Below are 57,671 nucleotides of genomic sequence, written 5' to 3' on the forward strand. Positions count from 1 at the left end.
ACCGGGACCTCCAGGGAGACGCGGACGCCGGCGTGGTCGGCGTGGGCGTCCAGCGTGGCGCCGCAGCGCTCGAGCTCGGCGGCGAACTCCTCGGCGTCGTGCTTGTCGGTGCCCTCCGACAGGGCGCGCGCCATGATCGTGGCGACGCCTTCGAGCCCGGCCGGCTCGGCGTCCAGCGGCGCCTCCAGGTTGATCTCCACGGCGACGACCTGCTGGCCGGGGCGGTGGCAGCGCAGCACGGTGAGGCCGTTGGGCAGCTCACCGCGCTCGGGGGCGGGGAACGCCCACGGCCTGGGGGCGCCGCCCTTGGGCTGCGGGTGGAAGGTCATGGTCGCGGTGACGGCGTCGCTCACTGGGCCGCCTCCCCTTCTGCGTCGGTCTCGGCGGCTTCGGCGGTGTCGGCTGCGTCCTCGGCGCCCTGGACGGGCTCGTAGACCAGCACGGCGCGGTTGTCGGGGCGCAGCCGCGCCGCGGCCACGGCCCGCACCTCCTCGGGGCTGATGTCGAGCACCCGCTCCACGGCGGTCAGCGCCAGCTGCGGGTCGCCGAAGAGCACCGCGTAACGGCAGAGCTCGTCGGCCCGGCCGCCGACCGTGGCCAGCCGGTCCAGCCACTCGCGCTCGATCTGCGCCTGGGCGCGCTCCATCTCCTGCGGGGTCGGCCCCTCCTCGGCGAAGCGGGCCAGCTCCTCGTCGACGGCGGCCTCGATGTCGGGCACCTCGACACCGCCGGAGGTCTTCACGTCCAGCCAGCCGAGCGAGGGGGCGCCCGACAGCCGCAGCAGGCCGAACCCGGCGGCCACGGCGGTGCGGTCGCGGCGCACCAGCCGGTTGTGGAGCCGGGAGGACTCGCCGCCGCCGAGGACGGTCAGCGCCAGATCGGCGGCGTCTGCCTCGCGGGTGCCGTCGTGTGGCAGCCGGTAGGCGGCCATCAGGGCGCGGGCCGGGACCTCCTCCTCCACGACCTCGCGCAGCTGACCGCCGATCACCTCCGGGAGCGTGCCGTCACGCGGCGGCCGCTTGCCCTCGTGGGAGGGGATGGAGCCGAAGTACTTCTCGATCCAGGCGAGCGTCTGCTCGGGGTCGATGTCGCCGACGATCGACAGCACGGCGTTGTTGGGGGCGTAGTAGGTGCGGAAGAACTCCCGCGCGTCCTCCAGGGAGGCCGCGTCCAGGTCGGCCATGGAGCCGATCGGGGTGTGGTGGTACGGGTGGCCCTCGGGGTACGCCATGGCGACGAGCTTCTCGAAGGCGGTGCCGTACGGGACGTTGTCGTACCGCTGGCGGCGCTCGTTCTTGACGACGTCGCGCTGGTTCTCCAGGCTCTCCTCGTCCAGCGCGGTCAGGAGGGACCCCATCCGGTCGGCCTCCAGCCACAGGGCGAGCTCGACCTGGTGGGCGGGCATGGTCTCGAAGTAGTTGGTGCGCTCGAAGCTGGTCGTGCCGTTGAGCGAGCCGCCGGCCCCCTGCACCAGCTCGAAGTGGCCGTTGCCGGTGACCTGCGCCGAGCCCTGGAACATCAGGTGCTCGAAGAGGTGCGCCAGGCCGGTGCGCCCCTTGACCTCATGGCGCGAGCCGACGTCGTACCACAGACAGACCGCGGCGACCGGGGTCAGATGGTCCTCGGAGAGCACCACGCGCAGGCCATTGGCCAGGCGGTGCTCAGTCGCTTTCAAGCCGCCGGAGCCGGCCTGCTGCGTGGCCGTGTGACCCATGGGCATGTACGTCCCTTCGATCGCGTGATGGAGCGCGTGCCAGCCGCTTGCGCAGCGCTTCTGTCACTGTATGCAAGGGGACGGACATCTGGCGAAGTTCCGGTCCACTCCCGTCCCGCCGAGCGGTCCCGAACCGTTTCCGCGGGCCCTCAGGCGCCGGATCCGGACCCCTCCGCGGGGGCTTCGCGCGGTGCCGCCGGGCGCGGTTCCGGGGCCCGCCCGGGCCGCTCACGCCCCGGCCCGTTCCACACTTGTCGGTGGACCGGGCCACAATGGTCCGCGTCAGATCCCGCATCGGCAGTTGAAGGAGCCCCAAGCGCGATGGCCCGCCGCCGCACGAAGACCCCGCCGCCGGACGACTTCGAGGAGCGCATCCTCGACATCGACGTCGTCGACGAGATGCAGGGCTCCTACCTCGAGTACGCCTACTCGGTCATCTACTCGCGCGCGCTGCCCGACGCCCGAGACGGGCTCAAGCCCGTGCACCGCCGCATCCTCTACCAGATGAACGAGATGGGCCTGCGCCCCGAGCGCTCCTATGTGAAGTGCGCCCGCGTCGTCGGCGAGGTGATGGGAAAGCTCCACCCGCACGGCGACGCGTCGATCTACGACGCCCTGGTGCGCATGGCGCAGCCGTTCTCCATGCGCCTGCCGATGGTCGACGGCCACGGGAACTTCGGCTCGCTGGGCAACGACGACCCGCCGGCCGCGATGCGGTACACCGAGTGCCGGATGGCGTCGGCCACCTCGCTGATGACCGAGTCGATCGACGAGGACACGGTCGACTTCTCCCCGAACTACGACGGCAGCGAGCAGGAGCCCGTCACCCTCCCCGCCGCCTATCCGAACCTGCTGGTCAACGGCACGTCCGGGATCGCGGTCGGCATGGCCACCAATATGCCGCCGCACAACCTGGGCGAGGTCATCGCCGCCGCCCGCCATCTGATCAGGCATCCGGGCGCGGACCTCGACACGCTGATGCGGCATGTGCCGGGGCCCGACCTGCCCACCGGCGGCCGGATCGTGGGCATGAGCGGCATCCGGGACGCGTACGAGACGGGCCGCGGCACCTTCAAGATCCGCGCCACGGTGGCCGTGGAGGACGTGACGGCCCGCCGTAAGGGCCTCATCGTCACCGAGCTGCCCTTCGCCGTGGGACCCGAGAAGGTCATCTCCAAGATCAAGGACCTGGTCGGCTCGAAGAAGCTCCAGGGCATCGCGGACGTCAAGGACCTCACCGACCGTGAGCACGGGCTGCGGCTGGTCATCGAGATCAAGAACGGCTTCAACCCCGAGGCCGTGCTGGAGCAGCTCTACAAGCTCACGCCGATGGAGGAGTCCTTCGGCATCAACAACGTGGCGCTGGTGGACGGCCAGCCGCTCACGCTGGGCCTCAAGGAGCTGCTGGAGGTCTACCTCGACCACCGCTTCAATGTGGTCCGGCGGCGCAGCGAGTTCCGGCGCACCAAGCGGCTGAACCGGCTGCACCTGGTCGAGGGTCTGCTGGTGGCCCTGCTCGACATCGACGAGGTCATCCGCCTCATCCGGCAGAGCGAGAACGCGGCGGAGGCCAAGCGGTCCCTCATCGAGCGCTTCGGCCTCTCCGACATCCAGACGCAGTACATCCTGGACACCCCGCTGCGCCGGCTGACCAAGTTCGACCGGCTGGAGCTGGAGTCGGAGCGCGACCGGCTCAACGCCGAGATCGAGGAGCTGACCCGGATCCTCGACTCCGACGCCGAGCTGCGCAAGCTGGTCTCCTCCGAACTGGCCGCGGTGGCCAAGAAGTTCGGCACCCCGCGCCGCACGGTGCTGCTGGAGTCGTCGAACGCGCCGGTGACCGCGGTGCCGCTGGAGGTCGCGGACGACCCCTGTCGGGTGCTGCTGTCCTCCACCGGGCTGCTGGCCCGCACCGCCGACGGCGAGCCGTTCCCGGTCGAGGGGAAGGCCAAGCGCGCCAAGCACGATGTGATCGTCTCGGCGGTTCCGGCCACGGCCCGCGGCTTCGTGGGCGCCGTGACCTCCACCGGGCGGCTGCTGCGGCTCTCGGTGATCGACCTCCCGATGCTCCCGGAGTCGGCCGCACCCCCGAATCTGTCGGGCGGGGCGCCCATCGCCGAGTTCCTCTCGCTGGAGGACGACGAGGAGCTGATCTGCCTCACCACCCTGGACGAGTCCTCACCGGGGCTCGCGATCGGCACGGAGCAGGGCGTCGTCAAGCGCGTGGTCCCCGACTACCCCGCCAACAAGGACGAGTTGGAGGTCATCGGCCTCAAGGAGGGCGACCGGATCGTGGGCGCGGTGGAGCTGTCCACCGGCGAGGAGGACCTGGTCTTCATCACCGACGACGCCCAGCTGCTGCGCTACGCGGCGAGCCAGGTGCGGCCGCAGGGCCGCGCCGCGGGCGGTATGGCGGGCGTCAAGCTCGGCTCCGGCGCCAAGGTGATCTCGTTCACGGCCGTCGACCCGGCGAGCGACGCGGTGGTCTTCACGGTCGCGGGCGCGAGGGGCACGCTCGATGACTCGGTGCAGCAGTCGGCCAAGCTCACCCCCTTCGACCAGTACCCGCGCAAGGGCCGGGCCACGGGCGGGGTGCGCTGCCAGCGGTTCCTGAAGGGCGAGGACTGCCTGGTCATGGCCTGGGCAGGCACGATCCCGGCCCGCGCGGCGGGACCGAACGGCACCCCGGCGGCCCTGCCGGAGATCGACCCGCGCCGAGACGGCTCGGGCGAACCCCTCGCCAAGCCGGTGACGGTGGTGGCCGGGCCGGTGTAGCCGGGCAGGGCTGGCGGAACGGGCCCGGACGAGCAGGACGAGCGCGCAGGGGCGCGGCACCGCGAGGGTGCCGCGCCCCGCGCCGTACAAGGGCCCCGCGTACGCCCCGCCCACGACGGGGCGATCCTCCGCCGGGCACGCGACCGCACCAGGCTTCCCCGGCTGCCGTCGGGAGCTGCCCCCGCTCGCGGCCGGGCGCCCCGATGAAGGCGGCCACCGGACGGCGGACGGCCCCGGCAAACGATTCAGTGGCCGCTTCCGTTGCGCCGGGCGCGCATCTGGCGGAGGGCGAGGCGCGCGCCGTCGTGGCCGCGGTCGGCCGCCCGCTGGAAGTGCCGCTCGGCCTCGCCCAGCTCGCCACGGTCCAGGTGGACCGTGCCGAGCACCACCATGGCCGAGAGATCCCCCGTCGCGGCGGCCTTACCGAGCCAGTGGACGGCCTCGGCGTACGCGCCGCGCTGCCCCAGCCCGATGCCGTAGACGGTCATCCCCCGCGGATCACCGGCCTCGGCCGCCTTACGGGCGAGCGATTCGGGAATCGGCCGCCCCTCGTCGTAGGCCGCCCTCACCATGGCCCTCAGCCCGGGATCCAGCGAGCGCGCCCCGCGTCTCCCTCCGCGTCTCCCCCGGCGGCTGCGCCATCGCGCCCATAACCCACCCATATCCGCCCCCTCCGCCCCCTGGGCGTCATTTTCCCGCCTGCTCCCACCGCATGGAACGGCGAATACGCGGCGGAATCCGGACTGCCGCGCTCCGCCGCCCGGGCCGACGAGGCGCCGTCCGGCCCCGGTCGCTCGTCGCTCCACCACGGCTCCGGCGCGTACGCACGGCCCGGCGAGCGCTCTCGATCAAGAGAGGTTAGGCTTACCTTCGTGAGCACGTGCGCGACCGCCTCCCGCGACCTGTCCGAGCCGCTCGCCGGGACGGCGGCCACCGCCTCCACCTGGCTGCTGGTGGAACAGCCCGGGCCCTGGGGCACCGAGGCCCTCACCGCCAGCCGGCTCGACCCGGCCGTAGGGCGCGCCCTGGAGCGCGCCGCCGAGGGCACCGGTGTACGGGTCGCGCTGATCCGCCGCCCCGGCCGCCACGCCGATCTGCACACCGGCGCCCGGCACCGGGTGTTCGTGGCCCACACCCGGCCCGGCCGCTCCTGGATCCGCACCACCGCCCTGGACGACCCGGCGCGGCTGCTCGGTCTGGATCTCGCCGCACTGGGCGCGGGCGACCCCGGCGGTCTCACCCTGCGGCCCCACAAGCCCCAAGGGCCCCACAAGCCTCACAAGCACCAAGAGCCCCACGACCCCGCCGCCGACCCCGCCGCCTGGGAGGAGTACACCGGCGATCCGCTGGTGCTGGTGTGCACCAACGGCAAGCGCGACCGCTGCTGCGCCCTCCTCGGCCGCCCGCTGGCCGGTGAGCTCGCCGCCTCCGGGGTCCACGGCACTTGGGAGATCACCCATATCGGCGGCCACCGCTTCTCCCCCACCCTCGTCGTGCTGCCCCACGGCTACACCTACGGCCGTGCCACCGCGCAGGGCGTCAAGGACGTCATCGAGGCGCTGCGGAACGGCCGGGTGGTCACCGACGGCTGCCGCGGCCGCTCCGCCTGGGAGCGCCCCGGCCAGGCGGCGGAGCTGGCCGTCCGCGAGCTGACCGGCGAGGACGGGGCCGACGCACTGACCGTCGTACGGACCGAGGGCGAGGCCCCGGTCCGGTCCGTGACCGTCGCGCACCGCGACGGCCGGGCCTGGCGGGTGAGCGTCGCACAGCTCGCCGCGGCGCCGCCGCGGCCGGAGAGCTGTGGCCTCCCCCTGGGCTCCCCGGCCCGGATGGAGGTCGTCGGGATCCGGACCGTCCGGCGGCCCACGCACGGCGTACGGGCGATGGCCGCCGGGCGCCTCTGACGCCCCGGGCGCCAGCAGCCGGGCGGCACGCGACGCTCTCATAAGCCCGCACCCACCCCCGTAGCACCCCGGGACCTCCGCTCCCAGGCCCCTCCGCGGGCGCCTCCCCAGGTCCTGCCCCGGTCCCTCCCACCCGCCCTTGGTTACCCTTCGTTGCCATGAGCGCCGCGATACCGCCGGGGCCGGGAGCCACGGCCACAAGGTGGCGCATCGGCTGGCCCCGACGCGTCTTCTCCCAGGTCCTGCTGATGCAGCTGGCCATCGCCACGGGTGTCACCGTGCTCGCGACCGGCCTCTTCCTCGCGCCGCTCAGCGACCACCTCGACGACCAGGCCATGCGCCGTGCCCTCGCCATCGCCCAGACCACGGCCGCCGAGCCCCGGATGGCCGACGCGCTCCAGCACACCCGGCCCACCCCCGGCGGGCCGGTGCAGACCGAGGCGGAGCGCATCCGCCGGTCGACCGGCGCCGAATATGTCGTGATCATGGACCGGCGCGGGGTGCGCTGGTCCCACACCTCCCCGGACGAGATCGGGAAGCATGTCTCCACCGACCCCACCGAGGCCCTCGAGGGCCGGGAGGTCATGGAGATCGACGACGGCACCCTCGGCAGGTCGGCCCGCGGCAAGGTGCCCCTGCGCGCGGGGGACGGCCATATCGTGGGCGCCGTCTCCGTGGGCATCTCCTACGAGAGCGTGCGCGCCCGGCTCGTCGCCGCGGTCCCGGAGATGCTCGCCTACGCGGGCGGCGCGCTCGCGGTCGGCGCCCTGGCCGCGTACGTGGTCTCCCGCCGGCTCCAGCGACGCACCCATGACCTGGCCTTCTCCGATATCTCGGCGCTGCTGGCCGAACGTGAGGCGATGCTGCACGGCATCCGGGAGGGCGTCGTCGCCCTCGACGCCCACGGCCGCATCCGCCTGATCAACGACGAGGCCCAGCGGCTGCTTGATCTGCGCCCGGAGGACACCGGGCAGCCTCTGGAGGCGGTGCTGTCCCCGGGTCGTACGACCGATGTGCTGTCCGGGCGGGTCACCGGCGCCGATCTGCTGACCGTCAGCGGCGGCCGGGTGCTGGTCGCCAACCGGATGCCGACGGACGACGGCGGCGCGGTGGTCACCCTGCGTGACCGCACCGAGCTGGAGCGGCTGGGCCGCGAGCTGGACGGCACCCGGGGCCTGATCGACGCCCTGCGGGCCCAGGACCATGAGCACGCCAACCGGATGCACACCCTCCTCGGCCTGATCGAACTCGAACTGCACGACGAGGCGATGGAGTTCATCACCGAGGCGATCGGGGTGCACCGGGCCACCGCCGAGCAGGTCACCGAGCGGGTGCACGATCCGCTGCTGGCCTCCCTGCTGGTCGGCAAGGCCACGGTCGCCACCGAACGCGGCGTCTCGCTGTCCGTCGCCGGGGACAGCCTGCTGCCCAACCGGCTGGTGGATCCGCCGGGAGTGGTGACCATCGTCGGCAACCTCATCGACAACGCCCTGGACGCGGCGGTCGGTTCGGCGGAGCCACGGGTCGAGGTGGAGCTGTGCGCCGACGACCGTACGGTGCTGCTGAGGGTCTCCGACACCGGCCCCGGGATCCCCGCCGACCGGCGCGACGTGGTCTTCACCGAGGGCTGGTCGACCAAGGAGCCGCCCGCGCACGGCAAGCGCGGCATAGGGCTCGCGCTGGTCCGCCGCCTCGCCGAACGCCAGGGCGGCAGCGTCCGCGTGTCCGACCGCGAGGGCGGGGGCGCGGAGTTCACCGTCGTCCTCCCCGAGGCGCTGGCCGAACAGCCGACTGGCGCGCCGCTGACCGCGACAGGAGAGCCACGATGACCCTTGGAACCGGACCGGGCGGGCCCCTGGAGGTGCTGGTCGTGGACGACGACGTCCGGGTGGCCCGGGTCAACGCCGCGTACGTCGGCAAGGTGGCCGGATTCCGCGTCGCCGGGCAGGCACACACCGCCGCCGAGGCGCTGGCCTTCCTGGAGGGCCCCCAGGGCGCCCGCGTCGACCTGGTGCTGCTCGACCACTATCTGCCGGACGAGACGGGGCTGTCGCTGGTGCGGCGGCTGCGGCAGCTCGGCCATCACACCGACATCATCATGGTGACCGCGGCCCGCGACATCGCGACCGTCCAGGCGGCCATGCGCCATGGCGCGCTCCAGTACCTGGTCAAGCCCTTCACCTTCGCGGGGCTGCGGGCCAAGTTGGAGGGGTACGCGGCGCTGCGCCGCGCGCTTGAGGGCGACGGCGAGGCCGGGCAGGACCAGGTGGACCGGATCTTCGGCGCCCTGGGCGGCGCCTCAGCCGGCCCCGCGGAGCTGCCCAAGGGCCATTCCGCGCTCACCGCCGATCTCGTACGGGAGGTGCTGCGGGGCGCGGAGGGTCCGCTGTCGGCGCAGGAGGTGGCCGAGCGCTCCTCGCTCAGCAGACAGACCGCACAGCGCTATCTGAAGCTGCTGGAGCGCACGGGCCGGGTGCGGCTCAGCCTGAAATACGGCGAGACCGGCCGCCCCGAGCACCGCTACGACTGGGTCTAGCCCTTCCCCGCCTGGCCGCGCACGCCACCTCAGGCCACGCCCGCCGCCTCACGCCCCGCCCCCGTCTCAGGCCGCGCCCGCCCCGGTGAGCGCCCGCACCTCCGTCTCGGCGTGCTCGGCGGCATGGCCGGGGAGATCCGCGGGGGCGGGTGAGGTGACCGTCCCGAGCCAACCCGCGAGGAACCCGAGGGGCACCGAGACCAGCCCCGGGTTCTGGAGCGGGAAGAGGTGGAAGTCCACCCCCGAGAAGATCGCGTCCGGGCCGCCGGAGACCACCGGGGACAGCACCACCAGCACCAGCGCCGGAAGCAGCCCCCCGTAGACCGACCAGACCGCGCCCCGCGCGGTGAACCGCCGCCAGAACAGCGAGTACAGCAGCACCGGGAGGTTCGCCGACGCGGCGGCGGCGAACGCGAGCCCCACCAGGAACGCCACATTGAGGTCCTCGGCGAGCAGCCCCAGCCCGATCGCCGCCGCCCCGATCCCCACCGCCGCGATCCGCGCGACCACCACCTCACCGCGCGGGGTGCGGCCCGCCCGCCTGCTCAGCGAGGCGTAGAGGTCATGGGCGACGGAGGCCGAGGAGGCGAGGGTGATCCCGGCGACGACGGCCAGGATGGTGGCGAAGGCGATCGCGGCGACGACCGCGAACAGCACCGTGCCCCCGGTCGATCCGGCGCCGCCCCCGAGGTCGAGCGCGAGCAGCGGAACGGCCGTGTTCCCGGCCGCGTTGGAGGTCCGTACGGCATCGGTGCCCAGCACGGCGGCCGCGCCGAAGCCGAGCACGATCGTCATCAGGTAGAAGCCGCCGATCAGCCAGATGGACCAGATCACCGAGCGGCGGGCGGCCCGGGCGGTGGGCACGGTGTAGAAGCGCGAGAGGATGTGCGGCAGCCCGGCGGTGCCCAGCACCAGGGCGAGGCCGAGGCTCACGAAGTCCAGCCGGGCGGTCCAGCCGCCGCCGTACTTGAGCCCGGGGGCGAGGAAGTCCACGCCGTGGCCGCTGTTCCGCGCGGCGGTGCTGAGCAGGGTGTCGAGATCGCCGCGGAAGCGCACGAGGACCAGGGCGGTCAGCGCGATCGCCCCGCCCATCAGCAGCACGGCCTTCACGATCTGGATCCAGGTGGTGGCACGCATCCCGCCGAGCGCCACGAAGACCACCATCAGGGTGCCCACGCCGATCACCGTCCAGGCGCGGGCGCGGCCGCCCGTCTCCCCGAGCAGCAGGGCGACCAGACTGCCCGCGCCGACCATCTGGGCCACGAGATAGAGCACACAGACCGTGACCGACGAGATGCCCGCGGCGATCCGGACCCGGCGCTCCCGCATCCGGGCAGCCAGCACATCGGCCAGGGTGAACCGGCCGCAGTTGCGGACCAGTTCGGCCACCAGCAGCAGGACCACCAGCCAGGCCACGAAGAAGCCCACGCAGTACAGCACCCCGTCATAGCCGAAGAGCGCGATCAGGCCGGAGATCCCGAGGAAGGACGCGGCGGACATGTAGTCACCGGCGATGGCGAAGCCGTTCTCCATCGGGGAGAACAGCCGCCCGCCCGCGTAGAACTCCTCCGGCGAGCCGTGCCGCCGGCGCCCCGCCCAGGTGGTGATGGCCAGGGTGGCCGCCACGAAGACGCCGAAGAGCAGCAGCGCCAGGTTCCGCTGATCTCCGGTCACCGCCCGCGCCCCCGCATCATCTCCTGCGTCACCCAGCGGAGTTCGAGCGCGACGCGGTCCCGGCGCAGCCGTGCGTGCCGGGCGTACGCCCAGGTCAGCAGGAAGGTGGTGGCGAACTGCGCGAGCCCCGCGACCATCGCCACATTGAGCGTGCCCACGACCGGGCGGGCCATCAGCCGGGGTGCGGTGGTGGCCGCGACGACATACGCGAGGTACCAGATGAGGAATGCGGCGGCCGCGGGGAACGCGAACCGGCGGTAGCGCCGGCGCACCTCCTGGAAGGCGGCGCTGCCGTGCACCTCCGTGTAGACCGCCTGGGCGGCGGGCGGACGCGCGCGCCTGGGTTCGCCCTCCGCGTCGTCCGCCTCACCCCAGCCGGACGCGAGCGCGTCGTACCACGGGTCCTCCAGCCGCGCCGCTCCCGTGTCGCGCGCGTTGTGCATGTCCACCCCGAACACTCCTTGTTCACTGCGGCATTCGCCGCGTGACCAAGGATGTGCAGATCAGAAAGATCCAGAGCCGTTCAATACTGGACCTTCACCCCATCAGGTGACTCAGGTGATGAACGGCCTGGAAACGGCACGACAGGAGTGAGTGGCGCGGGGAGACGCCGACGGGGTCTCCCGGGTGGGAGACCCCGCTGGGCCGGCCCCGCCGAGGGGCCGGGCGTCAGACGTCGATGCGCGACCGGTCCAGGGTCGCCGCCGAGTTGGTGATGAACTCCTTACGGGGCGCGACCTCATTGCCCATGAGCAGGTCGAAGGCGCGCTCGGCGGCCTCCAGGTCGCTGATGTTGATGCGCCGCAGGGTGCGGTGGCGCGGGTCCATCGTGGTCTCCGCGAGCTGGTCGGCGTCCATCTCACCGAGACCCTTGTAGCGCTGGATGCCGTCCTTGTAGCGGATCTCCCGGCGCTCCAGGTCCAGCAGCGTCTCCCGCAGCTCGTTGTCCGAGTAGGTGTAGAGGTACTTCTCCTGGCCGCGCTTGGGGTTGACCAGCTCCACCCGGTGCAGCGGCGGCACCGCCGAGAAGACCCGTCCCTGCTCGACCATCGGCCGCATATAGCGCTGGAAGAGGGTCAGCAGCAGACAGCGGATGTGGGCGCCGTCGACATCGGCGTCCGCGAGGAAGATCACCTTGCCGTAGCGCGCCTGGTCGATGTCGAACGTACGGCCCGACCCCGCCCCTATGACCTGGATGATCGCTCCGCACTCGACGTTCTTCAGCATGTCGGAGACGGACGACTTCTGGGTGTTGAGGATCTTGCCTCGGATCGGCAGCAGCGCCTGGAACTCGGAGTTCCGGGCGAGCTTGGCCGTACCGAGCGCCGAGTCCCCCTCGACGATGAACAGCTCGCTGCGGTCCACGTCATCACTGCGGCAGTCGGCCAGCTTCGCGGGGAGCGAGGAGGACTCCAGCGCGGTCTTACGGCGCTGCGCCTCCTTGTGCTGACGGGCCGCGATGCGCGTACGGGCCGCGGCCACGACCTTCTCCAGGATGGCGCGGGCCTGCTGCTTGTCGTCCCGCTTGGAGGAGGTCAGGAACGCCTTGAGCTCCTTGGAGACCACATTGGCCACGACGCGGGAGGCCGCCGAGGTGCCCAGCACCTCCTTGGTCTGGCCCTCGAACTGCGGCTCCGCCAGCCTTACGGTCACCACCGCCGTCAGGCCCTCCATGGCGTCGTCCTTGACGACGTCGTCCTCGGCGACCCGCAGCAGCTTGGTGGCGCGCAGCGCCTCGTTCACCGTCCTGGTGATCGAGCGCTCGAAGCCGGAGACATGAGTGCCGCCCTTGGGGGTGGCGATGATGTTGACGAAGGACTTGACCGTCGTGTCGTAGCCGGTGCCCCAGCGCAACGCGATGTCGACGCCCAGGTCGCGGGCGACCTCGGTCGGGGTCATGTGGCCGTGCTCGTCGAGGACCGGCACGGTCTCCTTGAAGGTGCCCTGCCCGGACAGCCTCAGCACATCGCAGACGGGCTTGTCCTGGGCGAGGTACTCACAGAACTCGCTGATCCCCCCGTCGTACCGGAAGGTCTCCTCGACCGGCCCCTCCTGTCCGTCCAGACCCCGCTCGTCCCGGACCACCAGGGTGAGCCCCGGCACCAGGAACGCGGTCTGCCGGGCGCGCGCGTACAGCGTCTCCACGGAGAGCTTGGCGTCCTTGAGGAAGATCTGGCGGTCCGCCCAGTAACGGGTGCGGGTGCCGGTGCGGTTCTTGGGAACCTTCTTGCCCTTGAGGAGGCCGCTGGACGGGTCGAACGGGGCGTCCGGCCCGGATTCGGTGAAGATCCCGGGGACGCCGCGGCGGAAGCTGATCGCGTGGGTCCTGCCGTTGAGGTCCACCTCCACGTCGAGGCGGGCGGACAGCGCGTTCACCACGGAGGCGCCGACGCCGTGCAGACCGCCGGAGGCCGCGTACGCGCCGCCGCCGAACTTTCCGCCGGCGTGCAGCTTGGTCATCACCAGCTCGACGCCGGACAGCCCCGTCTTGGGCTCGATGTCCACCGGGATCCCCCGGCCGTTGTCCCGCACCTCCACGGATCCGTCGTCGTGGAGGATCACCTCGATGTGATCGCAGAAGCCGCCCAGGGCTTCGTCCACCGAGTTGTCGATGATCTCCCAGAGGCAGTGCATGAGACCACGGCTGTCGGTGGAGCCGATGTACATGCCGGGGCGCTTGCGCACCGCCTCGAGCCCCTCGAGGACGAGAAGGTGCCGCGCGGTGTAGTTACCGCCGCCCCGGTCTGCTCCGGTCAGCAGCGCAGTGGACGGCACGGACGTGTCGGCGGTCACGCGGTTCGCTCCTCGCTGAATTTCTGGTTGGCCCGGCTGTGGGCACGATGGTGGCATGGTCGCCCGACAGAGCGTACCGAGGCCTGATAGAGCCTTTGTGCCGCCACCCATGGAAACGTCCATGCTAGTCGCACTGGCCTCCGTTTCGCTCGTACGTTCGATAGCTCGCGGCGGTGCCACACAGATCACGTTCCCTTTCAGGCATGAACCATTTAGGCTCCGGGCACGTCCTCATTCACAACCGGCAACCCGGCCGGGAGGGCAAACCAGACAATCGACGCGAAGCATCAAAGCTAGGCAATACGGCTCATTCGCCGCCAAACGTCACCATCCGGCCTACTCAGAAGCAACTTTTGGGAAAAAGCCACGAGCGGGAACGATTTCAGGCTGGTTGGATGTTGACCCTGGTACGACAGCTCGTCGAGCTAGAGAAGAGGCGACGTGACTACTGTTCTGACCCCCGCGAGCCCGTTGACGGCCGCTGACCGCTGCGATCGCTGCGGCGCCCAGGCGTACCTGCGCGTCGTGTTGATCAGCGGTGGTGAACTGCTCTTCTGCGCCCACCACGGGCGCAAGTTCGAGCCGGAACTCAAGAAGATCGCCGCGGAAATACAGGACGAGACCGAGCGACTCACGGCCGTTCCGGCGTCCGCGTCCGAGGACGAACGCTGACGCCTCATACCCACGACGACGAGCGACGCCGGCCCAGGGCCGGATTCCGGGCGGTCTGCCCCCTGACCGGGGCGGCCGCCCACGCTCGTATCGTGGGTCTTTCCGCGGTTTCGGCACTTTCGGCGCCCTCGCCATGACCCAAGGGCCCCGCGGGGCTCGCTCAAGGACCCCTTCCAGACCCTTCCACGGGCGCCCCCGGGCCCACAGACGCCCCCGGGCTCCGCGTCAGTCATGGGCGGCCACCAGACCCGCCACCGAGGAGATCCTCGTGTAGACGCCGGGCCGCCCCGCCACGGCGCATCCACTCCCCCAGGACACCAGGCCCACCAGCCGCCCCCGGACCACCAGAGGCCCTCCGCTGTCCCCCTGGCAGGCGTCCCGGCCCCCGTCCGGCAGCCCCGCGCAGACCATGGAGCGCGGGTCGTAGTCCCCCTCGGCGTTGCCCGGATAGGCGCGCTCACAGACGCTGTCGGCCAGCACCTGGACCGTCGCGGTGCGTAGCGACGAGGCATAGGTGCCATCGCCCTCCGTATCGCCCCAGCCGTACACCGCGGCCCGCCCACCCGGCTGGTACGCCTTGTCGCCGGTGGCCGCCATACGGATCGTGTAGGCCGCGGGCACCGCGACCCCCAGGGTGAGCACCGCGATGTCCCCGGCCCTGTTGTCGCCCTCGTACGCCGGATTGACCCACACCCGCGCGAGCGGGTACTCCACCCCGTCCTTCTTGCGCAGGTCGTTGCGGCCGATGATCACCTTCAGGTCCCGCACCTCCCGCCAGTCCTTGCCGAGCACCCCACGGCTCAGGCAGTGGGCCGCCGTGACGACCGTTGTGGGGCCCACCACCGCCCCGCCACAGAACTGGCCCGACCTCTTCTCCCCGAAGAGCGCACGGCTGGCCACGGCCACCGCCCAGGGCGCCTCGACCGTACGGGCCGGATGCCCGCCGATCACCACCCGGTCGGCCGTCGCCGGGGCGGGCGCGGTGAGCACTATCGCGAGCGCGGCGGCCAGCGGCACCGCCAGGGCGATGAGGAGCGAGCGGGGCGACCTGGGCATGCGGCCTCCTGACCATAAGGAGCAAGACGCACACTCAGCGTTACCCCCTCTGCCGCGAAGCGCATCCCGAGTGGGCCAAGCGAGGAACGGGACGCCGGGGTCTTGGCACCGCGCAGCGCGAAGGCCGGGCTCCCTCGGAGGAGCCCGGCCTTCGCGCTGTACCGCTTACGCCGTAAGGCGGCTATGAAGCGGCGGTCCGCATCAGTCCAGGTAGTCGCGGAGGACCTGGGAGCGGGACGGGTGGCGCAGCTTCGACATCGTCTTGGACTCGATCTGACGGATGCGCTCACGCGTCACGCCGTAGACCTTGCCGATCTCGTCGAGAGTCTTCGGCTGACCGTCGGTGAGGCCGAAGCGCATCGAGACCACGCCCGCCTCGCGCTCGCTGAGCGTGTCGAGCACGGAGTGCAGCTGCTCCTGGAGCAGGGTGAAGCTGACCGCGTCGGCCGGGACGACCGCCTCGGAGTCCTCGATGAGGTCACCGAACTCGCTGTCGCCGTCCTCGCCCAGCGGGGTGTGCAGCGAGATCGGCTCACGGCCGTACTTCTGGACCTCGATGACCTTCTCGGGGGTCATGTCGAGCTCCTTGGCCAGCTCCTCCGGGGTGGGCTCACGGCCCAGGTCCTGGAGCATCTGGCGCTGAACGCGCGCCAGCTTGTTGATGACCTCGACCATGTGCACCGGGATACGGATGGTGCGGGCCTGGTCGGCCATGGCACGGGTGATCGCCTGACGGATCCACCAGGTGGCGTACGTGGAGAACTTGTAGCCCTTGGTGTAGTCGAACTTCTCGACCGCGCGGATCAGACCGAGGTTGCCCTCCTGGATGAGGTCCAGGAAGAGCATGCCGCGGCCCGTGTAGCGCTTGGCCAGCGAGACCACCAGACGGAGGTTGGCCTCCAGGAGGTGGTTCTTGGCGCGGCGGCCGTCCTCGGCGATGATCTCCAGCTCGCGCTTGAGCTTGGGGGCCAGCTTGTCGGAGTTGGCGAGCTTGTCCTCGGCGAACAGACCGGCCTCGATGCGCTTGGCGAGCTCGACCTCCTGCTCGGCGTTGAGCAGCGGGACCTTGCCGATCTGCTTGAGGTAGTCCTTGACCGGGTCGGCGGTGGCACCGGCCGCGGCGACCTGCTGCGCGGGGGCGTCGTCCTCGTCCTCGTCGGAGAGCACGAAGCCCGCGTTCTCCGGCTCGGCCTCGGCGCCCTCGGGGCCGGGCTTGCCCGGTGCCTCCTCGATGACGTCCTCGCCCTCGAGGAGCTCGTCGGTGACGTCCTTCTTGGCGGTGGTCTTCTTCGCGACCGTCTTCTTGGCCGCGGCGGCGGTGGTCTTCTTGGCGACCGCCTTCTTGGCCGCGGTCTTCTTGGCGGCGGCCTTCTTCGCGGGAGCGGCCGCGACCTCACCGGCCGGGGCGGCGCCCGGGTCCGCGGTGGGGGCGACCGGGGCGGCAGGGGCCTTCTTGGCGGTGACCGTCTTGGCCGCGACAGTCTTGGTGGCGGTGCGCTTTGCCGGGCTCTTCGCTGCGACGCTCTTACGGGTGCGCTTGGGCGCCTCTGCGGCACTGACCATCAGCGTCACACCCTCCTCGTCGAGGATCTGGTTGAGGCTGCGCAGTACGTTCTTCCACTGGGTTGGCGGAATCTGGTCAGCCTCGAAGGCCCGGCGCACATCGTCGCCGGCGATCTGCCCCTCAGCCTTTCCCCGCTCGATGAGCGCCATGACAGACTCCGACTCGGCGATCTCCGGCGGGAGCGTACGGGATGTGCTGGCCGACACGAACAACCTCTCGGAACGTTGGAAACGGCTTCCGGCTCAGTCCACTGGGGACCGGAGCCGACGACCGCCGGCAGGGATGAACCGACGGCGCGGGCGGAGTGCGGAGGAGTACAGCGTTTTGAGCGACATCCGTATTCCCTCCGCGGCTGCCACCTCTTTAATCATCGCGCTGCCCCAAAGAGCGTTACGCCCAATACTCGTGGCCCGAGTCACACCCCATAACGGTCTTAATGCCCATCCAACGGGACAGAAAACTCCCAGTCGCACACCGATGGGAGTCATACGGCGCCGATCGATCAGATCGCGCCGCGCCGCCGAACCCGCGACGCGGGATCCGGCGACGCCCTCTCGTACGCCGTACGGCATCCATCGGGCCGGAACTCGCCGCCTACGGACACCGCCTTGCCGTACGTCGTACGCCGCACGCTCCGGACGCCCGGCGCTCCGGGCGACCGGACGCGCCGCGGATCAGTGCTCGCGCGGCGCGGGCACCCCGACCTCGGCATGATCGAGATCCGGGTGGACGGTCAGCAGCTGGCGCATCGCCGCCTCGGCCGCCGCGGCGTCGCCCTCGCCGACCGCCTCGACGATCCTGCGGTGGTGGGCGACCCCCGCCTCGGTGAGGCGGTCGCAGCCGGAGACCGGGGCCCCGGAGACGTGGAGCGCGGCGGCGACGATGCCCGCCAGGTGCTCCAGCATCCGATTGCCCCCGACCTGGAGCAGCAGCGCGTGGAACTCGGCGTCGGCGCGGGAGAAGGTGAGGGCGTCACCCTGGGCCAGCGCGTGGCTCATGATCTCGACCATGTCGCCGAGCCGCTGCTGCACCTCCTCGCGGCCGTGCCCGGCGGCGAGCCGGGCGGCCAGCGGCTCGATGGTCCAGCGCAGCTCGCACAGCTCACGGCGCTGGTCGTCACGCTGCGGGCCGAAGGCGCGCCACTCGATGATGTCCGGATCGAGCAGGTTCCAGTCGCTGACCGGGCGGACCCGGGTGCCCACATTGGGGCGGGCGCTGACCAGGCCCTTGGCCTCGAGGACGCGCAGCGATTCCCGAACGACGGTGCGGGAGACCTCGAAGCGCTGACCGATCTCCTCGGGGACGAGCGGACGGTCCGCGCCCAGGTCACCGGAGACGATCATCTGGCCCAGCTGCTGAACGAGTTGGCCGTGCAGCCCGCGGCCCCGGTTGCCGGCCGCGCGTCGGCCCACCCGGCCGATCTCCGCCTCGGCACCGTCCCAGGAGGAGGGGGCGCTGCCGCGGTCGGCGCCGGGGGCTTCGGCGTAGGAGTAGCGGTCAAGCTCGCCCGAACCGGCCAGGCCGGAGTCGGCGGGGCGAGCCGCGGTCATCGTGGTGTGCGCAAGGGTACTCACGCATCCTTTGTCGGCGACGCCCCGGAAGCCCTTGAGGTCTTTGGTGAAAAGCACACGAAAGGGTGATCGCCCATTACCTCATAATTGACGCTCAATCGGACAGAAAGAAGCATCCTTCGGGGAGTTGCGAGCAGTTCGCGCGACGGCTGTACGAATCCGCTCCGGGCCTGATCCACTGGCCTGGGGGCGGGCGATTGGCCGCGCACGAGCCGGGCGGCCGCTGGACCGAGCGGGCGGCGGGGGCGGGGGCGGGCATGCGGCGGAGCGGGCGGGCATGGGAGCGGGCGTGGCGGGTGGTCGACGGGGCGGGCGAGCGGGTGGTCGACGGGGCGGGCGTGGGCGCCCGGCGCGGGGCGGGTGCTGCTGACGGGTACTACTGGCGGGTACTACTGGCGGGTGCTCTTGCCGCGCAGACCGGTGAGGGCGTAGGCGCACAGCAGGACGGCCACCGACAACATCAGCGCCTGTCCGACCGGTTGGGACGCGAGCCGCAGCGCGACCGCGAGCCCTCGGTCGATCATGGAGGGCGACCGGTCCAGCGTCGCCGCGCGCAGCCGGTGCGGCAGCATGACCAGCGAACGCAGCGACGGGTCCTGCCCGGCGCGCTGGACGACGGGCACCGCGAGGATCGGCACGGCGAGCAGGGTGGCCAGCCCGAGCGCGGTGGAACGGAAGACTCCGGCGGCGAGCAGCCCGGCCCATGACGAGCCGATGGTCAGGCCGAAGACGCCGACCACCAGTGCGGGCCAGTCACCCGGCAGCGGCACCGCGTTGCCGCCCACGAGCAGCAGGAGCGCCGCGCTGTCGAGCACGATGACGCCGAGCGACAGCAGGACGGCACCGGCCGCGCAGACCGCGAATTTGGCGGCCAGCAGCCCGAGTCGGCGGGGCACCGCGTCCCGGGCCGCGGCCAGTGCCGGAAAGCGGAACTCGTCGCCGAAGGCGAGGGCGCCCAGGAGACCGGCCGCGATGGCGACAGGAGGCAGCGGGAGGTCGGCGGGCCAGCCGGTGAGCCGGTGCAGCTCCCCGGTATCACCGGCGCGGGCGAGCAGCACGGAGGCGAGGAGGGAGGCCACGATGGAGGCGACGCCGATCAGCCAGCCGGTCCGTACGCCCGTGGCGCGGCGCACCTCGTAACGCATCGGCCAGGCGGGGCCGGGGAAGCGGAGCTTGGGGAGCAGCCGCAGCGGGGGCGCCTCGGGGTCGCGGGCGCGAGCGGCCGCGGGAGTCCCCGGGCCCAGATCGGCGGTCTCCTCGACCAGCCGGTGGACCACGATGCCGTGGCGGTAGGCGGTCTCCCCGACCGATGCGGGGGACAGGCCGTAGACGGAGATATGGGTGTCGTCGTCCCGCACCACGGAGAACGGGTCGGCGGGCGCGGCGACCGGCTCCTCCTCGGCCTCGGTCCCGACTCCGGCCCCGGCGCCGACGCCGACGGCGATGCCGGTCCGTGTGCGGGCCGCTTCGGCGCCAGCCGTGTCGGTGTCGGCAGCGGGGGCGGGGATGGAGGCGGGGGCGGGGGCGGCCTTGTCCGCCGGGTTTGCCGTGTCCGCCTTGTTGGCCTTGGCCGCCTTGCCGCCGACCGTCTTGTCATTGATCGTCTTGTCGCTGATCGCCTTGTCGCTGACCGCGGCTTCCGCGGTGGCCTTCTTCGCCTCGGCCGTGGCCGAGCCCCGGGTGGCGAACGGGGCCATCCTGACCTTGCGCCAGATCGCCCTCTTCCTGGCCTTGGGCCCGGCGCTCTCGGCCTTGACGACGTCGCCCCCGGCGGCCACGTCGGGCTGGGCGACGTCGGCGGCCTGAGCGGCCTCGGCCTTGGCCGCGAGCTCGGCCGCCACCCGGGCCTCCTCCGCCGCCTTGGCCTCGGCCAACTGCCGGGCGGCCTCGACCTCCTCCTCCAGGACGGCGGCGAGGCGGCCGACGAGCGGCGAGTGGACGACGACACGGGGGCGCAGCCTGGTGCGGGCGAACTCGTCCACCGGCTGATCGGCCACCAGCCGCCCCGATTCCAGGGTGAGCACCTGGTCCGCGAGGCGGATCACACCCTCGGCATCCTCGGTGGCGACGAGGACGGCACCGCCCTGGGCGGCGAATTGACGCAGCAGCCTGTACAGCCAGGCGGTCTCCCGGGCCGACAGGCCCCGCGCGGGCTCGTCGAGGACCAGGGTGTGCGGGTCCCCCAGCAACGCGGTGGCGATCCCGAGACGACGCTCCGCCCCGGTCGACAGATCACCGAGACGCTCGTCCGCCAGATCGGTGAGGCCGACCACATCGAGCACGACATCGGCGCGTGCGGCAGGCACCCCGGCCGCGGCACCGAGCATCCTCAGATGCCCCCGCACGGTGCGGCCCGGGTGGCCCGGGACGTCCTCGAGGAGAACGCCGATCTCATGAGCCGGGCGCCGGATGCGGTGCAGGGGGCGGCCCCGGAAGAAGGCGGAGCCATGGCCCCGGTCGAGCTGTAGCAGAAGCCGCAGCGCGGTGGTCTTGCCCGCGCCGGGGCCGCCGAGCAGTGCGGTGACCCGGCCCGCCGGGGCCTCGAAAGTGAGGTCGTCGACAACGGGCGGATGGTTGCGGCGGGGGGTGCTGGTCAGTCCGGTGGCCTGGATCATGGCTTCTCCCGCGGGGCATGGAACCGCTCGATGGCACGTGGGGACTGGTGGCGTACCGGAGAACGTTAACCCGCTATGTCCTATTTCGTCAGGACATAGCACTCTCGGGGAGTCGTCGTGTCATGGCCCGTCACACCTCGGGACGAAGCATGGGCGGATTGAGCAGCGTCGCCCCTCCAGCCCGGAACAGCTGGGCCGGGCGGCCGCCCTGACGGGTCGTCGTACCGCCGGTGGGCACCAGGAAGCCCGGGGTGCCGGTGACCTTGCGGTGGAAGTTCCGTGGGTCCAGGGCCACGCCCCACACCGCCTCGTACACCCGGCGCAGCTCGCCGACCGTGAACTCCTGCGGACAGAAGGCGGTGGCCAGCGAGGAGTACTCGATCTTGGAGCGGGCGCGCTCGACTCCGTCCGCGAGGATGCGGGCATGGTCGAAGGCGAGCGGGGCGGCCAGATCACTGTCGCGCCCGAAGGCCCCCTCCTGGTCGAGCAGCGACTCGACCGGCGCCCAGCGCACACTGTGCGCGTCGCCCCCGGCCCGGGGCGCGGGCAGATCGGGCGCCAGCGCGAGATGTGCCACGCTGACCACGCGCATCCGGGGGTCCCGCTTCGGATCGCCGTACGTGGCGAGCTGCTCAAGATGGGCCGCGTTCGGCGGGACCGGAAGCGTGGGGTCATGGGCGAGCAGCCCGGTTTCCTCGGCCAACTCCCTGGCAGCGGCGACGGTGAGATCCTCATCGGGCCGCACGAAACCGCCGGGCAGCGCCCACCGACCCTTGAAAGGCGGCTCCCCGCGACGAACGGCCAACGCACACAGCGAATGCCGCCGCACGGTGAGCACGACCAGATCAACGGTGACGGCGAATGCCGGAAAGGCCGACGGGTCGTAGGGCATAACGCGATCATAGTCGTCTGCCTGACGATAATCAGGCTCTTGAGCATGATCACCGATGTTCGTGAAATCGCTCTCTCAAGCGCTCGCCTGCACGATTCCCGCACCCCCTTCCGATTCCCCGACCCGCCCCACACGGGCGAACCACCACCCCGCAACCCACCGTCCACCCCGGACCGCCACGCCTAAGCGCTCCGCTGGAAGTGCCCCGACCTGTCGTCGATCGTCCGCGGCGCCGTCGTGGCTGGTCGCCCACGCGGCAGAGCCGCATATCGACACAGCCCGCGCCCCTTCGGGGCGCACCCGAACCGCACCGGACTTCAATGAGGCGGCTTAGGCCCACCTCCCTCGCCGTCCCCTGTCCACCCCGGCCGCCACGCCTCGGCCCACCTCCCTCACCGCCCGCTGTCTACCCCCTGTCCACCCCCGCCGCCGGGCCTCGGCACGCCTCCTGCCGCCCACCGGCCGCCCCTGGCATCCGGACCTCAGCACACCCGCCTGCTTCCCCCGGGCCGCCGTGCCCCAGGCCCGAGCCGTCCAGCGGATCGGCGCCCCCTAGGGCGACCCCGCAGCCGCCCCTGGCCCCCGCCCCAGGGCTCCCCCAGTCCGTCCGGGTCAGCGGCGGCTGCGCGTGCCCCGGCCACCGGTGCGGCGTCGGGTGCGTGGCCGCCCTTCCGGGCGGCGCCTGCCACCGGGGGTGCTCGTCCCTGCCGGGCCGCTCCTGCCGCCCGGGGCCGCCGTCCCGCTCCGCCGCTCCCGCGCCGACTGCCGCTCCATCTGGTCTTCCGCCTCCCCCGCTTCCTCCAACTCCCCCGACTCCTCCGCTTCCTCCAACCCCTCCGCTTCCTCCGACGCCTCCGCTTCCGCGCGGTCGACCGGCTCAGCGGGCTCAGTCGACTCGGCCGGTCCGGCCGGACCGGCCGTTTCCACGACCGCTTCGGCCGGGGTTCCGGCCGCTCCCCGCGGTTCGGCGGCAGCCAAATCGCCGAGCCGCTCCAGCTCCGCGTGCACGGCGGCCTGTACAGCACGGTCGGCGCGGTCGGCGCGGTCGTAGCGCTCGGAGTCCTCCCGGCGCAGACATTGGCGCAGCAGCTTCGGATGGACTCCCTCATTGCACGCCTGGTGCAACAACCTCGCGAAGAGGTAGTCCGGATCGACCCGCAGGGCACGGCCGAGCGCCACCCGTGCCATGAGCTCGTCCCCCGCCGACCAGGCGACCCACCCCGCCAGGGTGAGCGGCGCCGCCGCATGCTCCCCGTAGGAGCCGACACAGCGACGGGCCAGCGCGCGCCACAGCCGCAGCGCCGCGTCGGCGTCCGCTTCCTCCATCCATCCGGCCACCCGATCCCGGGTCCGCCGGTCCTGTAGACCGATGATCATCACCGCCGCCTCCTGGTCGTCGAGCAGACCGTCATCGCGGAGATCGGCCGCGCAGTCGTCGGCCACCGGCGGCGCGGCCTGGAACGTGTCCAGCATCCGGCCCACCAGACCGAGGGTCTGCGCACGCACGGTCGCGGAGCCGGCGCCATCCAGAATCCTCGGCACAAGATCGGCTCCGGCCACGTCCAGCGCCCGCTCCTGCACATCGGCCCGAGGGGCACCGAGCGGGGCGAGCCTGACCTCCATCTCGCTCAGCGAGCCGCGCACCTGAACCCCCGCGTACGTCGCCGCCGCGGCCATGACCGAGGTGCCGGGCAGAGCGAGCGGAACGCCTTCCGGCGGACAGCAGCGCCGGTCGGGGCAGACATACGACCAGAACCGGCCGCGGGAGATGCACAGCGCCTCGAACACCGGCACCTCCAACCCGCCGCACGCGATGCGCAGCCGCTGGGCGAGGGGCCGCAGCCGCTCCATCGCCTGCTGCGCGGACTCACCCTCGGCCGGCTCCTGGCACAGGAACAGAACGACCCCGTCCGGCCGCACGCCACGCCGCTCACTGCCGCTGATCAGGCATTCGGCGAGCTGATCGCAGACCTCCGGCCACTCCTCCGGAACCCGGGGAATGCCGAGCCTGAGCCTGCCGCCGAACCGGCCGCGGGAGCCGTGCAGCGCGATCATCACGATGCTGTCGTCCGGCTGGAAGCCCAGGACATAGGGCAGGGCATCGGCGAGCTCGGCCGGACTGCGGAGGGTGACCTGCTCTTCGCCGGGCAGACCGGCCGCTTCGTTGTGTCGAGTCATGGCCCGACGGTCCCTCAGCCCCGCCGACCCCGCCACCCCTGTGGATAACGTTATCCACAGGCTGCCGGGGGCGTTGGCGCGATGTCGGCGGGATCGGGTTGCATGGGGGCATGAGCGACGAAAATCTGCGCCTCTCGGCCGACCGCGTCCTGGCCCGCCTCGTCGGGGACACCACCGGCTCCGCCAGGCTCCGGGAGGATCAATGGCGGGCGATCGAGGCGCTGGTCGCCGAGCGCCGCCGGGCGCTGGTCGTCCAGCGCACGGGCTGGGGCAAGTCGGCGGTGTATTTCGTCGCCACCGCGCTGCTGCGCGAGCGCGGCAGCGGTCCCACCGTGATCGTCTCCCCGCTGCTGGCGCTGATGCGCAACCAGGTCGAGGCCGCCGCGCGCGCCGGTATCCAGGCCCGCACGATCAATTCCGCGAACACCGAGGAGTGGGACACCATCCAGGCGGAGGTGGCCGCGGGTGAGGTGGATGTGCTGCTGGTGAGCCCGGAGCGGCTCAACAACCCCGACTTCCGCGACCAGGTGCTGCCCCAGCTCGCCGCCGCCACCGGCCTGCTGGTCGTCGACGAGGCACACTGCATCTCCGACTGGGGCCATGACTTCCGGCCCGACTACCGCAGGCTGCGCACCATGCTCGCCGATCTGCCCCAGGGCGTGCCCGTGCTCGCCACCACCGCGACCGCGAACGCGCGGGTCACCGCCGATGTGGCCGAGCAGCTGGGCACGGGCGAAGGAACCGGGCGGGCGCTGGTGCTGCGCGGCCCGCTGGACCGGGAGAGCCTGCGGCTGGGCGTGCTGCCGCTGCCGGACGCCGCGCATCGGCTCGCCTGGCTCGCCGACCACCTCGATGAGCTGCCGGGCTCCGGGATCATCTACACCCTCACCGTGGCCGCGGCCGAGGAGGTGACCGCGTTCCTGCGGCAGCGCGGTCACACCGTCGCCTCCTACACCGGCAAGACGGAGAACGCGGATCGCCAGCAGGCCGAGGAGGACCTGCTGGCCAACCGGGTCAAGGCGCTGGTCGCCACCTCAGCGCTGGGCATGGGCTTCGACAAGCCGGACCTCGGCTTCGTGGTCCATCTCGGTTCGCCGTCCTCCCCCATCGCCTACTACCAGCAGGTCGGGCGCGCCGGGCGCGGTGTGGAGCACGCCGAGGTGCTGCTCCTGCCCGGCCGCGAGGACGAGGCGATCTGGCGGTATTTCGCCTCGCTCGCCTTCCCGCCCGAGGAGCAGGTGCGCCGCACGCTCGACGTGCTCGCGGCGTCGGACCGGCCGGTGTCGCTGCCCGCCCTCGAGCCCCAGGTCGAGCTGCGGCGGTCGCGTCTGGAGATCATGCTCAAGGTGCTCGACGTGGACGGCGCGGTGCGGCGGGTGCGCGGCGGCTGGACCGCCACCGGGCAGCCCTGGGCGTATGACGCGGAGCGGTATGCGTGGGTGGCGCGCCAGCGGGAGACCGAGCAGCAGGCCATGCGGGAGTACGCCACGACGGCCGACTGCCGGATGGAGTTCCTGCGGCGGCAGCTGGACGACGAGAAGGCGGCGCCCTGTGGCCGCTGTGACAACTGCGCGGGGGCGCGGTTCACCACCGAGGTGTCCGCCGCATCGCTGGACGCGGCGCGCGGTGAGCTGGGGCGGCCCGGTGTCGAGGTGGAGCCGCGCCGTATGTGGCCGACCGGGCTGCCCGCGGTGGGCGTCGATCTCAAGGGCCGCATTCCGGCGGGTGAGCAGGCCGCTCCGGGCCGGGCCCTGGGCCGTCTGTCCGACATCGGCTGGGGAAACCGGCTGCGGCCGCTGCTGGCCCCGCAGAGCCCGGACGCCCCGGTGCCCGACGATGTGGCCGGTGCGGTGGTGACGGTGCTCGCCGACTGGGCCAAGGGCCCCGGCGGCTGGGCCTCGGGCGCGCCGGACGCCCCGGACCGCCCGGTGGGCGTGGTCACCCTCGCCTCCCGCACCCGCCCGCAGTTGATCCAGTCACTCGGCGAACGGATCGCCACGGTCGGCCGGTTGCCCCTGCTCGGGAGCGTCGCGTACCACGACGGCGAGATCGACACCCGGGTGCCGCGCACCAACAGCGCCCAGCGGCTGCGGGCGCTGCACGGCGCGCTGACCGTGCCGCCCCCGCTGGCGGCGGCCCTCGCCGAGGCGGGAGGACCGGTGCTGCTGGTGGACGACCTGGCGGACACCGGCTGGACCCTGGCCGTCGCCTCCCGGCTGCTCCGCCGGGCCGGGGCGGCCGGGGTGTTTCCGCTGGTCCTGGCCGTGCAGGGGTAGGGAGGGCCGGGGCCGCGGCGGGGCGCGAACCGGCCAGGAATATAGAACGCACATCCAGGCAAAACGGTCAGTGGTGCCGACTGTGCATTGCCGCACGCGGGCGCTACCGCGAGAATTGTCAGCAGCTCCCCCGCCCCCGGTCCGGCCGTGGTACCGACGGGGCTGTGTCGTGGCCCGCGCCCGGGCCCGACCCTTCGTACGGACCGTGGGCGCAGACGAAGGGAGGACCGTGACCTTCGGCTTCGTTCCGCCACCGGCCGCCGATTCCGCTTCCCGAACCGGCCGGATGCTCCAGCCCGCCGAGTGGGCGGCAGCGGGAATCCCGTTGCTGCGCAATCCGCGCGAGGTGGTCACCGGACTGCACATCCGCCATCTGCCGACGCCCTCGACCGCCGTCGTCGCGGTCCTCGATCCGGAGGAACGGCTCACGGCGAGCGCCTCGTTCGTCCGCCGCGGCGCCGCCGGCGTCGACGGCTGGGACTTCCGGAACGCGCTGCTGGCGCAGTTGCGCCGGGTGATCCCGCACGATCTGCGCCGCCGCACACCGATCCGCACCGCCGTGCTGCTCTACTGCCGCGAGGGCGAGAGCCGGTGGACGGAGGAGGACGGCGCCTGGATGTGGGGGCTGCGCGACGCCTGCACCCTGCACGGCCTGCGCTGCGGTGCGTACATCACGCTGACCCACGACGGATGGCGGGTCCTCGGCGAGGGGCGGGGCGGCCGTCGGCCGCACTCCACTTCGCTGCCGGCCGAGCTGGGCGTGGCCGTCGAGGGCGACGGCGACGCCAAGGCGCTGCCGCGGCCCCACCTCGGAGGGCGGCGCGAGGCGCTGAGCCACTCCGCCGCCGTCTGACCGGTCGCGGGCCGCGCGGCCACCGGCCGTCCGGGCGCCGGACAGCTCCGCCACGTGGGGCAGAGACTGCCGGACACCGGGCGTTCGGGGACGTGCGGCCTCAGGCGCCCGGACCGATGAGGGTGTTGATGCGCTCCGGATCGCCGCAGACGATCAGCAGCGCCCCGGCCCGGCCCATCGCCTCGGGCAGCGCGCGGGCCACCGCGTCGTTCGCACCGCCGTTGACGGCGACGACCACGACCGGACGGCCCTTGAGGCGGTCGGCATCCGCGCCGGCGTAGAAGACATCGTCTCCGGCGTCGTGCTGCGCCCAGTAGGACGCCTCGCCGAAGGACAACTCATGTGCCGCCCACGGATGCTGTTCCCCGGTGGTCAGCACCAGGATGTCACCAGGGGCTCGGCCGGAATCCAGCAGCAGGTCGACCGCCTCGTCCGCCGCGTCCAGGGCGCCGTCCACCGTGGCGGGGATCAGCTGGATCTGGGGCGTGGCCTTTGTGGCGGTGGGTGCGGCCTTGGCAGCCGAAGCCGCCGGGGCGGTCGGCACGGGCTTCGTCGCATCGCTCGTGGTGCGCTGCGACTGGGCCGACGAGGTTCCGGCGGAGCCACGGTTGGGACCGGGGCTTCCTGGCCGCCGCGGTGCGGGCCGGGGGCCGGGACCAGGGACAGGACGAGGGGTCGGCGCGGTGCGGCCTGCGGCCGGTGTCGCGCGGGGACCCGGGACACTCTCGTGAATCTGAGGCTCCTCGGGGATGAGAGGCATGGGCTGATGTCTATCAAACGTCGGTGCGAGTCGCATCGGCGGGTGGCGGTTTTGACCGCTTGGTCTGCTCAGAAGTCGAAGCCGAGTTGGCCTTCGTCCTCCAGCCCGACCGGTTCGGATGTGCTGCGGAACCGCTTCAGGTGCCGCCAGCGGGGCAGCCCGTCCATATAGGCCCAGGACAGCCGGTGGTGGGGCGTGGGCCCCAGTTCCCGCAGGGCGGCGCGGTGCGTGGGGGACGGATATCCGGCGTTGTCCCCGAAGCAGAAGTCCGTGTGCTCGGCTCCCAGTTCGGCCATCATCGCATCCCGGCGGACCTTGGCGATCACCGAGGCGGCGGCGACGGACACACAGGACTGATCGCCCTTGATGACCGTACGAACCGTCCAGGGACCGCCGAGGTAGTCGTACTTCCCGTCCAGGATGACCGCGTCCGGCCGGACCGGCAGCGCGTCCAGCGCACGCGTGGCGGCGAGCCGGAGGGCGGCCGTCATCCCCAGGTCGTCGATCTCCTCGGGAGAGGAGTGACCCAGCGCGTGTGCGGTGACCCACGAGTCCAACTCCAGGGCCAGGGCCGTGCGCTTCTTCGGACTCAGCAGCTTGGAGTCGGTGAGCCCGGTCGGCGGACGGCGCAGACCGGTGACCGCCGCGCAGACCGTCACCGGACCGGCCCATGCCCCGCGCCCGACTTCGTCGATACCGACGACGATCTTGGCTCCCGTCGTGGCTCGGAGCGAGCGCTCGACACTGTGGGTGGGCGGTTCATAGGCCATGGCGAGGACAACCTTACGCCGCTCTTACCTGCGTTCGGAACCCGGATCCCCCGCAGTGATCACCGACCGCCGCCCGCGGTTGCCACCCTGGTGGATCCGGTGGCCGTTTCCGCCCAACACGACGCGGTGCGCGGCTGGTTCAACGGGTGGGGCAAACCGGACGGCGCACCGCGGCGCGCCCACGCCAAAGGTCAGTCGGCGCCCGCGCGCCCCGGCTGCCCATCGCCGGTCCCCGGGACCCACTCCGGCAGCGCCTCGGTGCGGTCCAGCCAGTCGGCCGGCGGCGCACCGGCGGCCTCGGACGCGACCACTCCCCCGACGATGGCGCAGGTGGTGTCCACATCTCCGCCGGCCGAGGCCGTCCTCCAGAACGCCTCCTCGAAGGAGCCCAGGTGGCGAGCGGCCGCCCACAGGGCGAACGGCACGGTGTCATGAGCGCTGGTGCGGCGGCCACAGCCGAGCACCGCGGCGACGGTCCCGGCGTCCGCGTAGTCGAGCATGTCGCGGGCGCGGCGCAGCCCCGCCTGGACGGCGCTGCGCGGCACCACCTCGACCACCTGGTCCAGCAGTTCCCCCGGGCCGTGGCCCACCGGATCGGCCACCAGTGCCGCGGCCGCGGCCACCGCCATGGCGCCCGCCACCGCCTCGCGATGCTGATGCGTGGTGTACGCCGAGATCTCCGCCTGATGCGTGGCCTGCTCCACATCGCCCGCGTACCAGGCGCCCAGCGGGGCGATCCGCATGGCGGCGCCGTTGCCCCACGAGCCCTGCCCCTGGAACAGCCCGGCGGCCAGGTCGCGCCAGTCACCGCCCTCCCTGATCAGGCGGAGCATCCGGTTCACGGCAGGGCCGTAGCCCCGGTCGAAATCATGGTGGTCGGCGAAGGACCGGGCGAGATCGTCCTGGTCGATCCGGCCATGGGTCACCAGGGCGGCCAGGATCGAGCAGGCCATCTCGGTGTCGTCGGTCCACTGCCAGGGGGTGGGCGGCAGCTCGCGGCGCTTGAGGTAGGGATAGTTGGCGGGGACGAAGAACTGGGAGCCGAGGGCGTCGCCCACGGCCAGCCCGCGCAGGCTCCGCAGAGCCCGGTGGAAACGGTCAGCGGTCATCGTTGCGCACTCTAACCGGTGTGGCCGTAGGGCTTGGGGGCGCACCAGCGCTCGAAGGGCCGGTCGAGGTGGTATCGGCCGTCGGAGCCGAGCAGCAGGGTCCGCATCTCGCCGTTGCCGGGGTTCGACAGCGACTCGAATTCGGCGACGCTCCAGTGCAGCCACCGCATGCAGAACAGCCGCATGGTCATTCCATGGGTCACCAGCAGGACGTTCGGCGGATGTGCCGGATCCTGGAAACTGCGCCACAGGCTGTCCAGGAAGGCGTCCACCCGGTCGTAGACGTCGGCGCCCGACTCACCCTGAGCGAACCGGTAGAAGAAGTGCCCGTAGGCGTTGCGGTACGCCTTCTGCTTCCGCACGTCCTCGCGGTCCTGCCAGTTCCCCCAGTCCTGCTCTCGCAGCCGCGGCTCCTCCCTGACCCGGGTGCGGGAGGGGTCGAGATCGAGCAGCTTCAGGGTCTGGTGGGTGCGGCGGTACGGCGACACATAGATCGACACGCGCTCGTCGCCGAAGGTGTCGCGCAGCCGCTCACCTGCCTCCTCCGCCTGCCGGCGGCCGGTCTCGGTCAGCTTCAGAGCATGGTCGGGCACCCTTTCGTACACCGAGTCATCGACGTTCCCCTCCGATTCTCCGTGCCGTAGGAGGACGATGCGCCGGGGTCGTGCCATGGCGCCACCCTAGATCGAGGCCGTGGCCGGCGCCTCGCTGCCCTCCTCTGCCATGGGCCGACCTCCTCTTATCTCGCGGCGGCGCCCGGTGAAGCGGCTGCGCAACAGCCGGTCGTGCGAGACCACCACCAGCGCCCCGGGCCACTGGGCCAGCGCCTCCTCCAACTCCTCCACCAGGCCGAGGGCGAGATGGTTGGTCGGCTCGTCGAGCAGCAGGAGATCGGCGGGGCGGGCCAGCAACCGGGCGAGCGCCAGCCGGCGGCGCTGGCCCGCGGAGAGCGACCCCACCGGAACGTGGAGGGCATCCGGGCGGAACAGCCCGTACGACAGCAGCAGGTCGGTCTGCTCCTCCGGTGTCCCCGGCAGCCCGCGGCCGAAGGCCGACAGCAGCCGCTCCCGGGGCCGGGCAACCGGTATCTCCTGGGCGAGGTAGCCGATCCTGCCCCGGCGGGCCGCCCGCCCCGCCTCCGGTTTCTCCACCCCGGCCATGACCCGCAGCAACGTGGATTTGCCCGCGCCATTGGCACCGTGGACGAGCAGTCTCTCTCCGGCTGCCACCGTGAGCCGGTCGACCGCCAGCCGCTCCCCCACGCGGACATCGTGAAGGTCGACGAGCAGGCCGTCCGCCGAGCCCGCGGCGGGGAGCGCCGAGAAGCGCAGCGGCTCCGGCGGGCGCGGCACCGGGTCCTCCTGGAGTCTGCGCAGCCTCTCCCGTGCGTTCCGCACCCTGCTGGAGACCGAGGACTGCACACGTCCCCGGTCCCGGTCGTAGGCCATCTTGTTGCCGTCCTTCATCCCGCGCCCCGGGGCCACCCGCCGGGCGACGGTGGTGGCGGCCTCGGAGAGCGCGGCCGTCTCCGCGCACCACTCCTCGTACGCCTGCTCCCAGCGGCGGCGCGCGGCGGTCTGCTCGGCGACGAATCCGCCGTAGCCCCCGCCGTACCGCACCAGGGTGCGCCGGTCGGCGTCCACCTCGACGATCGCGGTCGCGACCCGCTCCAGGAAGACCCGGTCGTGGGAGACGGCGACGACGGTGCCCGGATGCGCCCGGAGCGCCTCCTCCAGCCAGCCGAGCGCCGTGCCGTCGAGGTGGTTCGTCGGCTCGTCCAGCAGCATCACCTCGGGGGCGGCCGCGATCAGGCAGGCGAGCCCGAGCCGGGCCTGCTCACCGCCCGACAGAGTGCCGAGCCGCCGCTCGTATCCGATGCCGCCGAGCCCCAGGCCGTGCAGGGCCTTCTCCACCCGGGCATCCGCCTCATAGCCGCCGCGGGCCTCGAACGCGGTGAGCAGATCGCCATAAGCGGCGAGCACGTCGGGGGCTCCGCCGCCGAGATCCGCCTCCAGCTCGCGCAGCCCGCACTCCATGGCGCGCACCTCGGCGAGGGCGGTGTCCACCGCGTCACGCACCGTGCGATCCGGCGGCAGCTCGGGCGTCTGGCCGAGGTGGCCGACGCCGCCGTCTGCCACCATCACCACGGCGCCGTCGTCCGGCGACTCGCGCCCTGCCAGCAGCCGCAGCAGGGTGGACTTACCGGCCCCGTTCTCCCCCACGACGCCGATCCGCTCCCCGGGCCGCACCGCGAAGGACACGTCGTCGAGCAGCAGCCGGTCACCCCGGGACAGCGTGACGCCTCGCAGCGAGATCTGAGTGGGCAAGGGCGCACCTCCGAGCACGCGAGCGGCCATCCGGACCGCACACTCCAAACACAACTGAAGTTGCGTTACCCTCAGCATGACACAGCGAACCCACTAACACAACTGGAGTTGCACTTGTCCACAGAGAGCACCGCCCCGACGCCGGGCACCGTCCGCCCCGGCGGGCGCACCGCGCGCACCCGCTCGGCGGTGCGCGACGCCGTGCTCACCGGCCTCGCCGAGCACGGCTATCCGGGGCTGACCGTGGAGTATGTCGCCGAGCGCTCCGGCATCCACAAAACGACCGTCTACCGGCGCTGGGGCAGCGTCGAGGGACTCGTGGCGGACGCGCTGGACCTGGCGGGAGAGGACGCCTGGACGCCGCCCGACACGGGGAATCTGGAGGGCGATCTGCGCGCCCTCGCCCGCGAGGTGACCGAGACCTTCGGCAGCGCGTCGGCCGCCGCCGCGCCGACCGCCTTCATCGCGGCCGCGTTCCAGTCCGAGCGCGCGGCGCAGGCGCTGCGCGACTTCTACACCGAGCGCTTCGCGCGCTGCGAAACCGTGGTGCGCAGGGCCGTCGACCGAGGCGAGGCCCCCTCCGGCACCGACGCCGCGGCGGTCGTACGCGCCGTCTCCGCGCCCTTGTTCTTCCGGGCGCTCATCACCCGCGAGCCCATCGACACCCCGCTCGCCGACCAGACGGCGGCCGCCGTCGCCGCCGCGGTCCGGGCCGGGGCCTATCTCCCCGCCCGCCGCTGATCAGGGCCGCCCCTTGCCCGGCAGCGGGCTCCGCCTCACACCGTCCAGGCGGACACGACCCGTACGACATCGCCGGCGATCGCCGCCACATCCGCTTCCGTCTGCGCGCGCAGGCCGAGCCGCTCGACCCGCTCCACGCGGTACTTCCCGTGCTCGGCCGCCGAGTCCCACATCGACAACACCAGGAACTCGTTCCCCGGCGCCTCCCCGAACACCCCGCGCAGCATCCCGGGCGACCCGGCCATGGCCGGATTCCACACCTTCTCCTGCACCAGAGTGAAGTGGTCCACCCGGTCGGGGCGCACCCGGCAGTGCGCGACGCGCACCACGTCCGCGTCGGAGAACCGCGGCTCGAAGCCGACCTTCACATCGAATCGGTGCTCGAACAGCCGGACTTGCATATCCCGGTACGTGCCCGACTGCGAGGCCGCCAGCCGGTCGTGCGAGCGCGCCATGAAGGAGTCGTAGAACGCCCGGCTCTCCCAGAACGAGAAGACATGCGCCACATTCGGCCGCCCCCGGCTCCAGCCACCGCCCTGCCCCCGGAATCCCGGTTCGCCGGGCAACCCCGCCCACTTCCGCTGCCCCCGCTCGAAACCCGGGCGGTCCACCACGGTGCAGCGAATCCACTTGACCAGCACCGCGCCATCCTACGGCCGTACGGTGGCCCTCATCACATACCGGAGAGTCCGCCCCCGGTTCGCCATCGCGCCGTACGGCGCCGGGGGACAACGGCGGCGGGGCGCGGACCCGAAGGTCCGCGCCCCGCCTGGGATGTCATCCCCTCGGATGCCATCCGTAAGTGTTCACGATCAGCTGCAACCGCTCGTCGAACCGCAGCCCTCGCACAGGTAGCAGCTGCCCGCACGGCGCATCTTGGTGCCGCAGGAGAAGCAGAGCGGCGCGTCCGCGTTCAGCCCCAGCTGGATCTCGACCAGTTCGGTCGAGCTGTGGGCCTCCTTCGCCGACTCGGACCCGCTCCGCGGCTGCGACGACGACCCACTGCTCTTCGGGGCGGCCACATGGCGCGGCGCCGACTGGGCCAGGCCCTCGACGTCCACCTCGTCGTCGGCGGCCTCGTAGGACCCCGTCTCCAGGTGGCGCTGGCGCTCCTCGGCGGAGTGGATGCCGAGCGCCGAGCGGGTCTCGAAGGGCAGGAAGTCCAGCGCCAGCCGGCGGAAGATGTAGTCGACGATCGACTGCGCCATCCGCACGTCCGGGTCGTCCGTCATACCGGCCGGCTCGAAGCGCATGTTGGTGAACTTCGAGACGTAGGTCTCCAGCGGCACGCCGTACTGAAGACCGACCGACACGGCGATCGAGAAGGCGTCCATCATGCCCGCCAGGGTCGAGCCCTGCTTGGACATCTTCAGGAAGACCTCACCGAGACCGTCGTCCGGGTAGGAGTTGGCGGTCATGTAGCCCTCGGCGCCGCCCACCGTGAAGGAGGTGGTGATGCCGGGGCGGCCCTTGGGAAGGCGCCTGCGGACCGGGCGGTACTCGACGATCTTCTCGACCTCGGGCTCGGCCTGCTCCTTCTCCTCCTTCTTCTTGGCGGAGAGCGGCTGGCCGACCTTGCAGTTGTCGCGGTAGATCGCCAGCGCCTTGAGGCCGAGCTTCCAGCCCTCGAAGTAGATCTCCTCGATCTCCTCGACGGTGGCCGACTCCGGCATGTTGACCGTCTTGGAGATCGCGCCGGACAGGAACGGCTGGGCGGCCGCCATCATCCGCACATGGCCCATCGGCGAGATGGAGCGCTCGCCCATCGCGCAGTCGAAGACCTCGTAGTGCGCGGGCTTGAGCCCCGGTGCGTCGATCACATTGCCGTGCTCGGCGATGTGGGCGACGATCGCCTCGACCTGCTCCTCCTGGTAGCCGAGCCGCTTGAGCGCCTTGGGGACCGTGTTGTTCACGATCTGCATGGAGCCGCCGCCGACCAGCTTCTTGAACTTGACCAGGGCCAGGTCCGGCTCGACGCCCGTGGTGTCGCAGTCCATCATCAGGCCGATGGTGCCGGTCGGCGCGAGCACCGACGCCTGGGCGTTGCGGTAGCCGCTCTTCTCGCCGAGGCGCAGCACGTCCTGCCAGGCCTCGGTGGCCGCTGCCCAGACCGGGGTGTCCAGGTCGTCCATGCGCTTGGCGGCGGCGTTGGCGTCCGAGTGCTGCTTCATGACGCGCTTGTGGGCGTCCGCGTTCCGCGCGTAGCCGTCGTACGTGCCGACCACGGCGGCGAGCTCCGCGGAGCGCTTGTACGAGGTGCCGGTCATCAGGGAGGTGATGGCTCCGGCCAGCGCCCGGCCGCCGTCGCTATCGTAGGCGTGGCCGGTGGCCATCAGCAGGGCGCCCAGGTTGGCGTAGCCGATGCCCAGCTGGCGGAAGGCGCGGGTGGTCTCGCCGATCTTCTCGGTCGGGAAGTCCGCGAAGCAGATGGAGATGTCCATCGCCGTGATGACCAGCTCGACGACCTTGGCGAAGCGCTCGGCGTCGAAGCGCTGGTTGCCCGCGTCGTCGTCCTGGAGGAACTTCATCAGGTTGAGCGAGGCGAGGTTGCACGAGGAGTTGTCCAGGTGCATGTACTCGCTGCACGGGTTGGAGGCGGTGATCCGGCCCGACTCCGGCGAGGTGTGCCAGTGGTTGATGGTGTCGTCGTACTGGATGCCCGGGTCGGCGCAGGCCCAGGCGGCCTCGGCCATCTTGCGGAAGAGCGCCTTGGCGTCGATCTCCTCGATGGGCTCACCGGTCAGCCGGCTGCGCAGCCCGAACGAGGAGCCGGACTCCACCGCCTTCATGAACGTGTCGTTCACGCGGACGGAGTTGTTGGCGTTCTGGTACTGGACGGACGTGATGTCGTCGCCGCCCAGGTCCATGTCGAAGCCCGCGTCGCGCAGGGCGCGGATCTTCTCCTCCTCCTTGACCTTGGTCTCGATGAACGCCTCGACGTCCGGGTGATCGACGTCGAGCACGACCATCTTGGCGGCCCGGCGGGTGGCGCCGCCCGACTTGATCGTTCCGGCGGAGGCGTCGGCGCCGCGCATGAAGGAGACGGGGCCGGAGGCGTTGCCGCCCGAGGAGAGGAGCTCCTTGGAGGAGCGGATGCGGGAGAGGTTCAGGCCGGCGCCGGAGCCGCCCTTGAAGATCATCCCCTCTTCCTTGTACCAGTCCAGGATCGACTCCATGGAGTCGTCCACGGAGAGGATGAAGCAGGCGCTGACCTGCTGCGGCTGCTTGGTGCCGACGTTGAACCAGACAGGCGAGTTGAAGCTGAAGACCTGGTGCAGCAGCGCGTAGGTGAGCTCGTGGTCGAAGATCTCGGCGTCCGCGGGCGAGGCGAAGTAGCCATGGTCCTCACCGGCCTTGCGGTAGGTGCGCACCACGCGGTCGATGAGCTGCTTCAGGCTCGCCTCGCGGTCCGGGGAGCCCACCGCACCACGGAAGTACTTGCTTGTGACGATGTTGACCGCGTTCACCGACCAGAAGTCGGGGAACTCCACGCCGCGCTGCTCGAAGTTGACCGAACCGTCGCGCCAGTTGGTCATGACGACGTCACGGCGCTCCCAGACCACCTCGTCATACGGATGCACGCCGGGGGTGGTGTGAATGCGCTCGATACGCAGACCCTTGTTCGCCTTGCTGCCCTTGGAGCGGGAGCCTCGTGCCGGGCCGCTCGTCGTCTCTGTCATTCCGCCTCCCTGTACGGGCGAAAACGCCCTGATGTGCCCATTTCTTCCCCGGGCACGGTGTGTCTGTTCTTTCACCCGGACGCGGCAAGCGCCCCGGGCGGGTATGTGGGCCGCCGGTCAGTCGGCGGCGATGGCCGGCGCGGGGGCCTCCGCGGCCCCTTCGGCGCCGGGCCCGCGGTCGCGCGCGGGAGGCCGTTGCTGGTCACGCAGCTCCGCCACGGCGGCTTCGAAGTCCTCGAGGGAGTCGAAGGCGCGGTAGACGGAGGCGAAGCGGAGGTAGGCGACGAGGTCGAGCTTCTGGAGCGGGCCGAGTATGGCGAGCCCGACGTCATGGGTGGACAGCTCGGCGCTGCCGGTGGCCCGGACCGCCTCCTCCACCTGCTGGCCGAGCTTGGCGAGGGCGTCCTCGGTGACCGGACGGCCCTGGCACGCCTTGCGAACTCCCGAGATGACCTTGTCGCGGCTGAAGGGCTCGGTGACCCCGCTCCGCTTGATCACCATGAGTGACGCGGTCTCCACGGTCGTGAAGCGACGCGAGCAGTCGGGGCACTGGCGGCGCCTGCGGATCGAGCAGCCGTCATCCGTGGTCCGGCTGTCGACGACGCGGCTGTCGGGGTGCCGGCAGAAGGGGCAGTGCATGACTCCGATCCCTCCCTCACCCTCAAAAACGGCGCATGACTGAACATGCCTGAACATGCCTGATGAGCCCCGTCCGGGCCGTAAGACCCTCCGAGGCGGCCACAAGCATAGGCCAAAACTCTGTCGGCGGATCCACCAGGGACCACAACCTGTAGGTGGCTTGCATCCATCAAACCACTAGATCTGGTGTCCGGCACTCAACCGAGCCGGATGGCGTGTCACGGGTCGGGAGCAGGCACGAGACTACGCGAACCCCGTGCGTCCCGGATTCACAGGGGTCGGGATGCAAGACTGGGGCCGCCGCACGGCGACCGGACCAAACGGCGTATACACCCAAGCCTGTGATCACGTCAGTCCATCTGCGAAATTTCACTCGAACGTGTGTTTGGCGCAACCTTTCGAAAGCAACTACCGTTGTCCAACTAGGGAGAACATCTCGAGAGGGGCCGTCGTGACCACCACCGCAGAGAGCGCCACCGTTACCGCCCAGGAGCGCTCCCAGAGCCGACTCGAACAGACACACGCGATGAACCAGACCCACCCGATGAACGACGACGCCACGACACCGGAGGGGCAGAAGCCCGCGCGCTCGCTACCAGGGCGACCTCCAGGCATCCGGGCGGACAGCTCGGGGCTGACCGACCGGCAGCGGCGCGTCATCGAGGTCATTCGCGACTCTGTGCAGCGGCGTGGCTACCCGCCGTCCATGCGGGAGATCGGTCAGGCGGTGGGCCTCTCCAGCACCTCCTCCGTCGCCCATCAGCTGATGGCCCTGGAGCGGAAGGGCTTTCTGCGGCGCGACCCCCATCGGCCCCGGGCCTACGAGGTCCGCGGCTCCGACCAGCCCAGCACCCAGCCCCCGGACACCACCGGCAAGCCCGCCGCCTCCTATGTGCCGCTGGTCGGCCGGATCGCGGCCGGTGGCCCGATCCTCGCCGAGGAGTCGGTCGAGGATGTCTTCCCGCTCCCCCGGCAGCTGGTCGGCGACGGTGAGCTCTTCGTGCTGAAGGTGGTCGGCGACTCCATGATCGAGGCCGCCATCTGCGACGGCGACTGGGTGACGGTGCGCCGCCAGCCCGTCGCGGAGAACGGCGACATTGTCGCCGCGATGCTCGACGGTGAGGCCACGGTGAAGCGTTTCAAGCGTGAGGACGGCCATGTGTGGCTGCTTCCGCACAACGCCGCCTACCAGCCGATCCCCGGCGACGAGGCCACCATTCTGGGCAAGGTGGTCGCGGTGCTGCGGCGCGTCTGAGCGCGCCGGATCGAGGTGCGCCCTGAGCGTGCCCTACGACCGGGCCCCGGGACCACTGCGCCGGTTCCGGGGCCCTGCTGTGTCCGACGACCGTCGAGGCCCTGTCGTATGAGGGCACCTGTCCCCGAAGGGGCGCGGGGCTGTGTCGATATGCGGCTCCGCCGCGTGGGCCACCAGCCACGACGGCGCCGCAGTCGACCGACGACGCATCGCGACACTTCCAGCGGAGCGCTTAGCCCTCCTTCGCCTTGGCCGCCGCGTCGATGGCGGCCAGCGAGCGGCGCACTTGGTTGCGGTCGGTGGTGTACCAGAATTCCGGCATGGACTTGCGGAGGAACGAGCCGTAGCGGGCCCGCTCGACCCGCGGGTCCAGAACGGCGACGATGCCCCGGTCGCCCGAAGCCCGCACCAGCCGGCCGGCGCCCTGGGCCATCAGCAGCGCGGCGTGCGTCGCGGCGACGGCCATGAAGCCATTGCCCCCGGCCTCCTCCACCGCCTTCTGGCGGGCACTCATCAGAGGGTCGTCGGGACGGGGGAAGGGTACCCGGTCCATCACCACCAACTGACAGCTCGGCCCCGGCACATCGACGCCCTGCCAGAGGGACAGCGTGCCGAACAGGCAGGTCCTGGCGTCGGCGGAGAAGGAACGGATCAGCTCGCCCAGCGTCTCCTCGCCCTGGAGGAGGATGGGCATGTCCAGACGCCCACGCAGGTCCTCCGCGGCCGCCTGGGCAGCGCGCATGGACGAGAACAGCCCGAGTGTGCGACCACCCGCGGCCTCGACCAGCTCGGCGAGCTCATCGAGCATATCGGCGCGGCTGCCCTCGCGGCCGGGCTGGGCGAGATGCTTGGCGACGTAGAGAATCCCCTGCTTGGAGTAGTCGAAGGGCGAGCCGACGTCGAGACCCTGCCAGCGCGGCGCGCTCTCCTCGCCGCCCTCCGGGTCCTGCGGGCTCTCGGGGGCGAGACCGAGTGAGGCCGCCACCCCGTTGAAATCCCCGCCCAGCTTGAGCGTGGCGGAGGTGAGGACGACGGACCGGTCCTCGAACAACTTCTCGCGCAGCAGCCCGGACACCGAGAGCGGGGCAACGCGCAGCGAGGCGCCGAAGCGATCGTGCCGCTCGTACCAGACCACGTCGTACTCGGACGCTTCGACGATCCGCTCGGCCACCTGGTGGATGTTCTCCACGGCACCCAGCGCCTGCTTGCGGACCGCGTCCTCGTCCTTGACCGAGGCGTCCCGTGTGGCGCCGAGCGCCGAGATCACCGTGCGGGCCGCGTCGCGCAGCGCCATCAGCACATAGCCTAGGTCCTCGGGGATCTTCTCGAGGCGGCCGGGCAGGGCGAGCTCCATCAGCCGCTCGAAGCCCTCGGAGGCGGTCTGGAGGGCGTCCGCCGCCTGTTCGTTGACCAGCTTCGCGGCACGCCGCACGGCGCGGTTGACCTGGCCCGGGGTGAGCTCTCCGCTGGCCACGCCGGTGACCCGGGAGACCAGCTCATGGGCCTCGTCGACGATCAGCACCTCATGGCTGGGCAGCACGGGGGCGCCCTCGATGGCGTCGATGGCGAGCAGCGCGTGATTGGTGACGACGACATCGGCGAGCTTGGCCCGCTCACGGGCGGCCTCGGCGAAGCACTCCGCGCCATAGGCGCACTTGGACGCGCCGAGGCACTCCCGGGAGGTGACCGACACCTGGGACCAGGCGCGGTCCGAGACACCGGGGGTCAGATCGTCCCGGTCGCCCGTCTCGGTATCGTCCGACCAGTCGCGCAACCGCAGCAGGTCCTTGCCGAGCTTGCTGGTGGGCGCGGCGGCCTCGAACGGGTCGAAGAGCCCGGCCTCATCCGCGTCCTCCTGCGGGACGCCCTCGTGGAGCCGGTGCAGGCACAGATAGTTGGAGCGGCCCTTGAGCATGGCGAACTCGGGGCGACGGCGCAGCAGCGGATGCAGCGCCTCCACGGTGCGGGGAAGGTCGCGCTCGACAAGCTGCCGCTGCAAGGCGAGGGTCGCCGTGGCGACGACGACGCGCTCGCCGTGGGCGAGGGCGGGCACCAGGTAGCCCAGGGACTTTCCGGTGCCGGTGCCGGCCTGGACCAGCAGGTGGGAGCTGTCGTCGATCGCCTCCGCCACCGCTTGGGCCATGGCGGTCTGGCCAGGGCGCTCGGTGCCGCCGACGGCGGTTACGGCGGCGTGCAGCAGATCTTCGAGTGGAGGCGAGGACGATTCAGTCATAGGGCTGCCAGCCTAAAGGGCGGCACCGACATCACTCCTGTCGGTGTGGTCGGTGACGGACGGTTTCGGCCGGGGTGGGGTGCGGGCGGGGTTCCGGCGGGGCGGGGTTCGGGCGGGACGGGGTTCGGGCGGATCTTCGCTCCGTGGCACGGCGGCTCCGCGCCGCGTGGGAACCGGGACCGGGCGAGCGGTGTATCAACAGTGGAATCTCGCATCGAGGCAAATGGATCACCGGGAGGCACGGATGGTTGCGAAGGCTCACAGGACGTGTCGCAGGGCACGGTCGCGCAGCATCAGCGCGGCGCGTTTGCCGGGGAGTTCGACCTCCGCGGAGAAGCGGAAGCCGGCACCGAGGAAGGCGGCCACGGAGGGGGTGTTGCGGAGATCCGGTTCCGCCACGACCCGGGTGCAGGACGGACGGTGCTCGAGGACGAGGTCGGCGGCCGCGCGGAGCAGGGTCGTCCCCAGGCCACGGCCGCGATCGCTGACCCGGCCGATGAGCAGATGGATACCCGTGTCGTGCGGCCGGGCCGGGTAGTACCGCGCGAGCGGGTCCAGATCGGCGCGGTACACCTCCCAATAGCTCATCGGGACGCCGTCCAGGACACCCAGACAGGGCACGCTGCGCCCATCGCCGTCGAGCTGGTCCCCCAGGTGGCTCGCGGTGGCTTCCTCAGGGCCGTCGAGCTCCCAGAAGGCGGCCACGGACGGGTCGTTCATCCATTGCGCGATGAGCCGCAGATCGCGCCCGATACGGACCGGGACGAGCTGGAAGGTGCCCAACGGGGTGTTGGTGGGCCCCCATTCGACGATGTGGTCGAGCAGATCCGGCCGGTCGTCGGCCTCCGATCGGGCGGGGTCCAGGTCGATGAGTCGTGCGACGTCCTCTTCCTGGCGCAGCCGCATGTCGATGGTGTCGTCGGTGCTGGAGTTCGTACTGGAGTCGGTGTGCGGCACGGCGATGCTCTCCTCTCAGGGGTCTGGGCACGTCGGAAGGACATGGCGGTGAGGGGCGTGATCGCGAGTCGCGGGGTCAGGCCATGGGGGTGACAGCGGTGGAGCCGGAAGGCGGGACAGACAGGGAAAGGGGGTTGGGGATGGTCACATAGACGGACTGGGTGTCCACCGGTCCCACGAGCTCGTCCAGGCCGCGCAGCCGCGTGAGCAGGTTGGCCTTGCAGCGCAGGGTGGGTGTCTCCAGGAGCCGGGCGGGAAGCGGTGAGCGGGTTCTGCCGGGGCCGGACGCGGCCTCGGCGAGGAAGCGGCGGAACGCGGCCAGCAGGACGCGTTCGTCGACGAGTCGCTGGGATCCGAAGGCGCCGATCAGTCCGAGGACGTTGTTGACACCCAGGTAGTAGGCGAACCGCTCATCGGTGACCTCGTCGGAGACGAAGGTGTCGCTGCGGCCGCCGATACCGGGCAGGCGGCGCTGGAGTTCGGCGTGCCGGGACGCGCGGAAGTAGTAGCCCTGGTTGTCCCGGTAGCGGCCGCCGACCGGCCAGCCGTCGGGGTCCAGCAGCACCAGAGTGTTTTGCTGGTGCGCCTCGAGCGCGATGCCAGCCTCTCCGTCCAGCCAGAGCAGGGGGCGTACGACCGTGTGCAGATAGCGCAGGAACCACTCCGTGCCGACGGCCGCGGTGGAACGGCCGGTTCGATCGGCGAGCCGGGCGACGAGGTGGGCGAGCCGGGAGCGCATCACCGGCTGTCCGGGCCAGGGGCGCGGCGCGAGGAGTCCGGCGACGCAGACGGCGTCGTCGCCGGGGCCGAACGGGTTGTGCCGGATGACGACGTCGAGGCCGGTCAGGGGTTCGCCATCCGGCCCGTCCACGGCGAGCCAGGCCGGGTCCCGGACGATGTCGAAGCCCGGGAAGCCGGGGAAGGCCGCCCGCCACTGCTCGGCCAGTCCGCTGCGGAGCAGCCGGTGCACCTCGACACCGCGGCGGAGTTCCTTACGGAGATTCTCACGACGGGAGTTGGTGATCCGCAGACCGAGGGAGAGTTTCAGCATGGCGGGAGCGCCCGGCCGGTAGACGGTGCGGACCGAGGAAGTCGGGTGCCAGGGCCCACCGGACGGCCCGAGGTCGTGCAGCAGGCCGACGTCGAAGAGCGCGGCGACCTCCGGACGGTGCCGGATCTCGCGAGCCTGCCAGGGATGCAGGGGCAAGGGCACCGTTCCGGTGGGCAGTTGGAGGCCGCTGCCCGCCAGGGAGAGGGCGAGCCGCTCGGCGGGCACGGTCCGGCCGCGCTCCGTCCACGCCGACTCACAGGCCAGAGCGGACCGGCCGACCGCGATCCAGTGAAGGGGGAAGGAGCCACGCGTTTCCGGTGAGCAGACGGTGGATTCGGAGTCGGAGAGGCCTTCGCGGCTCTTCGGCGTGGGATGCAGGGGGTGACCGAAGAGGAGGGACTGTTCGGCGCTGAGGAACGGGGTGCTCGTGCTCGGATCGGCGGGTGTGGCCCGGCGGAGGGTGAGAAAGAGGGCGGTGCGTCGTACGGAGTCCGCGACACGGCCGACGAGTTCGGTGGCGTCCGCGTCGGGGTCATCCCGCCGCGCACTGTACGTCGCCTCGCGGCTGAGCAGGGCCGCGAGGGTGACGGCGCCGACAGCGGGCGCGTCATGGGGCCCGTGCTCCAGCAGCGGCGGGCCGAAGCGGTGCCAGCCGGTGGGCGACCAATAGCGCACCGGGACGAGCAGGACGGTTCCGCTGGCGGCGAGGGGAATGCGCAGAGTGTCCCCGTCGGTGCGTACGAGGCCGCTCTCGCGAACCCAGCAGCGCAGCAGGTTCTCGACGGCAGCGGCGTCGGCCGCGACCTGCGGATCGGGGTCGTCGAGCGGATCCGCACAGACCCTCCGGGGGCCGGCCTCGCGGGTGCGGCTGTCCGGCGACGCTTCACGGCTGTCGTGGCTCTGCCGGGGTACGGCCGTCGCCGCGAGGGGCGGCCCCTGGGCGGGCGGCCGCGGCGCGCGCGGTTCGTCCGCCGAGGGCTCCGGGGCAGGTGGCTGAGGTGCTCCCGCTCCCGCTCCCGCCGCGCCGGCGAGCGGCGCCGCGGCGGGCGATGCCGCCGGGGGCTGTGGCACGGGTGCCGGGCGCGGTGCCGCCGCCGGTGACGCCGCCGTGGGGGGCGATGGCGGTGCTGGGGACGCCGTCTGGTCGCCGGTGGCCCTCGTGGCGCTGGACGGTGCCCTGACCGTCGAGACCGCCGTGGATGGGGCGGGCGGTGGGACGGGCGGTCTTGCCGCCCCCGCCCCGTCCGGGGGAGGCGCTGTGTGGGGCGGGTGCGGGAGGGGTGGCGGGGGGCTGGGGCGGGCGGAGTCGTCGGGGTCGGTCAGGGCGCCGGGCACGGGCTGCGGTTGGGGAGGCAAGGGGGCTCCCCCGGAGGTGTGCGGCATGGTGGGTGTGGCGCGGGCGTCACGGCGTTCACATCCTGGGCCCGGCGCCTGCCTCCTTCGGTGGTGCGATGGCGGTGCGGTCGTACGGTGCGTGACGCGTCACCGGTGGTCTCCGGCGAGCTGCGGGGCGAATGGGGCAGCGGGGAGAGGGAGTTCGCGGGAGCGGGCTCCGGGGGTACGAATCGCCGCGTCCAAGGCGTCCGTGAGCCGGTCCAGGACGGCCTCTGTCTGCTCATCGGTGATGGTGAGTGGGGGGAGAAGGCGGATCACCGCGCCGTGGCGTCCGCCGAGTTCGACGATGAGCCCGCGCCGCAGGCACTCCTGCTGAACGGCCGCCGCGAGCTCGGGATCGGCGGGCGGAGCCGCCGCACGCGGGCCACCGGCGTACGGTGCTCCCCCGTCCGGCGCCCCGCCCGCACTCCCGCCTTGAGCGCCCGTCCGCCGGGCTCCCTCGCGCGGAGTCATCTCATTGGGGGCCGCCTCGCTGGGGGCCGCCTCGCTCGGGGATGCCTTGTGCGGAGGTGCCTGGTGCAGGGCCGCCTCGCTCGGGGGCACCTGGTGCGGGGCCGCCCCGCTCGGGGATGTCTGGTGTGCGGATGCCTGGTGCGGGGATGCCTCGCTCTGGAATGCCTGGTGCGGGGATCCCTTGCGGTCGGCGTTTGTCGCGGGCCCGGGCCCGGCGGCATATCCGGCCCCCGGAGCGTGCCCGACGGGCGTTGCGTTCCCTGCCGCCCCCGCGGGCCCGGCCTCCGGGTCCACCAGTTCCAAGCCGATCATGAGGCCGCGGCCGCGTACGTCTCCGATCCACCGGCGTCCGGTGGCGAATTGGCGTAGCCGGTCCAGCATCCGTGCGCCGACCGTCGCCGCGCGTTCGGCGAGGTTGTTCTCGCGCACGTGGGCGAGGGTCGCGGCGCCCGCGGCCATGGCCAGTTGGTTGCCGCGGAAGGTGCCCGCGTGGGCTCCGGGGGGCCAGACGTCGAGGTCCTCGTGGTAGACCACGACGGCCAGCGGCAGGCCACCGCCGATGGCCTTCGACAGCACCATCACATCGGGCACCACCCCGCTGTGGTCGACCGCCCAGAAGGCCCCGGTGCGCCCGACGCCGGTCTGGACCTCGTCCGCGATGAGTGGGATGGAGCGGGCCGCGGTGATGTCGCGCATCCGGCGCAGCCAGCCGTCCGGGGCCGGGATCACCCCGCCCTCGCCCTGTACGGGTTCGAGGATCATCCCGGCCGGGTCGACCGCCCCGCCCTTGGGGTCGTCGAGCAGCTTCTCGGTCCAGCGCGCGGAGAGTTCGGCACCGTGCTCCCCGCCGACCCCGAACGGGCAGCGGTAGTCGTACGGAAAGGGCAGCCGGGTCACACCGGACGCCCCGGACGACGGGCCGCCGCCGGAGGCGGCCAGGGCTCCGGCCGTCATGCCGTGGTAGGCCCCGGAGAAGGCGAGCACGCCGTCGCGCCCGGTGGCGGTCCGCACCAGCTTGAGCGCGGCCTCGACCGCGTCCGTGCCCGCCGGTCCGCAGAACTGCACCCGTGCGCGGGCGGCCAGTCCGGGCGGCAGGGTGGCGAACAGCTCGTCCGTGAAGGCGTCCTTGACCGGTGTGGCCAGATCCAGGACCTGCAACGGCGCCTCCGCGTCCAGGACTGCCCGGATCGCGTCCAGCACCACCGGGTGGTGGTGCCCCAGGGCCAGCGCCCCGGCCCCGGAGAGACAGTCGAGATAGCGGCGGCCGTCGGCCCCTTCGACCGTCATCCCCCGGGCGCGCACCGGAACGACGGGCAGCGCCCGCGCGTAGGTGCGGGCGGCGGACTCACGCAGCGCCTGGCGCCGCAGAATGCCCTGGGCGGCGCCGCCGTCGTCGGAGACGGCGGCCAGGGCCATCGGCGGGAGCTGGGTCACGGCCACGCGTCTCGGTCCTCCTGCTGCTGAACACCCTCCGGCTGTCCCCCGTACGTACCAACGACGCGTGGCGCTCTGGATCACGGGCTGGGCGAAGATCCTTGCGGCCGGGAACCAAGGACCCGCTCGCAGCCGTCGTAGGCGGCACCGGCATAGTGGGATACCACCCCATTGCCGGGGCGGTGCATGACAATTCCACACAGGCCTAGAGCAGCTCAGAACCTCAGGGGGAGTCCCACCCATGCCATCCAAACGCCGACCCGCACTGGCCGTGGCCGCCATAGCCTCGGTTCTGGCGCTCACCGCCACCGCGTGCGGCTCCTCGGACGACACCACCGACGCCAAGCCGACCGCGTCGTCGGAGCAGCAGGGCGTGGGCGACATCAAGCTGCCCGACAACCTCAACGACAAGTTGAAGAACCTCGGCATCGATCTGGACCAGTGGAAGAACGGCGCCTGGAACAAGTGGGACAAGGACGACTGGCTGCGCGAGGCCGGTGACTTCATCAACCCGATCATCAAGGGCCTGTGGAAGCCGGACCGGATGCGCGAGGCGCAGGAGCCCGACAAGCCGGTGGACGACAGCGACATCGCGGACGACCAGGGTGTGACCGACCCCGATCCGCAGCCCGTCGCGGCCAAGGAGGTCACCAGCCCGTACAGCTCCAAGGTCCCCTATGCGGGCAAGGTCTTCTTCGACGGCCCCGAGGGCTCGATGGTCTGCTCCGCGACGGTGGTCGAGGACCCGGCGCACCCCGGCAAGTCCAACCTGGTGTGGACGGCGGGCCACTGCGTCCACGCGGGCAAGGGCGGCGGCTGGTACAAGAACCTGATGTTCGTGCCCTCCTACAACGACGCGGGCAAGTCCCAGGCGGAGCTGGAGAACGCCACCAAGGAGGAGCTGGCTCCCAAGGGCGTCTGGTGGGCCGACTGGGCGCAGACTTCCTCGCAGTGGATCGACAACGGCGCGGCCGTGGGCGGTAAGGGCGCTCCGTACGACTTCGCGGTGATGCATGTGAAGCCGGAGGCCAGCGGCGGCAAGTCGCTCGAGGAGACGGTGGGCGGCGCGCTGCCGGTCGACTTCAACGCCCCGGCCGTGAAGTCCATCGACGAGATCACGGCCACCGGCTATCCGGCCGCCCCGCCGTTCGACGGCCAGAAGATGAACCAGTGCGCGGACAAGCCGGGCCGGCTCTCCCTGGACGCCAAGCAGCCGACGATGTACCGCATCGGCTGCACCATGACCGCCGGCTCCTCCGGCGGTGGCTGGGTCGCCAATGGCGCGGACGGCAAGCCGGCGCTGGTGTCCAACACCTCGATCGGCCCGTCCAACGCGACCTGGCTGGCGGGCCCGCATCTGGGCCCCGAGGCGAAGGGCGTCTACAGCGCGGTCAGCAAGAAGTTCGCGAGCCAGTGACCCGGCTGAGCCGGTAGCCGTGAGCCGGTAGCCGTCAGGCAGCCGTCCATCCCATGGCGAGGGCCCGCCCCCGGAATTCCGGGGGCGGGCCCTCGCCGTGCATGTGTCGTGGCCGACGCGGTGACGCCGGTATGACTGGCTGACTAGCGCTGGCCGGCGGCCGTGGCCGGGATGAAGCGCCGCAGCTCCGCCGCGAGCTCCTCGTGCACGCGCGCCTTGAGCAGCGTGCCCTCGGGGGTGTGCTCCTCGGAGAGCACCTCGCCCTCGGCGTGGGTGCGCGCGACGAGCTTGCCGTGGGTGTACGGCAGCAGCACCTCGATCTCGACCTGGGGCCGGGGCAGCTCCTCGTCGATCACCGCGAGCAGCTCGTCGATGCCCAGCCCGCTACGGGCCGACACCGCCATGGCGCGCCGCTCCATGCGCAGCAGCCGCTGCACAACGAGCGGATCGGCCATGTCCGCCTTGTTGATCACAACGATCTCGGGCACGTCGACCGCGCCCACATCGCGGATCACCTCGCGCACGGCGGCCAGCTGTTCCTCGGGCGTCGGATGCGAGCCGTCCACCACATGGAGGATCAGATCGGCGTCGCCGACCTCCTCCATCGTGGAGCGGAACGCCTCCACCAGGTGGTGCGGCAGATGCCGGACGAATCCGACGGTGTCCGCCAGCGTGTAGAGCCGCCCGCTGGGGGTCTCGGCCCGGCGCACGGTCGGGTCGAGGGTGGCGAACAGCGCGTTCTCCACCAGGACGCCCGCGCCGGTGAGCCGGTTGAGCAGCGAGGACTTGCCCGCGTTGGTGTATCCGGCGATGGCGACCGAGGGGACCTTGTGGCGCCGCCGCTCCTGCCGCTTGATGTCGCGGCCGGTCTTCATCTCGGCGATCTCGCGGCGCATCTTCGCCATCTTCTCGCGAATGCGCCGCCGGTCCGTCTCGATCTTGGTCTCACCGGGGCCACGGGTGGCCATACCGCCGCCCGAGGATCCGGATCCACCACCACCCATCTGGCGGGACAGCGACTGACCCCAGCCTCGCAGCCGCGGCAGCATGTACTGCATCTGGGCGAGCGAGACCTGCGCCTTGCCCTCTCGGGACTTGGCGTGCTGGGCGAAGATGTCGAGGATCAGGGCGGTCCGGTCGACCACCTTGACCTTGACGACGTCCTCGAGGTGGATCAGCTGCCCCGGGCTCAGCTCACCGTCGCAGACCACGGTGTCGGCACCGGACTCGACCACGATGTCACGTAGTTCCTCGGCCTTGCCGGAGCCGATGTAGGTGGCGGGATCCGGCTTGTTGCGCCGCTGGATCACACCGTCGAGCACCAGGGCGCCGGCGGTCTCGGCGAGGGCGGCGAGCTCCGCCAGGGAGTTCTCCGCGTCCCGCACCGTGCCGGAGGTCCATACGCCGACCAGCACCACGCGCTCCAGGCGCAGCTGCCGGTACTCGACCTCGGTGACGTCCTCGAGCTCGGTGGACAGCCCGACCACACGCCGCAGCGCGGCACGGTCGGAGCGGTCGTACTGGTCGCCGTCACGCTCCTCGTCGATCTCGTGACTCCAGGCGACGTCCTCTTCCATCAGGGCGTCGGCCCGAAGGCTCTCGGCGAGGCGCTGCCGGTCCTGCGGAAGGGAAGAGGAGTGGGTCAAAGGAATCCTTACGTCGTGGAATACCGTCACTGTCGACAACGCGTGGCGGGCCCGGGGGATTCCCCCGCCGGGGCCGGCCATGGACGCCGACCCCTTGATGGTCGCACGCGGCGGGCGGGCCGTCACCCGGGTTTCACGGCCCATGGCACCGCGTAACGGACCGCGTGCCGCCCCGCCCGCGCGCCGGGCAGCGCGGCGCCCTTCGTGGTCGCCTTCTCCGCCTGCTTCCAGTCGGGGTGTCCCGGCATCGGCGGCGTCTTCCTGCCGTACAGCCACGGATGGAGGAATCCGCTGAGATCGTGCCCCGCCACGGCGGAGGCCAGCCGCACGAAGTCGGCGGTCGAGGCCACTCCGTCGCGGTGGCGGAGCACCCATTGCCGCTCCAGCCGCTCGAAGGCGGCCCGGCCGATCCGCTGCCGCAGCGCGTACAGCACCAGCGCGCTGCCGTCGTAGACCACCGGGCGGAAGATGCCGATCGGCTGGCCGGGGTCGGCGGCCTCGGGGGCCGCGGGCGGCCCTCCCTCGGCCCGCCAGGCGTCGGACTGCCCGTACGCCTTGCGCATCCGCCGCTCCAGGCTCGCCTTACCGCGCTCATCGGCGTACAGCGCCTCGTACCAGGTGGCGTGGCCCTCGTTGAGCCACAGATCGGACCAGCGGCGCGGGCTGACGCTGTCGCCGAACCACTGGTGCGCCAGCTCATGCACCATGATCGACTCGATGTACCACCGGGGCAGCTGACCGCTGGTGAACAGATCGCGCTCGAAGAGGGAGAGCGTCTGGGTCTCCAGCTCGAAGCCGGTGGTGGCGTGGGCGATCAGCACGCCGTAGGTCTCGAAGGGGTAGCGCCCGGCCTTCCTCTCCATCCAGGCCAGCTGCCCGGGGGTGCGCGCGAGCCACTTCTCCAGCCGTGCGCGGTCCGCCGCGGGGACGACGTCGCGCACCGGCAGCCCATGGGGCCCGGTGCGGCGCGGCACCGCGGAGCGGCCGATGGAGATCTGCGCCAGCTCGGTGGCCATGGGGTGGGCGAGGCGGTACGTCCAGGTGGTGCGCGCTCCCTTGCGGACGCGCTGGCCGGGCAGACCGCCCGCGACGACCGTAAGGCGCTTCGGAGCGGTGATCCGGAAGGTGAAGCGGGCCTTGTCTGCGGGGTGGTCGTTGCACGGGAAGACCCGGTGGGCGGCGTTGGCCTGGTTGGCCATGGCCAGCCCGTCGCTGGTGCGGACCCAGCCGCCGTTCGTGCCGCTCCGCGGATCGCTGGTGTGGCGGACGGTGACCCGGAAGGCGGCGCCCTTACGGAGGGGGGCGAGCGGGGTGATGACCAGGTCTTCACCGGCCCTCGCGAACCGGGCCCGCGCTCCGTCGACCCGCACCGAGTCCACGGCGCCCTGGGCGAAGTCGAGGTTGACGGTGCGCAGCGGGGCGGTCGCGCGGGCGTCGATGGTGGTGACGGCGTCGAGCGGCCGGTCCTGACGGTGGTAGGCGAACGCGATGTCGTACGCCGTGACGTCGTACCCGGGGTTCCCGAGCTGCGGGAAGAGGGGGTCACCGATGCCCAGGGGGCTCGGGTGCGCGGGGGACACCGGCCCCGCGGCGGAGGAGGGGCCGACCGCGAGGAAGACCGCGGCCATCGCGGCGGCCACCGGCGCGGTCCTGCGGCGCCGGGTACGCGGCGGCCGGGGGCGGCGCCCCGAAGAAAGCGTCATGCCCTACGGCTACCAGTGCCCCGCCGCCCGCGCAGTCGCTCCCGGCCCTGATCCACCCGAAGGAGTTCAGACGGCCCGACCGTGGTCGGGAACGGGCCGCTCAGGATCGCGCCCGCCCGTCAGTGCGCCGCGGCCATGCTGCGGCCCTCGCGCGTCACGTCGTAGACCCCGGGGACGTTCCGCATGGCCCGCATCAGCGTGGGCAGCCTGCCCGCGTCGGGCAGCTGGAGCGTGTAGGTGTGCCGGACCCGTTGCTCACGGGGCGGTTCGACGGCGGCCGCCACCACCTCCGCGCCCTCGGCGGCGATGGCCTCGGTGAGATCCGCGAGCAGATGCGGCCTGCTGAACGCCTCCGCGAAGAGGGTCACGCGGTAGTCGCCGCCCCCGTCCCCGTCGTCCTCGTCCGCCCAGCGCACTCCGACGGCCGTGCGCCCGGTCGAGGTCATCCGCGCCACTCCGGGGCACCGCTCGCGGTGCACGGTGACGGCGCCGCCGCGGACCGCGAAGCCGGTGATCGCATCGGGCGGCACCGGGGTGCAGCAGCGGGCGAGCCGTACGGTCGCGCCGGGCAGGTCGACGACGATGCCCGCCTCGGGACGGCCCGCACCGGTCGACGCGGGGGCGACGGTCTGGCCGCCGTGCGAAGCCTGCGAAGCCTGTGAGCCCCGCGTGGCCTGCGCGTCCTGCGTCTCGTGGCCGTCCTGGCCGTCCTGCCTGTCCTGCCCGTCGCGGTCGGTGAGCCCGGAGGCGGACTCCGGCGCCTCGGCGGGCTCCCGGAGCTCGTGCTGAGACGCCGGATGGGCCGCCAGCCAGCGGTTGATGGCGATGCGGGCGGCCGGGGTGCGGGCGTGGTCGAGCCACTCCGGCGAGGGGCCGTGGGATGCGGTGTCCCGGGAGTCGCTCGCCATCAGCAACTGCAAGGTGTCGCCGTCGCGCAGCACCGTGCTCAGGGTCGCGATCCTGCCGTTGACCCGGGCGCCGATACAGGAGTGCGCGTCGTCGCCATACAGGGCGTACGCGGCGTCCACACAGCTCGCCCCCGCGGGCAGGCCGAGCGTCCCGCCGTCGGAGCGGAAGACGGTGATCTCCCGGTCCTGGGCGAGGTCATCGCGAAGCGAGGTCCAGAAGATGTCGGGGTCGGGGGTGGCGCTCTGCCAGTCGAGCAGCCGGGACAGCCAGCCGGGGCGGGTGGGGTCGGCCCGCTCGCCCTCGGGGGCGTCCACACCCTCCGTCGGGGCGTACGGATTGCCGAGGGCGATCACTCCGGCCTCGGCGACCCGGTGCATCTGGTGGGTGCGGATGAGGACTTCGGTGACCTCGCCGTCGCGCCCGGCCACGGCCGTGTGCAGCGACTGGTAGAGGTTGAACTTGGGGACCGCGATGAAGTCCTTGAACTCCGAGATCACCGGGGTGAAGCAGGTGTGCAGTTCGCCGAGGACCGCGTAGCAGTCCGCGTCGTCGGCGACCAGGACGAGAAGGCGGCCGAGGTCGGTGCCGGTCAGCTCGCCGCGCTTGAGCCCGACCCGGTGGACGGAGACGAAGTGCCGCGGCCGGACCAGGACTTCGGCGGTGATGCCCGCCTCGTGCAGCACGCCCCGTACGTCCTCGGCGGCCTGGGCCAGCGGGTCGGGGCGGCCGGCGTGGGCCAGGAGGAGCTCGCGGGTCCGCGCGTACTCCTCGGGGTGGAGGATGGCGAAGACCAGGTCCTCGAGCTCGGTCTTGAGCGCCTGCACCCCGAGCCGCTCGGCGAGCGGGATCAGCACATCGCGGGTGACCTTGGCGATGCGCGCCTGTTTCTCGGGGCGCATCACGCCGAGGGTGCGCATGTTGTGCAGCCGGTCGGCGAGTTTGATCGACATCACCCGGACGTCGTTGCCGGTGGCGACGAGCATCTTGCGGAAGGTCTCGGGCTCGGCCGCCGCGCCGTAGTCGACCTTCTCCAACTTGGTGACACCGTCGACGAGGAAGCGGACCTCCTCGCCGAACTCCTCCCCCACCTGATCGAGGGTCACCTCGGTGTCCTCGACAGTGTCGTGGAGCAGCGAGGCGGTCAACGTCGTGGTCTCGGCGCCCAGTTCGGCGAGGATCAGCGTGACGGCCAGCGGATGGGTGATGTACGGCTCACCGCTCTTGCGCATCTGGCCGCGGTGGGAGGACTCGGCCAGGACATACGCCTTGCGGAGCACATCCAGATCGGCTCCGGGGTGGTGGACGCGATGGACCTTGGCCACATGCTCGATCGCGTCCGGCAGCCGGCCGCGGGAGGCGGACCCGAGCAGGGCGGCCCGGCTGAACCTGCGGAGATTGCGCAGGTCGATGCGGGGGAGGCCGCGCCTGCGACCGAACGGGGCCTGGTCGGTGGCCTCTGCGCTCATGGGCAACCTCCGGCGGCGTCGAGCGTCAACCGGCGTGGGTACTCCCCCGGGGCCGGTGCTTGATGCTATCGAGCCCATCACGCACGGCCGACCGGCTCTCGCCCAGAGTGAAACGGATCACCCATTCGAGGGAAGTGTCAGCCGAGGTCCGTGCCCAGCCAGGAGGGATCGATCTCCCCCTCGGCCACGATCACGGCAGGGCCGGTCATCTCCACCGTACCGTCCGGCCGTTCACTGATGACAAGCCGCCCTCCGGGAACGTCCACGGTGTACGTGACGGGGTGGCCGGTGACGGCCGGATCGGCCCCGTCACGGCGGGCGGCGGCGACCATCACGGCGCAGGCGCCGGTGCCGCAGGAGCGGGTCTCGCCGGAGCCGCGCTCATGCACCCGCATCGCGACATGGCGCGGGCCGCGGTCGACGACGAATTCGACATTGGTGCCGTGCGGGTACGCGGCGGCGGGGCGCACGGCGGGCGCCGTGAACAGATCACCGGCCTGGGCGAGGTCGTCGACGAAGGCGACCGCGTGCGGATTGCCCATGTTCACGTTGCGCGCGGGCCAGCTGTGGTCACCGACCGTGACCGTAATCTCCCCTTCGGGGCCGGGCCCGGGCAGCGCGGCCTCGCCCATCACCACGGTGATCGGGCCGTCGGACCCGGTCGTGGCCTCGCCCGGCCGGGCGGCGTCACCGGCGTCCTTGGCGATATGGGCCCGGCGCACCCCGGCCCGGGTGGCGATCGCGAGATCGCCCGCCTCGACCAGCCCGGCGCGCTGAAGGTACCGGGCGAAGACGCGGACTCCGTTGCCGCACATCTCGGCGATGCTGCCGTCGCTGTTGCGGTAGTCCATGAACCATTCGGCCTGGTCGGCCATGGCCCGCGCCTCGGGGTGCGCCGAGGACCGCACGACGCGGATCAGGCCGTCACCGCCGATACCGGCTCGGCGGTCGCAGATCCGGGCGACGGTGGCCGCGGACAGCTCCAGACGGCCGTCCAGGTCGGGGACGATGACGAAGTCGTTCTCGGTGCCGTGCCCCTTCAGGAAGGCCAGCCGTGGTGCGGTGCTCATCCCTCGATCCTACGGGGCTCCGCCCGCACCGGCCCCCGGTGCCCGGCCCGCCTGGGAGAACCACTGGCCGGAGGGCCTGAGCAGACCGGAGGAAGTCCTCCAGCGGAGCGCTCAGCGGAGGCGGGCCACCCGCCAGAAGGTGAGGGCGACCAGCAGGGCCACGATCGCGACATAGAGCACGACGAAACGCCAGTCCGGGCGGCGTCCGGAGCCTCTGGGGGGCAGACCCGGCCAGGTGTAGCCCACCCGGCGGGCGGCCATCAGGCCCCAGCCCGCCGCACAGCTGCTCAGCAGCAGGCCGAGCATGGCCACGACCGCCCCTCCGTCGCCGAACTCGAAGGCGAGCGGGAAGGCGAACATCAGCGAGCCGAGGATGGCCAGGGCGACGATCGGCGCGATCTGCCAGATCCGCAGCCGGCGCGGCGGGCGCAGCTCCCGGAAGGACTCCCCGGAGACCGAGCCCGCGCCGGTCTCGCCCTCGGAGCCGTCCTCGAGGACCGGCGCGCCGGGTTCGTGGAGCCCTCCGGCCTCATCGGGGCCGTCCGGGGTCAGCGGCCGCGCGTCTCCGTGCGGCGATTGCTGCGATGCGTCGCGAGGGCCGGCCTCCATCGCCACACGCCCTCCCAACTCCAGACACCACGGCACGATCGGAGCTTGATGATGGCATGCCCGCCGGGGCCCCAATGACGAGCTGAGCTTCCCGATGCCATGACGTGATCAGGCTGTGACCGCCCGTTCAACCAACGCGAGCGCGCTCGCCAGGAGTTCCCGTCTGCGGTCGGCCGCTCCGCTGAGCCAGTGGACCCTGGGATCGCGGCGGAACCAGGAGTCCTGACGGCGTGCGAACCGCTTGGTGGCGCGCACGGTTTCGGCCCTCGCCTCCTCCTCGCCGCACTCTCCCGCGAGCGCGGCGAGCACTTGCTGATAGCCCAGCGCGCGGGAGGCGGTACGGCCGGAGCGCAGCCCGGCGTCCTCCAGCCGGCGGACCTCCTCGACCAGCCCGGCGTCCCACATCCGGTCCACCCGCAGGGCGATCCGCTCATCCAGCTCGGGGCGCTCGACGTCGACGCCGATCTGAAGCGTGTCGTAGACCGCCTCGTGCCCGGGCAGATTGGCGGTGAACGGGCGGCCCGTGATCTCGATGACCTCCAGCGCCCGGACCACCCTGCGGCCGTTGCTGGGCAGGATCGCGCGCGCCGCCTCGGGGTCGGCGTCGGCGAGCCGGGCGTGCAGGACCCCGGAGCCCCGCTCCTCCAGCTCGGCCTCGAGCCGGGCCCGGACGGCGGGGTCGGTGCCCGGGAATTCGAGGGCGTCGATGGCCCCGCGGATGTAGAGGCCGGAGCCGCCGACCAGGACGGGGGTGCGGCCCTCGGCGAGCAGGCGGTCCATCTCTGCGCGGGCCAGCCGCTGGTACTCGGCGACGCTCGCGGTCTGGGTGACGTCCCAGATGTCCAGCAGCCGGTGCGGCACCCCCTGCCGCTCGTCCTCCGTGAGCTTGGCGGTGCCGATGTCCATGCCCCGGTACAGCTGCATGGAGTCGGCGTTGACGACCTCGCCGTCGAGGTGTCTGGCGAGTGCGACGCCCAGATCGGACTTTCCGGCCGCTGTGGGGCCGACGACGGCGATGACTCGCGGCGGATGGCCTGCTGTATTCACCGGGCCAGTCTCGCAAATGCCCCGGGGGCACCTCGAATGAGCGACGTGACGGGGCACCGCCGGGTTCGTTGCCTGTTGCGAGGTTCCGAAGGCCGGTTCGGGGAATCGGTCGCCGCGCGCCGCGCAGTCGCCGCGCACCGCACAAGGGGGGACTCCGGGCGGCGCGGGATTTCGCCCACGCGAGTTTCGCCCACACGAGTAAGGTATGGAGTAGATATGGGCGTGTTTTCCAGGTTTCGTCGTGCGTCGAAGGAGGCGAGCCGTTCGTCCAAGGAGGCACCGTCCGTGCGGGACGCCCAGGCCACGGCCGACGCCATGACGGCGGAAACCGAGTCCGGGACCACCGATGGGGCTGAGACCGCGCGGAGCGGGAAGGAGAACCCGGCGGGTGAAGGCGCCGGGATCCCCAAGCAGCAGTCCGCGGCCGAGGCGGCCGACAGCGAGACCGGCGAGAGCGCCCGCGCATAGGCAACCGACGAGGGTAGGTGGCACATGGGCCTGATGGACAATCTCAAGGCCAAGGCCGGTCAGATGAAGGGCAAGGCCGGCAGCTTCGCGCAGCAGCACGAGGCCAGGATCGAGCGGGGCCTGGAGAAGGCGGCCAAGTCGGTCGACACCAGGACCAAGGGCAAGTACAGCGCCAAGATCGAGACTGGCACGGGCAAGGCGAAGGACGCTCTCAACCGCCTCTCGCAGATGGACGAGCGCAAGCCCAAGCACAAGGGCGACGCATAAGACCGGCCAAGCGGACAAGGCACAGAAGACGGGGGCGGGCGATGCCGGGCCCGGACCGGCCGGCCCCGCCGGTACGCGGCCGTGGAGCGTGGGCTCCACGGCCGCGAGCGGCCTATGACGACCAGCTCGCCACGAAATACCCCACGCCGTACGGCGCTTCGTCATACCGCAACTCCCCCTTCAGGCGCGTTCCCTCGCCCGCCCCCGCGAGCACCTGGAGCGGCGCACGGCCAGCCGCCTTGAGCTCATACGCCAACTCCTCGTCGAGCGCGGCCAGCGCCCCGGTGTCGGCGGCCGCCAGCGACCGCGCCACCTCGGCGTCGAACGCGGCCGCCCGCTCGTCGAGATAGCCCGGCGCCTTCAGCGTGCGGCATGCGGTGCCGTCGCCCATCACCAGCAGCGCGACCCGCTCCGCCCGCCCGGCGAGCTCCCTTCCGACTTGAATACACCGCTCGGCCGCGAGAGGTTCCCCCACACCCAGCCCCTCGACGGGCACCGCCGGGTCCCACCCCGCGTGCTCCAGCAGCCAGGCGCCGACCGCCAGCGACGTCGGCAGCGAGCGCGAGGACCCGCCGTCCGCGGCGTCCTCGCGGCCGGATCCCCCCGCCACCGGCGCGGCGAGCCGCACATCCACCTCCACGCCGAAGCCGCGGAACGATCCGGGCGCGCCCTGCGCATGCGGCCCGCGCCCGGCGCGATCGGCTGGCCCCAGCACGATCAGGCGCTCCGGACGCGCCGCCGCGAGGGCGTGGACGGCCTCGAAGCACTCCGCGCGCAGCCCGTCCAGCTCGGGGGCGGCTCCGGCGGCGACCTCGGGCACCAGCAGCGGCGGACACGGGCAGACGGCGGCGGCGATCAGCATGATCGTGAGCCTAGCCGCGCGCTCAGTCGCAGCCGCAGCCCGCGGTGGGCGCGGCCGGCTGCGGCGGCGGGGCGCCCACCGTCGGCAGGCCCAGCATCACACCCGCGGGCTTCTTCTCCTCGGGCGCGTTCCGCCGCTCCCAGGCGTCTCCGGCGCGGGTGCGCCGCACGCCCCGGGCCGGGCCCTCGGCCAGCAGATGGTGAGGGGCGGCGTAGGTGATGTCGACAGTGACGACATCACCGGGGCGCACCGGCTCCTCGGGCCGCGCGAAGTGCACCAGACGGTTGTCGGGGGCGCGGCCGGACAGCCGCCGCGTGGCGTCGTCCTTAC

The 57,671-nt window shown here is 72.1% G+C and carries 44 protein-coding genes (2 of these 44 only partly in view); 12 read left to right on the forward strand and 32 right to left on the reverse strand.

Going from position 1 to position 57,671, the window contains the following annotated elements:
* Window positions 1–329: the start of a M16 family metallopeptidase gene (locus ACT2CW_RS33745; RefSeq protein WP_445519388.1), read on the reverse strand. The gene continues 1,054 nt to the left of window position 1, outside the view; only the first 329 of its 1,383 coding nucleotides appear in the window; its start codon is at window positions 327–329; its stop codon lies beyond the left edge, outside the window.
* Between the two features lie 20 nt (window positions 330–349).
* Window positions 350–1,720 (reverse strand): M16 family metallopeptidase, encoded by a 1,371-nt coding sequence (locus ACT2CW_RS33750; RefSeq protein WP_182471422.1) that lies wholly within the window; start codon window positions 1,718–1,720, stop codon window positions 350–352.
* A 315-nt stretch (window positions 1,721–2,035) separates the two neighbouring features.
* Here ACT2CW_RS33750 and ACT2CW_RS33755 point away from each other — a divergent pair, with 315 nt between their 5' ends.
* Window positions 2,036–4,489 carry a DNA gyrase/topoisomerase IV subunit A gene (locus ACT2CW_RS33755; protein ID WP_164432446.1) on the forward strand — a complete coding sequence of 818 codons (2,454 nt, stop codon included), beginning with the start codon at window positions 2,036–2,038 and terminating at the stop codon, window positions 4,487–4,489.
* A gap of 245 nt (window positions 4,490–4,734) precedes the next feature.
* Here ACT2CW_RS33755 and ACT2CW_RS33760 read toward each other — a convergent pair whose 3' ends face one another.
* Window positions 4,735–5,061, reverse strand: coding sequence for a tetratricopeptide repeat protein (locus ACT2CW_RS33760; protein ID WP_445519336.1), 327 nt, complete (start codon window positions 5,059–5,061; stop codon window positions 4,735–4,737).
* A 300-nt stretch (window positions 5,062–5,361) separates the two neighbouring features.
* Between ACT2CW_RS33760 and ACT2CW_RS33765 the strand changes: the two genes are divergently transcribed.
* From ACT2CW_RS33765 to ACT2CW_RS33775, 3 genes are all read left to right on the forward strand, one after another.
* Entirely contained in the window at window positions 5,362–6,393 is a 1,032-nt protein-coding gene (locus ACT2CW_RS33765) for a sucrase ferredoxin (RefSeq protein ID WP_445519337.1), read from the forward strand.
* 158 nt (window positions 6,394–6,551) lie between these two features.
* The gene (locus ACT2CW_RS33770) at window positions 6,552–8,222 is read left to right on the forward strand and encodes an ATP-binding protein (RefSeq protein ID WP_445519338.1); all 1,671 of its coding nucleotides are present in this window, start codon (window positions 6,552–6,554) and stop codon (window positions 8,220–8,222) included.
* On the forward strand, window positions 8,219–8,929 hold the full coding sequence (locus ACT2CW_RS33775) for a response regulator (RefSeq protein ID WP_445519339.1): 711 nt from the start codon (window positions 8,219–8,221) through the stop codon (window positions 8,927–8,929). The genes ACT2CW_RS33770 and ACT2CW_RS33775 overlap by 4 nt, the downstream gene beginning before the upstream one ends.
* Window positions 8,930–8,995: 66 nt before the next feature.
* Here the strand turns inward: ACT2CW_RS33775 and ACT2CW_RS33780 are convergent, their stop codons facing one another.
* The 3 genes from ACT2CW_RS33780 to ACT2CW_RS33790 form a co-directional block, all read right to left on the reverse strand.
* Window positions 8,996–10,603 carry a solute symporter family protein gene (locus tag ACT2CW_RS33780; protein ID WP_445519340.1) on the reverse strand — a complete coding sequence of 536 codons (1,608 nt, stop codon included), beginning with the start codon at window positions 10,601–10,603 and terminating at the stop codon, window positions 8,996–8,998.
* The gene (locus ACT2CW_RS33785; protein WP_445519341.1) at window positions 10,600–11,052 is read right to left on the reverse strand and encodes a DUF485 domain-containing protein; all 453 of its coding nucleotides are present in this window, start codon (window positions 11,050–11,052) and stop codon (window positions 10,600–10,602) included. Before ACT2CW_RS33785 ends, ACT2CW_RS33780 begins: the two co-directional genes overlap by 4 nt.
* A gap of 220 nt (window positions 11,053–11,272) precedes the next feature.
* Window positions 11,273–13,396 (reverse strand): DNA gyrase/topoisomerase IV subunit B, encoded by a 2,124-nt coding sequence (locus tag ACT2CW_RS33790; RefSeq protein ID WP_445519342.1) that lies wholly within the window; start codon window positions 13,394–13,396, stop codon window positions 11,273–11,275.
* 441 nt (window positions 13,397–13,837) lie between these two features.
* Here ACT2CW_RS33790 and ACT2CW_RS33795 point away from each other — a divergent pair, with 441 nt between their 5' ends.
* Window positions 13,838–14,068, forward strand: a complete 231-nt coding sequence (locus ACT2CW_RS33795; protein WP_037964812.1) for a DUF7455 domain-containing protein — start codon at window positions 13,838–13,840, stop codon at window positions 14,066–14,068.
* A 225-nt stretch (window positions 14,069–14,293) separates the two neighbouring features.
* Here ACT2CW_RS33795 and ACT2CW_RS33800 read toward each other — a convergent pair whose 3' ends face one another.
* The 6 genes from ACT2CW_RS33800 to ACT2CW_RS33825 all read right to left on the reverse strand — a co-directional run bounded on the left by ACT2CW_RS33800 (window position 14,294) and on the right by ACT2CW_RS33825 (window position 23,944).
* The gene (locus ACT2CW_RS33800) at window positions 14,294–15,124 is read right to left on the reverse strand and encodes a S1 family peptidase (RefSeq protein WP_164432460.1); all 831 of its coding nucleotides are present in this window, start codon (window positions 15,122–15,124) and stop codon (window positions 14,294–14,296) included.
* 201 nt (window positions 15,125–15,325) lie between these two features.
* Window positions 15,326–16,894: an RNA polymerase sigma factor gene (locus ACT2CW_RS33805; RefSeq protein ID WP_445519343.1), complete on the reverse strand. Its 1,569-nt coding sequence runs from the start codon at window positions 16,892–16,894 to the stop codon at window positions 15,326–15,328.
* A gap of 468 nt (window positions 16,895–17,362) precedes the next feature.
* A complete protein-coding gene (locus ACT2CW_RS33810) occupies window positions 17,363–18,316 on the reverse strand; it encodes a FadR/GntR family transcriptional regulator (RefSeq protein WP_078559735.1) in 954 nt (317 codons plus the stop codon).
* Window positions 18,317–18,648: 332 nt separating this feature from the next.
* Window positions 18,649–20,874: an ATP-binding cassette domain-containing protein gene (locus tag ACT2CW_RS33815; protein WP_445519344.1), complete on the reverse strand. Its 2,226-nt coding sequence runs from the start codon at window positions 20,872–20,874 to the stop codon at window positions 18,649–18,651.
* Between the two features lie 130 nt (window positions 20,875–21,004).
* Complete coding sequence (locus ACT2CW_RS33820; RefSeq protein WP_182471410.1) at window positions 21,005–21,766, reverse strand: NUDIX hydrolase; 762 nt, start codon at window positions 21,764–21,766, stop codon at window positions 21,005–21,007.
* A gap of 612 nt (window positions 21,767–22,378) precedes the next feature.
* Window positions 22,379–23,944, reverse strand: a complete 1,566-nt coding sequence (locus tag ACT2CW_RS33825; protein WP_445519345.1) for a DUF4192 domain-containing protein — start codon at window positions 23,942–23,944, stop codon at window positions 22,379–22,381.
* A gap of 110 nt (window positions 23,945–24,054) precedes the next feature.
* Here ACT2CW_RS33825 and ACT2CW_RS33830 point away from each other — a divergent pair, with 110 nt between their 5' ends.
* A complete protein-coding gene (locus ACT2CW_RS33830) occupies window positions 24,055–26,220 on the forward strand; it encodes a RecQ family ATP-dependent DNA helicase (RefSeq protein ID WP_182471408.1) in 2,166 nt (721 codons plus the stop codon).
* A gap of 229 nt (window positions 26,221–26,449) precedes the next feature.
* Window positions 26,450–27,073: a hypothetical protein gene (locus tag ACT2CW_RS33835; protein ID WP_445519346.1), complete on the forward strand. Its 624-nt coding sequence runs from the start codon at window positions 26,450–26,452 to the stop codon at window positions 27,071–27,073.
* Window positions 27,074–27,173: 100 nt separating this feature from the next.
* Here the strand turns inward: ACT2CW_RS33835 and ACT2CW_RS33840 are convergent, their stop codons facing one another.
* The 5 genes from ACT2CW_RS33840 to abc-f all read right to left on the reverse strand — a co-directional run bounded on the left by ACT2CW_RS33840 (window position 27,174) and on the right by abc-f (window position 32,039).
* Entirely contained in the window at window positions 27,174–27,833 is a 660-nt protein-coding gene (locus tag ACT2CW_RS33840; RefSeq protein ID WP_182471406.1) for a hypothetical protein, read from the reverse strand.
* Window positions 27,834–27,901: 68 nt separating this feature from the next.
* Window positions 27,902–28,603, reverse strand: coding sequence for a ribonuclease HII (locus ACT2CW_RS33845; RefSeq protein WP_086879272.1), 702 nt, complete (start codon window positions 28,601–28,603; stop codon window positions 27,902–27,904).
* A 191-nt stretch (window positions 28,604–28,794) separates the two neighbouring features.
* Window positions 28,795–29,712 (reverse strand): ADP-ribosylglycohydrolase family protein, encoded by a 918-nt coding sequence (locus ACT2CW_RS33850; protein WP_445519347.1) that lies wholly within the window; start codon window positions 29,710–29,712, stop codon window positions 28,795–28,797.
* Window positions 29,713–29,723: 11 nt separating this feature from the next.
* Window positions 29,724–30,383 (reverse strand): histidine phosphatase family protein, encoded by a 660-nt coding sequence (locus tag ACT2CW_RS33855; protein WP_414083987.1) that lies wholly within the window; start codon window positions 30,381–30,383, stop codon window positions 29,724–29,726.
* Between the two features lie 9 nt (window positions 30,384–30,392).
* A complete protein-coding gene (abc-f, locus tag ACT2CW_RS33860; protein WP_445519348.1) occupies window positions 30,393–32,039 on the reverse strand; it encodes a ribosomal protection-like ABC-F family protein in 1,647 nt (548 codons plus the stop codon).
* Between the two features lie 114 nt (window positions 32,040–32,153).
* On the opposite strand from abc-f, the gene ACT2CW_RS33865 reads away from it, so the two are divergent.
* Complete coding sequence (locus ACT2CW_RS33865) at window positions 32,154–32,780, forward strand: TetR/AcrR family transcriptional regulator (RefSeq protein WP_330815564.1); 627 nt, start codon at window positions 32,154–32,156, stop codon at window positions 32,778–32,780.
* Between the two features lie 35 nt (window positions 32,781–32,815).
* On the opposite strand, the gene ACT2CW_RS33870 is transcribed toward ACT2CW_RS33865, so the two are convergent.
* The 3 genes from ACT2CW_RS33870 to nrdR all read right to left on the reverse strand — a co-directional run bounded on the left by ACT2CW_RS33870 (window position 32,816) and on the right by nrdR (window position 37,099).
* Complete coding sequence (locus tag ACT2CW_RS33870; protein WP_164432481.1) at window positions 32,816–33,421, reverse strand: YdbC family protein; 606 nt, start codon at window positions 33,419–33,421, stop codon at window positions 32,816–32,818.
* A gap of 171 nt (window positions 33,422–33,592) precedes the next feature.
* Window positions 33,593–36,460, reverse strand: a complete 2,868-nt coding sequence (locus ACT2CW_RS33875; RefSeq protein ID WP_164432483.1) for a vitamin B12-dependent ribonucleotide reductase — start codon at window positions 36,458–36,460, stop codon at window positions 33,593–33,595.
* A 117-nt stretch (window positions 36,461–36,577) separates the two neighbouring features.
* Window positions 36,578–37,099: a transcriptional regulator NrdR gene (nrdR, locus tag ACT2CW_RS33880; protein WP_445519349.1), complete on the reverse strand. Its 522-nt coding sequence runs from the start codon at window positions 37,097–37,099 to the stop codon at window positions 36,578–36,580.
* 451 nt (window positions 37,100–37,550) lie between these two features.
* On the opposite strand from nrdR, the gene lexA reads away from it, so the two are divergent.
* The gene (lexA, locus tag ACT2CW_RS33885; protein WP_037958216.1) at window positions 37,551–38,354 is read left to right on the forward strand and encodes a transcriptional repressor LexA; all 804 of its coding nucleotides are present in this window, start codon (window positions 37,551–37,553) and stop codon (window positions 38,352–38,354) included.
* Between the two features lie 232 nt (window positions 38,355–38,586).
* Here the strand turns inward: lexA and ACT2CW_RS33890 are convergent, their stop codons facing one another.
* The 4 genes from ACT2CW_RS33890 to ACT2CW_RS33905 all read right to left on the reverse strand — a co-directional run bounded on the left by ACT2CW_RS33890 (window position 38,587) and on the right by ACT2CW_RS33905 (window position 45,859).
* Window positions 38,587–40,587 carry an ATP-dependent DNA helicase gene (locus ACT2CW_RS33890; RefSeq protein WP_445519350.1) on the reverse strand — a complete coding sequence of 667 codons (2,001 nt, stop codon included), beginning with the start codon at window positions 40,585–40,587 and terminating at the stop codon, window positions 38,587–38,589.
* A 258-nt stretch (window positions 40,588–40,845) separates the two neighbouring features.
* Window positions 40,846–41,544, reverse strand: a complete 699-nt coding sequence (locus ACT2CW_RS33895; protein ID WP_445519351.1) for a GNAT family N-acetyltransferase — start codon at window positions 41,542–41,544, stop codon at window positions 40,846–40,848.
* Between the two features lie 76 nt (window positions 41,545–41,620).
* Window positions 41,621–43,666, reverse strand: a complete 2,046-nt coding sequence (locus tag ACT2CW_RS33900) for an IucA/IucC family protein (protein ID WP_445519352.1) — start codon at window positions 43,664–43,666, stop codon at window positions 41,621–41,623.
* Between the two features lie 411 nt (window positions 43,667–44,077).
* The gene (locus ACT2CW_RS33905) at window positions 44,078–45,859 is read right to left on the reverse strand and encodes a diaminobutyrate--2-oxoglutarate transaminase family protein (protein WP_445519389.1); all 1,782 of its coding nucleotides are present in this window, start codon (window positions 45,857–45,859) and stop codon (window positions 44,078–44,080) included.
* Window positions 45,860–46,118: 259 nt separating this feature from the next.
* Here ACT2CW_RS33905 and ACT2CW_RS33910 point away from each other — a divergent pair, with 259 nt between their 5' ends.
* Window positions 46,119–47,294, forward strand: coding sequence for a trypsin-like serine peptidase (locus tag ACT2CW_RS33910; protein ID WP_138917188.1), 1,176 nt, complete (start codon window positions 46,119–46,121; stop codon window positions 47,292–47,294).
* A 143-nt stretch (window positions 47,295–47,437) separates the two neighbouring features.
* Here ACT2CW_RS33910 and hflX read toward each other — a convergent pair whose 3' ends face one another.
* The 6 genes from hflX to miaA all read right to left on the reverse strand — a co-directional run bounded on the left by hflX (window position 47,438) and on the right by miaA (window position 55,744).
* The gene (hflX, locus tag ACT2CW_RS33915) at window positions 47,438–48,940 is read right to left on the reverse strand and encodes a GTPase HflX (protein ID WP_138917189.1); all 1,503 of its coding nucleotides are present in this window, start codon (window positions 48,938–48,940) and stop codon (window positions 47,438–47,440) included.
* 122 nt (window positions 48,941–49,062) lie between these two features.
* On the reverse strand, window positions 49,063–50,643 hold the full coding sequence (locus tag ACT2CW_RS33920) for a M1 family metallopeptidase (RefSeq protein ID WP_445519353.1): 1,581 nt from the start codon (window positions 50,641–50,643) through the stop codon (window positions 49,063–49,065).
* A 119-nt stretch (window positions 50,644–50,762) separates the two neighbouring features.
* Window positions 50,763–53,018: a RelA/SpoT family protein gene (locus tag ACT2CW_RS33925; RefSeq protein ID WP_445519354.1), complete on the reverse strand. Its 2,256-nt coding sequence runs from the start codon at window positions 53,016–53,018 to the stop codon at window positions 50,763–50,765.
* A 137-nt stretch (window positions 53,019–53,155) separates the two neighbouring features.
* Complete coding sequence (gene dapF, locus ACT2CW_RS33930) at window positions 53,156–54,088, reverse strand: diaminopimelate epimerase (protein ID WP_445519355.1); 933 nt, start codon at window positions 54,086–54,088, stop codon at window positions 53,156–53,158.
* 111 nt (window positions 54,089–54,199) lie between these two features.
* The gene (locus ACT2CW_RS33935) at window positions 54,200–54,697 is read right to left on the reverse strand and encodes a hypothetical protein (protein WP_164432534.1); all 498 of its coding nucleotides are present in this window, start codon (window positions 54,695–54,697) and stop codon (window positions 54,200–54,202) included.
* Window positions 54,698–54,805: 108 nt separating this feature from the next.
* The gene (gene miaA / locus ACT2CW_RS33940) at window positions 54,806–55,744 is read right to left on the reverse strand and encodes a tRNA (adenosine(37)-N6)-dimethylallyltransferase MiaA (RefSeq protein WP_445519356.1); all 939 of its coding nucleotides are present in this window, start codon (window positions 55,742–55,744) and stop codon (window positions 54,806–54,808) included.
* Between the two features lie 285 nt (window positions 55,745–56,029).
* Here miaA and ACT2CW_RS33945 point away from each other — a divergent pair, with 285 nt between their 5' ends.
* Both ACT2CW_RS33945 and ACT2CW_RS33950 read left to right on the forward strand, forming a co-directional pair.
* Complete coding sequence (locus ACT2CW_RS33945) at window positions 56,030–56,212, forward strand: gliding motility protein (RefSeq protein ID WP_244202654.1); 183 nt, start codon at window positions 56,030–56,032, stop codon at window positions 56,210–56,212.
* Window positions 56,213–56,236: 24 nt separating this feature from the next.
* The gene (locus ACT2CW_RS33950; protein WP_037958196.1) at window positions 56,237–56,479 is read left to right on the forward strand and encodes an antitoxin; all 243 of its coding nucleotides are present in this window, start codon (window positions 56,237–56,239) and stop codon (window positions 56,477–56,479) included.
* A gap of 112 nt (window positions 56,480–56,591) precedes the next feature.
* On the opposite strand, the gene ACT2CW_RS33955 is transcribed toward ACT2CW_RS33950, so the two are convergent.
* On the reverse strand, window positions 56,592–57,341 hold the full coding sequence (locus tag ACT2CW_RS33955; protein ID WP_445519357.1) for a class III extradiol dioxygenase subunit B-like domain-containing protein: 750 nt from the start codon (window positions 57,339–57,341) through the stop codon (window positions 56,592–56,594).
* Window positions 57,342–57,363: 22 nt separating this feature from the next.
* Window positions 57,364–57,671, reverse strand: the final stretch of a protein-coding gene (gene miaB, locus ACT2CW_RS33960) for a tRNA (N6-isopentenyl adenosine(37)-C2)-methylthiotransferase MiaB (RefSeq protein WP_445519358.1). 1,225 nt of this gene lie beyond the right edge of the window; only the last 308 of its 1,533 coding nucleotides appear in the window; its start codon lies off the right edge, out of view — the gene reads right to left on this strand; it ends in the stop codon at window positions 57,364–57,366.

The sequence above is a fragment of the Streptomyces sp. NEAU-174 genome, assembly GCF_052665095.1.

Coding starts and splice junctions, on each gene's coding strand:
- ACT2CW_RS33935 (WP_164432534.1), bottom strand. CDS start 54,697: ATGGAGGCCGGCCCTCGCGACGCATCGCAGCAATCGCCGCACGGAGAC.
- ACT2CW_RS33920 (WP_445519353.1), bottom strand. CDS start 50,643: ATGACGCTTTCTTCGGGGCGCCGCCCCCGGCCGCCGCGTACCCGGCGC.
- ACT2CW_RS33800 (WP_164432460.1), bottom strand. CDS start 15,124: ATGCCCAGGTCGCCCCGCTCGCTCCTCATCGCCCTGGCGGTGCCGCTG.
- ACT2CW_RS33840 (WP_182471406.1), bottom strand. CDS start 27,833: ATGCCTCTCATCCCCGAGGAGCCTCAGATTCACGAGAGTGTCCCGGGT.
- ACT2CW_RS33750 (WP_182471422.1), bottom strand. CDS start 1,720: ATGCCCATGGGTCACACGGCCACGCAGCAGGCCGGCTCCGGCGGCTTG.
- ACT2CW_RS33905 (WP_445519389.1), bottom strand. CDS start 45,859: ATGGCCCTGGCCGCCGTCTCCGACGACGGCGGCGCCGCCCAGGGCATT.
- ACT2CW_RS33890 (WP_445519350.1), bottom strand. CDS start 40,587: ATGACTGAATCGTCCTCGCCTCCACTCGAAGATCTGCTGCACGCCGCC.
- ACT2CW_RS33910 (WP_138917188.1), top strand. CDS start 46,119: ATGCCATCCAAACGCCGACCCGCACTGGCCGTGGCCGCCATAGCCTCG.
- ACT2CW_RS33775 (WP_445519339.1), top strand. CDS start 8,219: ATGACCCTTGGAACCGGACCGGGCGGGCCCCTGGAGGTGCTGGTCGTG.
- ACT2CW_RS33925 (WP_445519354.1), bottom strand. CDS start 53,018: ATGAGCGCAGAGGCCACCGACCAGGCCCCGTTCGGTCGCAGGCGCGGC.
- ACT2CW_RS33825 (WP_445519345.1), bottom strand. CDS start 23,944: ATGACTCGACACAACGAAGCGGCCGGTCTGCCCGGCGAAGAGCAGGTC.
- ACT2CW_RS33955 (WP_445519357.1), bottom strand. CDS start 57,341: ATGCTGATCGCCGCCGCCGTCTGCCCGTGTCCGCCGCTGCTGGTGCCC.
- ACT2CW_RS33770 (WP_445519338.1), top strand. CDS start 6,552: ATGAGCGCCGCGATACCGCCGGGGCCGGGAGCCACGGCCACAAGGTGG.
- ACT2CW_RS33820 (WP_182471410.1), bottom strand. CDS start 21,766: ATGCCCTACGACCCGTCGGCCTTTCCGGCATTCGCCGTCACCGTTGAT.
- ACT2CW_RS33950 (WP_037958196.1), top strand. CDS start 56,237: ATGGGCCTGATGGACAATCTCAAGGCCAAGGCCGGTCAGATGAAGGGC.
- ACT2CW_RS33760 (WP_445519336.1), bottom strand. CDS start 5,061: ATGGTGAGGGCGGCCTACGACGAGGGGCGGCCGATTCCCGAATCGCTC.
- dapF (WP_445519355.1), bottom strand. CDS start 54,088: ATGAGCACCGCACCACGGCTGGCCTTCCTGAAGGGGCACGGCACCGAG.
- ACT2CW_RS33755 (WP_164432446.1), top strand. CDS start 2,036: ATGGCCCGCCGCCGCACGAAGACCCCGCCGCCGGACGACTTCGAGGAG.
- ACT2CW_RS33855 (WP_414083987.1), bottom strand. CDS start 30,383: ATGGCACGACCCCGGCGCATCGTCCTCCTACGGCACGGAGAATCGGAG.
- ACT2CW_RS33815 (WP_445519344.1), bottom strand. CDS start 20,874: ATGATCCAGGCCACCGGACTGACCAGCACCCCCCGCCGCAACCATCCG.
- nrdR (WP_445519349.1), bottom strand. CDS start 37,099: ATGCACTGCCCCTTCTGCCGGCACCCCGACAGCCGCGTCGTCGACAGC.
- ACT2CW_RS33845 (WP_086879272.1), bottom strand. CDS start 28,603: ATGGCCTATGAACCGCCCACCCACAGTGTCGAGCGCTCGCTCCGAGCC.
- ACT2CW_RS33875 (WP_164432483.1), bottom strand. CDS start 36,460: ATGACAGAGACGACGAGCGGCCCGGCACGAGGCTCCCGCTCCAAGGGC.
- ACT2CW_RS33850 (WP_445519347.1), bottom strand. CDS start 29,712: ATGACCGCTGACCGTTTCCACCGGGCTCTGCGGAGCCTGCGCGGGCTG.
- ACT2CW_RS33830 (WP_182471408.1), top strand. CDS start 24,055: ATGAGCGACGAAAATCTGCGCCTCTCGGCCGACCGCGTCCTGGCCCGC.